Annotated in this window: 52 protein-coding genes and 2 pseudogenes (2 of these 54 only partly in view); 24 read left to right on the top strand and 30 right to left on the bottom strand. The window is 70.0% G+C overall.

Annotated elements, in window-relative coordinates:
- Positions 1-243, bottom strand: partial view of an APC family permease gene (locus tag ACFVV1_RS01230; RefSeq protein WP_389982628.1) — the start only. 1188 nt of this gene lie to the left of the window's left edge; the window shows 243 of its 1431 coding nt (coding positions 1-243); the start codon lies at positions 241-243; its stop codon lies beyond the left edge, outside the window.
- On the bottom strand, positions 240-1388 hold the full coding sequence (locus ACFVV1_RS01235; protein WP_389982631.1) for a Zn-dependent alcohol dehydrogenase: 1149 nt from the start codon (positions 1386-1388) through the stop codon (positions 240-242). The genes ACFVV1_RS01230 and ACFVV1_RS01235 overlap by 4 nt, the downstream gene beginning before the upstream one ends.
- A gap of 196 nt (positions 1389-1584) precedes the next feature.
- On the opposite strand from ACFVV1_RS01235, the gene ACFVV1_RS01240 reads away from it, so the two are divergent.
- Together ACFVV1_RS01240 and ACFVV1_RS01245 are read left to right on the top strand one after the other, a co-directional pair.
- Positions 1585-2169: a helix-turn-helix domain-containing protein gene (locus ACFVV1_RS01240; protein ID WP_389982635.1), complete on the top strand. Its 585-nt coding sequence runs from the start codon at positions 1585-1587 to the stop codon at positions 2167-2169.
- A gap of 83 nt (positions 2170-2252) precedes the next feature.
- A complete protein-coding gene (locus ACFVV1_RS01245) occupies positions 2253-3479 on the top strand; it encodes a hypothetical protein (protein WP_389982638.1) in 1227 nt (408 codons plus the stop codon).
- Between the two features lie 26 nt (positions 3480-3505).
- Here ACFVV1_RS01245 and ACFVV1_RS01250 read toward each other — a convergent pair whose 3' ends face one another.
- Positions 3506-3889 carry a DUF192 domain-containing protein gene (locus ACFVV1_RS01250; RefSeq protein ID WP_389982641.1) on the bottom strand — a complete coding sequence of 128 codons (384 nt, stop codon included), beginning with the start codon at positions 3887-3889 and terminating at the stop codon, positions 3506-3508.
- 112 nt (positions 3890-4001) lie between these two features.
- Here ACFVV1_RS01250 and ACFVV1_RS01255 point away from each other — a divergent pair, with 112 nt between their 5' ends.
- From ACFVV1_RS01255 to ACFVV1_RS01265, 3 genes are all read left to right on the top strand, one after another.
- The gene (locus tag ACFVV1_RS01255; RefSeq protein ID WP_389983882.1) at positions 4002-4802 is read left to right on the top strand and encodes a prepilin peptidase; all 801 of its coding nucleotides are present in this window, start codon (positions 4002-4004) and stop codon (positions 4800-4802) included.
- Positions 4803-4969: 167 nt separating this feature from the next.
- Positions 4970-5758, top strand: coding sequence for a class I SAM-dependent methyltransferase (locus tag ACFVV1_RS01260; RefSeq protein WP_389982644.1), 789 nt, complete (start codon positions 4970-4972; stop codon positions 5756-5758).
- A 74-nt stretch (positions 5759-5832) separates the two neighbouring features.
- Entirely contained in the window at positions 5833-6285 is a 453-nt protein-coding gene (locus ACFVV1_RS01265) for a hypothetical protein (protein ID WP_389982647.1), read from the top strand.
- A gap of 92 nt (positions 6286-6377) precedes the next feature.
- Here ACFVV1_RS01265 and ACFVV1_RS01270 read toward each other — a convergent pair whose 3' ends face one another.
- The gene (locus ACFVV1_RS01270; RefSeq protein WP_389982649.1) at positions 6378-7529 is read right to left on the bottom strand and encodes a winged helix DNA-binding domain-containing protein; all 1152 of its coding nucleotides are present in this window, start codon (positions 7527-7529) and stop codon (positions 6378-6380) included.
- Positions 7530-8333: 804 nt separating this feature from the next.
- Positions 8334-9374 carry an L-glyceraldehyde 3-phosphate reductase gene (gene mgrA / locus ACFVV1_RS01275; RefSeq protein ID WP_389982651.1) on the bottom strand — a complete coding sequence of 347 codons (1041 nt, stop codon included), beginning with the start codon at positions 9372-9374 and terminating at the stop codon, positions 8334-8336.
- A 201-nt stretch (positions 9375-9575) separates the two neighbouring features.
- Here mgrA and ACFVV1_RS01280 point away from each other — a divergent pair, with 201 nt between their 5' ends.
- From ACFVV1_RS01280 to ACFVV1_RS01295, 4 genes are all read left to right on the top strand, one after another.
- A complete protein-coding gene (locus ACFVV1_RS01280; protein ID WP_389982654.1) occupies positions 9576-10337 on the top strand; it encodes an isoprenyl transferase in 762 nt (253 codons plus the stop codon).
- 490 nt (positions 10338-10827) lie between these two features.
- Positions 10828-12150, top strand: coding sequence for a PhoH family protein (locus ACFVV1_RS01285; protein ID WP_389982657.1), 1323 nt, complete (start codon positions 10828-10830; stop codon positions 12148-12150).
- A 390-nt stretch (positions 12151-12540) separates the two neighbouring features.
- Complete coding sequence (locus ACFVV1_RS01290; RefSeq protein WP_389982660.1) at positions 12541-13245, top strand: lytic transglycosylase domain-containing protein; 705 nt, start codon at positions 12541-12543, stop codon at positions 13243-13245.
- A gap of 136 nt (positions 13246-13381) precedes the next feature.
- The gene (locus ACFVV1_RS01295; protein ID WP_389982662.1) at positions 13382-14818 is read left to right on the top strand and encodes an AI-2E family transporter; all 1437 of its coding nucleotides are present in this window, start codon (positions 13382-13384) and stop codon (positions 14816-14818) included.
- A 70-nt stretch (positions 14819-14888) separates the two neighbouring features.
- Here ACFVV1_RS01295 and ACFVV1_RS01300 read toward each other — a convergent pair whose 3' ends face one another.
- Together ACFVV1_RS01300 and ACFVV1_RS01305 are read right to left on the bottom strand one after the other, a co-directional pair.
- Positions 14889-15422, bottom strand: a complete 534-nt coding sequence (locus ACFVV1_RS01300) for an alkyl hydroperoxide reductase (protein ID WP_389982665.1) — start codon at positions 15420-15422, stop codon at positions 14889-14891.
- A gap of 12 nt (positions 15423-15434) precedes the next feature.
- The gene (locus tag ACFVV1_RS01305; RefSeq protein ID WP_031083404.1) at positions 15435-15989 is read right to left on the bottom strand and encodes a peroxiredoxin; all 555 of its coding nucleotides are present in this window, start codon (positions 15987-15989) and stop codon (positions 15435-15437) included.
- 131 nt (positions 15990-16120) lie between these two features.
- Here ACFVV1_RS01305 and ACFVV1_RS01310 point away from each other — a divergent pair, with 131 nt between their 5' ends.
- A complete protein-coding gene (locus tag ACFVV1_RS01310) occupies positions 16121-17080 on the top strand; it encodes a hydrogen peroxide-inducible genes activator (RefSeq protein ID WP_389982668.1) in 960 nt (319 codons plus the stop codon).
- 58 nt (positions 17081-17138) lie between these two features.
- Here ACFVV1_RS01310 and ACFVV1_RS01315 read toward each other — a convergent pair whose 3' ends face one another.
- From ACFVV1_RS01315 to ACFVV1_RS01335, 5 genes are all read right to left on the bottom strand, one after another.
- Positions 17139-19550, bottom strand: a complete 2412-nt coding sequence (locus ACFVV1_RS01315) for an ABC transporter permease (RefSeq protein WP_389982671.1) — start codon at positions 19548-19550, stop codon at positions 17139-17141.
- Complete coding sequence (locus ACFVV1_RS01320; RefSeq protein ID WP_389982674.1) at positions 19547-20233, bottom strand: ABC transporter ATP-binding protein; 687 nt, start codon at positions 20231-20233, stop codon at positions 19547-19549. Before ACFVV1_RS01320 ends, ACFVV1_RS01315 begins: the two co-directional genes overlap by 4 nt.
- A complete protein-coding gene (locus ACFVV1_RS01325) occupies positions 20230-20754 on the bottom strand; it encodes a helix-turn-helix transcriptional regulator (protein WP_383752535.1) in 525 nt (174 codons plus the stop codon). The genes ACFVV1_RS01320 and ACFVV1_RS01325 overlap by 4 nt, the downstream gene beginning before the upstream one ends.
- A gap of 96 nt (positions 20755-20850) precedes the next feature.
- On the bottom strand, positions 20851-21096 hold the full coding sequence (locus ACFVV1_RS01330; RefSeq protein WP_389982677.1) for a hypothetical protein: 246 nt from the start codon (positions 21094-21096) through the stop codon (positions 20851-20853).
- 84 nt (positions 21097-21180) lie between these two features.
- Positions 21181-21339, bottom strand: a complete 159-nt coding sequence (locus ACFVV1_RS01335; RefSeq protein WP_389982680.1) for an Arc family DNA-binding protein — start codon at positions 21337-21339, stop codon at positions 21181-21183.
- A 50-nt stretch (positions 21340-21389) separates the two neighbouring features.
- Here ACFVV1_RS01335 and ACFVV1_RS01340 point away from each other — a divergent pair, with 50 nt between their 5' ends.
- Positions 21390-22595, top strand: a complete 1206-nt coding sequence (locus tag ACFVV1_RS01340; protein WP_389982683.1) for an RNA-guided endonuclease InsQ/TnpB family protein — start codon at positions 21390-21392, stop codon at positions 22593-22595.
- 75 nt (positions 22596-22670) lie between these two features.
- Here ACFVV1_RS01340 and ACFVV1_RS01345 read toward each other — a convergent pair whose 3' ends face one another.
- Positions 22671-23642, bottom strand: coding sequence for an SPFH domain-containing protein (locus tag ACFVV1_RS01345; RefSeq protein ID WP_389982685.1), 972 nt, complete (start codon positions 23640-23642; stop codon positions 22671-22673).
- A gap of 242 nt (positions 23643-23884) precedes the next feature.
- Between ACFVV1_RS01345 and ACFVV1_RS01350 the strand changes: the two genes are divergently transcribed.
- Positions 23885-26122: a transglycosylase domain-containing protein gene (locus ACFVV1_RS01350; RefSeq protein ID WP_389982687.1), complete on the top strand. Its 2238-nt coding sequence runs from the start codon at positions 23885-23887 to the stop codon at positions 26120-26122.
- 85 nt (positions 26123-26207) lie between these two features.
- Here the strand turns inward: ACFVV1_RS01350 and ACFVV1_RS01355 are convergent, their stop codons facing one another.
- The 4 genes from ACFVV1_RS01355 to ACFVV1_RS01370 all read right to left on the bottom strand — a co-directional run bounded on the left by ACFVV1_RS01355 (position 26208) and on the right by ACFVV1_RS01370 (position 32661).
- A complete protein-coding gene (locus ACFVV1_RS01355) occupies positions 26208-27665 on the bottom strand; it encodes a catalase (protein WP_389983885.1) in 1458 nt (485 codons plus the stop codon).
- Positions 27666-27848: 183 nt separating this feature from the next.
- Entirely contained in the window at positions 27849-29843 is a 1995-nt protein-coding gene (locus ACFVV1_RS01360; protein ID WP_389982690.1) for a SpoIIE family protein phosphatase, read from the bottom strand.
- Positions 29844-30214: 371 nt separating this feature from the next.
- On the bottom strand, positions 30215-30913 hold the full coding sequence (locus tag ACFVV1_RS01365) for a DUF402 domain-containing protein (RefSeq protein ID WP_389982693.1): 699 nt from the start codon (positions 30911-30913) through the stop codon (positions 30215-30217).
- Between the two features lie 323 nt (positions 30914-31236).
- Complete coding sequence (locus ACFVV1_RS01370) at positions 31237-32661, bottom strand: class II fumarate hydratase (protein WP_389982696.1); 1425 nt, start codon at positions 32659-32661, stop codon at positions 31237-31239.
- Positions 32662-32768: 107 nt separating this feature from the next.
- On the opposite strand from ACFVV1_RS01370, the gene ACFVV1_RS01375 reads away from it, so the two are divergent.
- Complete coding sequence (locus ACFVV1_RS01375; RefSeq protein WP_389982699.1) at positions 32769-34298, top strand: ricin-type beta-trefoil lectin domain protein; 1530 nt, start codon at positions 32769-32771, stop codon at positions 34296-34298.
- A gap of 361 nt (positions 34299-34659) precedes the next feature.
- On the opposite strand, the gene ACFVV1_RS01380 is transcribed toward ACFVV1_RS01375, so the two are convergent.
- Positions 34660-35988 (bottom strand): MFS transporter, encoded by a 1329-nt coding sequence (locus ACFVV1_RS01380; protein WP_389982702.1) that lies wholly within the window; start codon positions 35986-35988, stop codon positions 34660-34662.
- Positions 35989-36058: 70 nt separating this feature from the next.
- Here ACFVV1_RS01380 and ACFVV1_RS01385 point away from each other — a divergent pair, with 70 nt between their 5' ends.
- The gene (locus ACFVV1_RS01385; RefSeq protein WP_389982705.1) at positions 36059-37045 is read left to right on the top strand and encodes a LuxR C-terminal-related transcriptional regulator; all 987 of its coding nucleotides are present in this window, start codon (positions 36059-36061) and stop codon (positions 37043-37045) included.
- A gap of 103 nt (positions 37046-37148) precedes the next feature.
- On the opposite strand, the gene ACFVV1_RS01390 is transcribed toward ACFVV1_RS01385, so the two are convergent.
- The gene (locus ACFVV1_RS01390) at positions 37149-38816 is read right to left on the bottom strand and encodes a fumarate hydratase (RefSeq protein WP_389982708.1); all 1668 of its coding nucleotides are present in this window, start codon (positions 38814-38816) and stop codon (positions 37149-37151) included.
- Between the two features lie 199 nt (positions 38817-39015).
- Between ACFVV1_RS01390 and ACFVV1_RS01395 the strand changes: the two genes are divergently transcribed.
- The gene (locus ACFVV1_RS01395) at positions 39016-39678 is read left to right on the top strand and encodes a DUF1707 domain-containing protein (protein ID WP_389982710.1); all 663 of its coding nucleotides are present in this window, start codon (positions 39016-39018) and stop codon (positions 39676-39678) included.
- A 184-nt stretch (positions 39679-39862) separates the two neighbouring features.
- A complete protein-coding gene (locus ACFVV1_RS01400; RefSeq protein ID WP_389982713.1) occupies positions 39863-40246 on the top strand; it encodes a WhiB family transcriptional regulator in 384 nt (127 codons plus the stop codon).
- Between the two features lie 285 nt (positions 40247-40531).
- Here the strand turns inward: ACFVV1_RS01400 and glpX are convergent, their stop codons facing one another.
- Positions 40532-41563, bottom strand: coding sequence for a class II fructose-bisphosphatase (gene glpX / locus ACFVV1_RS01405; RefSeq protein ID WP_389982716.1), 1032 nt, complete (start codon positions 41561-41563; stop codon positions 40532-40534).
- A 141-nt stretch (positions 41564-41704) separates the two neighbouring features.
- Between glpX and ACFVV1_RS01410 the strand changes: the two genes are divergently transcribed.
- Entirely contained in the window at positions 41705-42223 is a 519-nt protein-coding gene (locus ACFVV1_RS01410; RefSeq protein WP_389982719.1) for a DUF4245 domain-containing protein, read from the top strand.
- Between the two features lie 79 nt (positions 42224-42302).
- Here ACFVV1_RS01410 and ACFVV1_RS01415 read toward each other — a convergent pair whose 3' ends face one another.
- From ACFVV1_RS01415 to ACFVV1_RS01430, 4 genes are all read right to left on the bottom strand, one after another.
- Positions 42303-42893: a malonic semialdehyde reductase gene (locus ACFVV1_RS01415; RefSeq protein ID WP_389982722.1), complete on the bottom strand. Its 591-nt coding sequence runs from the start codon at positions 42891-42893 to the stop codon at positions 42303-42305.
- A gap of 197 nt (positions 42894-43090) precedes the next feature.
- Positions 43091-43360 (bottom strand): exodeoxyribonuclease VII small subunit, encoded by a 270-nt coding sequence (locus tag ACFVV1_RS01420; RefSeq protein WP_389982725.1) that lies wholly within the window; start codon positions 43358-43360, stop codon positions 43091-43093.
- 85 nt (positions 43361-43445) lie between these two features.
- Positions 43446-44657 (bottom strand): exodeoxyribonuclease VII large subunit, encoded by a 1212-nt coding sequence (gene xseA / locus ACFVV1_RS01425; protein WP_389982728.1) that lies wholly within the window; start codon positions 44655-44657, stop codon positions 43446-43448.
- Between the two features lie 146 nt (positions 44658-44803).
- Entirely contained in the window at positions 44804-46189 is a 1386-nt protein-coding gene (locus ACFVV1_RS01430) for an APC family permease (RefSeq protein WP_389982731.1), read from the bottom strand.
- A 74-nt stretch (positions 46190-46263) separates the two neighbouring features.
- Between ACFVV1_RS01430 and ACFVV1_RS01435 the strand changes: the two genes are divergently transcribed.
- Together ACFVV1_RS01435 and ppgK are read left to right on the top strand one after the other, a co-directional pair.
- Positions 46264-47253, top strand: a complete 990-nt coding sequence (locus ACFVV1_RS01435; protein WP_389982734.1) for a 4-hydroxy-3-methylbut-2-enyl diphosphate reductase — start codon at positions 46264-46266, stop codon at positions 47251-47253.
- A 67-nt stretch (positions 47254-47320) separates the two neighbouring features.
- Positions 47321-48073, top strand: coding sequence for a polyphosphate--glucose phosphotransferase (gene ppgK, locus ACFVV1_RS01440; RefSeq protein WP_389982737.1), 753 nt, complete (start codon positions 47321-47323; stop codon positions 48071-48073).
- 27 nt (positions 48074-48100) lie between these two features.
- Here ppgK and ACFVV1_RS01445 read toward each other — a convergent pair whose 3' ends face one another.
- Positions 48101-48706 carry a DUF6542 domain-containing protein gene (locus ACFVV1_RS01445; protein ID WP_389982740.1) on the bottom strand — a complete coding sequence of 202 codons (606 nt, stop codon included), beginning with the start codon at positions 48704-48706 and terminating at the stop codon, positions 48101-48103.
- Between the two features lie 362 nt (positions 48707-49068).
- Here ACFVV1_RS01445 and ychF point away from each other — a divergent pair, with 362 nt between their 5' ends.
- From ychF to ACFVV1_RS01460, 3 genes are all read left to right on the top strand, one after another.
- Positions 49069-50157, top strand: coding sequence for a redox-regulated ATPase YchF (gene ychF / locus ACFVV1_RS01450; protein ID WP_389982743.1), 1089 nt, complete (start codon positions 49069-49071; stop codon positions 50155-50157).
- A gap of 198 nt (positions 50158-50355) precedes the next feature.
- Entirely contained in the window at positions 50356-50637 is a 282-nt protein-coding gene (locus tag ACFVV1_RS01455) for a type II toxin-antitoxin system Phd/YefM family antitoxin (protein WP_389982746.1), read from the top strand.
- Positions 50634-50888 (top strand): Txe/YoeB family addiction module toxin, encoded by a 255-nt coding sequence (locus ACFVV1_RS01460; RefSeq protein WP_389982749.1) that lies wholly within the window; start codon positions 50634-50636, stop codon positions 50886-50888. The genes ACFVV1_RS01455 and ACFVV1_RS01460 overlap by 4 nt, the downstream gene beginning before the upstream one ends.
- Before the next feature lie 113 nt (positions 50889-51001).
- Here ACFVV1_RS01460 and ACFVV1_RS01465 read toward each other — a convergent pair whose 3' ends face one another.
- From ACFVV1_RS01465 to ACFVV1_RS01475, 3 genes and pseudogenes are all read right to left on the bottom strand, one after another.
- The gene (locus tag ACFVV1_RS01465; protein WP_389982752.1) at positions 51002-51550 is read right to left on the bottom strand and encodes a hypothetical protein; all 549 of its coding nucleotides are present in this window, start codon (positions 51548-51550) and stop codon (positions 51002-51004) included.
- A pseudogene (locus ACFVV1_RS01470) lies at positions 51514-51741 on the bottom strand (aminoglycoside phosphotransferase family protein); the annotation flags it as partial. The gene ACFVV1_RS01465 and the pseudogene ACFVV1_RS01470, both read right to left, overlap by 37 nt.
- A gap of 349 nt (positions 51742-52090) precedes the next feature.
- Positions 52091-52393: a hypothetical protein gene (locus ACFVV1_RS01475; protein ID WP_389982755.1), complete on the bottom strand. Its 303-nt coding sequence runs from the start codon at positions 52391-52393 to the stop codon at positions 52091-52093.
- A 314-nt stretch (positions 52394-52707) separates the two neighbouring features.
- Between ACFVV1_RS01475 and ACFVV1_RS01480 the strand changes: the two genes are divergently transcribed.
- Positions 52708-53007: a hypothetical protein gene (locus ACFVV1_RS01480; protein ID WP_389982758.1), complete on the top strand. Its 300-nt coding sequence runs from the start codon at positions 52708-52710 to the stop codon at positions 53005-53007.
- An 893-nt stretch (positions 53008-53900) separates the two neighbouring features.
- Here the strand turns inward: ACFVV1_RS01480 and ACFVV1_RS01485 are convergent.
- A pseudogene (locus ACFVV1_RS01485) lies at positions 53901-54098 on the bottom strand (transposase); the annotation flags it as partial.
- A gap of 104 nt (positions 54099-54202) precedes the next feature.
- Positions 54203-54937, bottom strand: a complete 735-nt coding sequence (locus ACFVV1_RS01490; protein ID WP_389982760.1) for a carbonic anhydrase — start codon at positions 54935-54937, stop codon at positions 54203-54205.
- Between the two features lie 996 nt (positions 54938-55933).
- On the opposite strand from ACFVV1_RS01490, the gene ACFVV1_RS01495 reads away from it, so the two are divergent.
- On the top strand, positions 55934-56130 hold the 5' end (the start) of the coding sequence (locus tag ACFVV1_RS01495) for an IPT/TIG domain-containing protein (protein ID WP_389982763.1). Its footprint extends 550 nt past the window's final position; the window shows 197 of its 747 coding nt (coding positions 1-197); the start codon lies at positions 55934-55936; its stop codon lies off the right edge, out of view.

Genomic DNA, 56130 nt, shown 5'->3' on the forward strand with positions numbered 1-56130 from the left:
CCGCCTGCGGGCGAAGACGCAGATGCAGTACGCGATGGCGAGGACGGCGGCCATGGCCAGGAAGAACGAGAACCAGGCGCCGTTGCCCGCGGACGCCGCCATGCTGGCGGGGGCGAACGCGATGACGGCGCTGGGCGCGACATTCGCGACGCTCTGCGCGCCGACCTCGAACGTGGAGACGGAGCGGTGGGCCAGGCCGTCGGCCGGCTTTCCGGGAGCGGCCTGCTTTCCGGCGGTGCTCATGTCCGGTCCTTCATCATCAGCAGCTGGCGCAGGGCGTGGCCGGCGGCGAGGTCGGCCAGTGCGTCGCCCGCCTCGTCCAGCGGACGCCGTGCCGAGATCATCGATTCCACGTCGAGGTCACCCGACACCACGAGATCCACCAGGGCGGGGATGTCGCGGCCCGCGTCGACCGAGCCGTAGTTCGAGCCGAGAATGCGCTGGTCGGCCTCGGCGAGTGCGAGCGGGTCGAAGCGGGCGGTGCGGCCGGTCGGCGGCAGACCGACGATGACGGCGGCGCCGCCCTGGCCGAGTGCCGCGATGGACTGCTCGGTGGTCTCGATCTTGCCGATGGCGTCGAACACGTAGTCCAGACCCTCCGGGACCAGGGCCCGCAGCGCCTCGACGACATCGCCGTCCCGCGCGTCGATCGCGTCCGTCGCGCCGAGCCGGCGTGCCAGTTCCAGCTTCTCGGGGACCACGTCGACGGCGACGATGCGGCCGGCCTTCGCGAGCCGGGCGCCCTGCACACAGGACAGGCCCACACCGCCGCAGCCGATGACGGCTACGGTGGCCCCGGCCTCGACCCCCGCGGTGTTGCGGACCGCGCCGACACCGGTGGCGACGGCGCAGCCGACGAGGGCTATCACATCGAGGGGCGCGTCCTTGCGTACCTTGATCGCGCCGGAGGCGGGGACCACGACGCGCTCGGCGAACGAGGAGACGCCCAGGTAGTGGTGGGCCCGCTCACCGTCGACGGAGAGCCGGCTGGTGCCGTCGTACAGCACCCCGCCGGGCGCCACGACCTCGGCGACCAGGCTGCACGCGGCCGGGCGCCCGGAGACACAGAAACGGCAGGTGCCGCAGGACGGGACCCAGGACAGGACGACATGGTCGCCGGGTTCGAGACCGGAGACGCCCTCGCCGAGCGCGGTGACCACGCCCGAGCCCTCGTGGCCCATCACGACCGGGGTGGGGTGGTCCCACTCACCGCGGATGACATGCAGGTCGGAGTGGCAGACACCGGCCGCCGTGACGGCGACCTCGACCTCGCCGGGACCGGGCGGGGCCAGAGTGACGTCGGTGACGGTCACCTCTTGCCCGGGGGAGCGGAAGACGACGCCGCGCACGGTGCGTGCGGTGCTCTCTTGGGAAGACGGGGAGCTCATCGGCTCACTCCTCGGATGGTGCGGGACGGGCAGGGGAGGGGGAGGGCGGCACAGCGGTCCACCAGGACGCCTTGTTTAGCGTCATTAAACTTTCGTCAAAGTTTTACAGCACTAAACTCGATGGGTAAAGACCCTTCTGACCTGCATTTGTCCCCGACCACTGACCGTGACTTCCTCGACAGGTAGCGTGTCCGCCATGCCCGAAGCCCCTGACAGCCACATGTCCACGATCGGCCCGCGGCTGCGTGAGCTCCGCCTGGCACAGGGGCTGACACTCGCTCGGATCGCCGAATCCGCAGGCGTGACCAAGGGGTTCGTCAGCCTCGCCGAGCGCGGCAAGACCTCGGTCTCCGTCCCGACCCTGATCCGTATCTGCGAGGCCCTGGGTACCGGCATCGCCGCCCTCTTCGACTATCCGGACCAGGACGTCGTCAAGGGGGGCCTGGGCGCCAAGCTGGAAATGGGCGGGCACGGCATCGAGGAGTTCCTCCTCACACCGGCCGAGGAGCGGCACGTCCAGGTGATGCGGACGATTCTGCGGCCCGGCGGCGGTTCGGGCGGCGCGTACAGCCTGGAGGCGGAGACCGTCTTCGCCTACCTGGTCCGCGGCACGCTGCGCCTCAGCGTGGACGGTGAGCCGAGGTTCCTGGAGGCCGGCGACTCGACGACGTTCTCGGCCCGCGCCGCACACGCCTGGGACAACCCCGGCGAGGACGAGGCCGAGGTCCTCTGGTCGATCGCCCCCGCCCTGCCGCTCTCCCGCACCAAGCTTCGTCCGTAGCCGGTCCGGGCCGTGGCCGCAGCCCGGCGCCGCTGCCCGCCCCGTGACGGCCGAGGTCACCCGCTGCGGAGATAATCGGCAGTATGCCCGACGACGATCCGGCCGCTCAGGCCATCGCTCCCGCACCGCAGCTCGTGCGGCAGCGCGGCCACCGAACGCAGCCGCAGCCTCCCGCCCGAGGCCGTCTCGCCGCGGCCCTCACGGCGGCGGCACCGGCCCTCGGGGCGTACGCGGCCGTGCGCCTGATCGGTCTCGTCGTCCTCGCCGCCGCCGCGTCGAACGCCGGGAAGAGCGCCTTCCACCTCCTCGGCGAACGCTGGGACTCCGTCTGGTACCAGCGGATCGCCGAGAACGGCTACGGCCACACCGTCACCCTCCCCGACGGCGGCATCCACTCCGACCTGGCCTTCTTCCCGTTGCTGCCCGCTCTGGAGCGCGGCATCGCCGAGCTGACCCCGCTCTCCCTCGCGGGCGCCGGACTGCTGGTCGCCTGGGCCGCCGCGCTCCTCGCCGCCTGGGGGATCTTCGCCGTCGGGGCGCATCTGTACGGCCGCCGGACCGGGGTGGTGCTGGCCGCGCTGTGGGGTGTGTACCCGACGGCGTTCGTCCAGTCGATGGCGTACACCGAAACCCTGTTCACCGCCTTCGCCGCCTGGGCGCTGTACGCCGTGCTGACCCGGCGCTGGATCGTGGCGGGCACCCTGTGCGTATGCGCGGGGCTGACCAGGCCCTCCGCGGCTGCGCTCATCGCCGCCCTGGCGATCACCGCCGCGGTCACGCTCGCAGGGGAGTACCGGGCCGGCCGGACGGACGGCATCGTCCGCCGCAATGCGCGGATGCTGACCGGTACCGCGCTCGCGCCGCTGGGCTGGCTCGCGTACGTGGTGTTCGTCGCCGTACGGGAGGGCAGCCCGTTCGCGTACTTCGACGTCCAGGCGCAGTGGGGCAACAGCATCGACGGAGGTGTGGCGCTCGCCTCGTTCATCCTCGGACTGCCGCTGCCCGGCGCGCTCGGGCTGGGTGCCGCGCTGGCGGGACTGGGATGGGTGGTGTTCCTGTGCGTACGGCAGCGCCAGCCGCTCCCCGTACTCGCCTATTGCATCGCCGTCGTCGTCATCGCGCTGATCGGCTCCGGGTACTTCGGGTCCAGGCCGCGGCTGATGATGCCTGCGTTCCCCCTGCTCCTCCCGCCCGCCGTCGCGCTGCTGCGGCTGCGCACCACGGCTCGCACGGTGACGGTCGTCGCCGTGCTCGCGGTGGCTTCGGCGGCCTACGGGGCATGGACGCTGCTCGGCTCCGGCCCGCCGTAAGTGCGAACTCCGGCCGCCCGGCGCCCTCAGCCCCGGCTCTCCTCCGTCTGGACGATCCGCACCCGCGCCCCCCGCCGCAGCCCCCACTTCTCCATCGCCCCGGCCTCCGACTCGATCACATGACGGGCCCTGGGCCGAGGCATCCCCAGCCGGCCCGGCTTCATCGTGTGGACCGCCACGACGTTGAACTTCCGGTCCAGATACGCCACATCGATGGTGAACCGCATCCGGAACGAGTGCACGCTCCCGCACGGAGTGATCAGCAGGGCGCCGTCGATCCCGTCCTGCCCGAGCAGCCCCCGGCTCCGGGCCCGGTACGAGGCCGCGATCCGCAGCGGTATCTCCCGCTCCTGACCGCCCGCCGCGTCGGTGACCGTCAACGTTCCCTTGCCATTGCGCCATTGACCCATGGCGATGAAGGTAGCGCCCGGTGACGGCCGCTGGGTCCGGAACGGCACGCAGTGGGCCCCAGGACCCATGCCCCGTGCCCGGCGCCCGCCTAGGGTCGGCTCCGTGTACGCCATGCTGACAGTGCTCGCCGCACTCTGGGGCGCAGCGGCCGGACTGCTGCTCCCGCGCGCCGCCTACCGGTTCTCCGTCGAACCGGAGGACGACTGGCGGGACACCTGCCCGGCGGGCCACGCCCTGACCGGGGCCGTCCGCGGCTGGCTCGGCTCCACCCGGTGCGCCCCGTGCGCGGCGGCGGTGCCGGTGGCCGCCTCCGCGGGCGACGAGCCGGGAGACCGGGGCGCCGGGGCGGACCCCGCACGGCCCGCGGCGCGGTACGCCCCCGGCGTCCTCGTCCCCGTCGTCACCGCGCTCGCCTGCGCCGTCCTCGCGGCGGCCACCGGCCTGCGGCCCGAACTCGCGGTGTGGCTGCTGCTGGCCCCCGTGGGCGTACTCCTCGCGACCATCGACCGCCGCGTCCACCGCCTGCCCGACCGGCTGACCCTGCCCGCCGCCGCGGCGGCCGTCGTGCTCCTGGGCGTTGCGGCGCTGCTCCCGGAGCACGGCGGATCCTGGCTGTCCGCCCTGCTCGGCGGAGCGGCCCTGGGCGCCTTCTACTGCCTGCTCTTCCTCATCAACCCCAACGGGATGGGCTTCGGAGACGTCAAACTCGCCCTGTCGCTGGGCGCAGCCCTCGGCTGGTACGGCTGGGCGGTGGTGTTCGCCGGCGGCTTCGCCGGGTTCGTGCTCGGTGCGGTGTACGGGTTCGGGCTGATGGTCCTGAAGCGGGCCGGGCGCAAGACCGGCATCCCGTTCGGACCGTTCATGATCACGGGCGCGTTGCTGGGCATACTGCTCGGCGGCCTGTCCGCCTGACCATCCGCCCGGAGTACGGGCCCGCCCGACGACCGCCCGGAGTACGGGCCCGCCCGACGACCGCCCGGAGTACGGGCCCGCCCGACGACCGCCCGGAGTACGGGCCCGCCCGGCCACCGCCGGTATTGAGGTCGCGCGGGCCACCGCCCCGCTGACACCATGTCCGTATGTCCGGAACACCCGCCGAAGCGGCGGAACGCGCACGGTTCGACGCCCTCGTCGAGGACGCGGCCACGGTCTCCGTCGACGGCTGGGACTTCTCCTGGCTCGACGGCCGGGCCACCGAACAGCGCCCCTCCTGGGGTTATGCCCGCGCCATGGCGGACCGGATGGCACGGGCGAGGGCCGCACTCGACATCCAGACCGGCGGCGGCGAGGTCCTCGCCTCCGTGCCGAAGCTCCCGCGGCTCACCGTCGCCACCGAGTCCTGGCCGCCGAACATCGCCCGCGCCACCGCTCTTCTGCACCCGCTCGGCGCGGCCGTGGTCGCCGATGCGGATGAGCCGCCGCTGCCGTTCGGCGACCGCGCCTTCGACCTGGTCGTCAGCCGGCATCCGGTGACCACCTGGTGGGCGGAGATCGCGCGGGTGCTCACCCCCGGGGGCACGTACTTCTCGCAACAGGTGGGCCCGGCCAGCGTGTTCGAACTCGTCGAGTACTTCCTCGGCCCGCAGCCGCCCGAGGTGCGCGGCGCCCGTGACCCGGAGCGGGCCCGGGCCGACGCCGAGGCGGCCGGGCTCGACGTCGTCGATCTGCGGATGGAGACGCTGCGCACCGAATTCTTCGACATCGGCGCCGTCATCTACTTCCTGCGGAAGGTGATCTGGATGGTGCCGGGCTTCACCGTCGAGGAGTACCGGCCGCGACTGGCCGAACTGCACCACCGGATCGAGACCGAGGGGCCGTTCCTCGCCCACACCACCCGATTCCTGATCGAGGCCCGCAAACCGGGGTAGGCCGCGCCCCCCTGCTTTCGCCCGAAGGGTGCGACCCTTGACGGTGAGCGCACGGGAGGGAACCGGCCATGTGGGTGGGGAACGAAGACGAGACACCGCGTGTCCCGGAGCGGGGCAGGGCCGACTGGCTCAGAGGCGCACGGATCGTCGGAGTGCTCGGCGTCTTCTACCGGCCGGAAGGGCGGATGGGGGAGCCGGAGGCGGTCGAATTCCTGCTGGCCGACGGCCAGTCGCTGCTCCTGACCTGTGCCTCCGACGGGACCCTGCATGTCGGCCCCGGCAGCTGGCCCCGGCTGCCCGGCTGGTGCGTACCGTCGGGACAGTGGGAGTTCGCCGCCCTGCCGAACCTGCCGCAGCCGCCCGACGGCGGCTGGACCGTCACCCGCACCGAGGAGCGCAGGGACGAGAAGGGCGAGGTGCACGAGGCCGTCATCCGGTGCGAGGGCGGACGTTTCGTGGTCCTCGGCGGTGACACCGTGTCGATCCGCTTCACCCGCGGCCACCGGGGCGCACCGGCGAGGGGCTGATTCGCTGCTTCCAGCCCGTCCGGCGTTCGAGGACAGGACGGCGACCGGACGGGCCCGGTGAACCAACGCAGCACCGGCCGCGACGGCAGGCGCTACGCGTGCGGCCCCACCGTCACCTTCCCCACCGTCAGTTCCGGTGTGCCCTCAAGCACTTCGCCGACTCGCGTCACCTGCTCCTCCAGCCCCCGCAACTGCCCGGCCGTGAGCGGTGACAGTGGCTCCACCGTCACCGCGATCCTGCGGCCCGACCGGTGCTGGTGCCACACCCCGGCCACGGTCCCGTCGATCAGCAGCACCGGGAAGTTCCCCGCCTGGCCACCCGCCAGCGCACGGGTGTACGCCACCCCGGGGAAGAGCTTCTCGCGCGGCTGGGACGCGATGAGATACGCGTCGAAGTAGGGGAGCAGCCGCACCCCGCGCGTCGGCTCCACCGGAAACGCGGTGTCGCCCGCCACCAGCCAGGCCGGCTCCCCCTCGTACGCCACCTCCTCGATCTCCCCGCGCGCGGCCATCCCCGCGAACAGCTCCGCTGCCCAACGCTGCGGCGCCGCGAGCCACTTCGCGAAGTGCTGGGGCGTGGCCGGGCCGTACGCGTACAGATAGCGGCGTACGAGACGGACGAGCGCCTCGGGACCGTCGAGCGGGACGGCGTCCGGGCGGGTGTAGGTGACCTTGCGGCCGCGACCGGGCGCGAAGCACAGCGCGCCGCGGTGACCCGCAAGATGCATCACCTGCCGCCAGCGTGGCCACATGTCCTGGAAGCCGGGCACCACCCGGTCCCCGGCCCATGCCCCGGCACGTTCCACCACCGCATCCGAGAGCTCGTCGACGGTCAGCTCGGCCCCGGTCAGCGCGTCCGTGATCGCGGCGAGCACGGCCTCGGTCTGCTGCGGCGTCATCCGGACATCCGCGGGCAACGGATTGCGTCCGGCCGGTACGGCGGACAACGCGCCGGTCCACATGGGCAGTTCGGTCGTCGGCAGCAGATGGATGGTGCCGCGCGGCCCGTGCGTCTTGACCAGGGTGCGCTCGGTCCACAGCGCCTCGCGCACATCGGTACGGGTCGCGCCCGCCGTCCGCAGCCCGACGGAGAGCTCGGCGGCCGACAGTACCTGGGCGTGTGCGGCGGGCAGCGCGCCGACCGCATCGGCCGGGGTGAGGTGCACCGGAGCGGCGAGCCCCTGGCGTTCCATCCGGCGTGCGTTCGCCCCGGTCCAGGTCACGGTCGCGGTTCGTGTCGTCATGATGCTGAAACTAGCGGCCCATCAGGTCAGGGGCTGTCCCATATTCGGCCCATGACCTCTGCGAGACGTACAGCCAAGGCTCTCGCCACCGCGTCGGTGCTCCTCCTGGCGCCCGCCCTCGCCGGCTGCGGCACGGAGCGGGCCGGGGCCACCGGACCTGGTGCGGGATACAGCCCTCCGGCCGTGGGCGCCTCCCCCTACGTCGAACCGGACGCCGGTGACGGCGCGCCGCACTATCGGGAGAACCACGCCTTCCAGTCCACCGCCGAGCTGTCCCCGGACGACCGGGCCAAGGGTGCTGCCGAAGTGAAGAAGGCCGAGGCGGGCCTGGCCGGCATCGCGGAGGGCCGCAAGACCACCGAGTCCCAGCTCCATGAGGCACTCGCCGGTCTGGGATACGGCCCCGAGACCATCTCCACCGGCACCTTCGGCCCCCACCGCAACACGCTCATCGTCGACCTCGGCCCGATCTGTGTGGAGGGGGCCCTGGACGGCGTCGTCAACGGGCTCGTCAAGGCGGAGGTCCACGGCCGCTACCTCGAAGGAACCGGCTGCGTAAAGCCGGTCGGCGGCCACTGGGGCCACGCCGGATGCCGTGCTCGCAGCGGAGTCCGGCGAATTCGGAGAGTAATTGTGGAGTGGCGTGGCACGCAGCATCACTTACGAAGGGTTATGGTGGAAACCCCCCCTCGGGCCGGTCCGTATCCCCCCCCACGGACCGGCCCGTTTTTTGTGGGCCCGCTGTGCGCACCGCGTGGCGGCCGCGTGCCGACTGCGTATCAGCCCCGCGAAGGCCGCCTCCGGTCAGCTCCGTCCGGCCCAGATGTTCGTGCCCGCGGTGTCCACGGCGAAGGTGTCGATCTCCTTCAACTCCTCGGCGGACAGCGGCGGCCCGGCGAGCGCCGCGACGTTCTCCTCCAGCTGCTTCACACTCGAAGCGCCGATCAGCGCCGAGGTCATACGGCTGTCCCGCAGCACCCAGTTCAGCGCCAGCTGGGCGAGTGACTGACCGCGCCGCCGGGCGATGTCGTTCAGCCCGTTCAGCCGGCGGAGCACCTCGTCGGAGAGCAGGCCCGGGTCCAGGGACTTGCCCTGGGTGGCGCGCGAACCCTCCGGGATGCCCGTCAGGTACTTGTTCGTGAGCAGGCCCTGCGCGAGCGGCACGAAGGAGATGCAGCCCATGCCGGCCGCCTCCAGGGTGTCGAGGAGCCCGTCGTCCTCGATCCAGCGGTTGATCATCGAGTAGGACGGCTGATGGATCAGGGCCGGTACACCCATCTCCTTGAGCAGCCGGGCCGCCTCCGCGGTCTGCTCCGCGCTGTACGAGGACACACCCACGTACAGCGCCTTGCCCCGCTGCACGGCGGAGGCCAGCGCCCCCATCGTCTCCTCCAGCGGAGTGTCCGGGTCGAAGCGGTGGGAGTAGAAGATGTCGACGTAGTCGAGCCCCATCCGCTTCAGCGAGGCGTCCAGCGACGACAGCAGGTATTTGCGGGAGCCCCATTCGCCGTAGGGGCCGGGGTGCATGTCGTAACCGGCCTTGGTGGAGATGATCAGCTCGTCCCGGTAAGGGGCGAAGTCCTGCCGGAACATCTTGCCGAAATTGAGCTCGGCGGAGCCGGGCGGCGGCCCGTAGTTGTTGGCCAGATCGAAGTGGGTCACCCCGAGATCGAAGGCGCGGCGCAGGATCGCCCGCTGGGAGTCCAGCGTGCGGTCGTCGCCGAAGTTGTGCCAGAGGCCGAGGGAGACGGCCGGGAGCTTGAGACCGCTGCGGCCGGTGCGGCGGTACTCCATGGAGTCGTAGCGCGAACCGGCGGCCTGGTAGAGGATAGGAGAATCAGTCACGTATCTCTCCTTATCACGGACTTGTGACAGGCCGGGTTGGGCCGGTGTGCCGCCTGCGCAGTAATGTGGCGGCCTCGGGGACTGCCACGGCACGGTGGGGCGATGGACCCTGCGGAACGGGTGCGACGACCCCCAGGGGGGCGGCCCCGGCCCCCGGGTCATGGGGCGGGCGGGCCCGCACAGAACCGAGAGGTGAACTCAGTGAACTTGCGCGACCTGGTGTACGGGCTCTACGCGCGCCGGGTGGAGGCCCGCCTCGACCTCACCCAGGTGCCCAAGCACATCGGTGTCATCCTCGACGGCAACCGGCGCTGGGCGAAGGCGTCCGGCGGTACGGCCGCGCAGGGGCACCAGGCAGGCGCGGACAAGATCCAGGAGCTGCTCGGCTGGTGCAGCGAGACCGATGTGGAGGTCGTCACACTCTGGCTGCTCTCCACGGACAACTTCGACCGGCCCGAGTCCGAGCTGACGCCGCTCCTCGGCATCATCGAGAACACCGTGCGCGACCTCGCGGCGGACGGGCGCTGGCGCGTCCACCACGTCGGCACGCTCGATCTGCTGCCCGCCCGCACCCAGACCGTCCTCAAGGAGGCCGAGCAGGCCACGATCGGTGTCGACGGGATACTGGTCAATGTCGCCGTCGGCTACGGCGGCCGCCAGGAGATCGCCGACGCGGTCCGCTCGCTGCTGCTGGACCACTCCGCCAAGGGGACGTCCTTCGAGGAGCTCGCGGAGATCGTCTCCACCGACCTGATCTCCGAGCACCTCTACACCCGGGGCCAGCCCGACCCGGACCTGGTCATCCGCACCAGCGGTGAGCAGCGGCTGTCCGGCTTCATGCTCTGGCAGAGCGCCCACTCCGAGTACTACTTCTGCGAGGTCTTCTGGCCGGCCTTCCGCCGCGTCGACTTCCTCCGCGCCCTGCGCGACTACGCGGCCCGCCACCGCCGCTACGGCGGCTGACGCCGCCGCCAAGCTCACGGGGCGCCCCGTCCGCCGTCAGGGCACCGCTCCCGGCGGCACCGGTTCCGTCCTCGAACGCCGGACGGGCTCGAGTGGTGCCGCTCACCGGCCTTCCCCAGCCCCATCAAGCCCGTCCGGTGATTGAGGACGGAACCGTTGCGGCGTTGGGCCCGCACCGACGTGCCCGGACGCACCGATCCCGCTCACCCCGCCCGCCCCAGGGCGGCATGGCTTCGCGTTTCCGAGGGAATACCCCTGACAGGTCGACGTCCGGTCACCAACCAGGCGGACGTCGTGTCCAAGTGAGCGGCACGGAGTCCGCTCGCCCGGGAGGCCCTTTGCACACGAAGGACCGTACATACAGTGCGGCCGACGCGGAGGGCCGGCGCTCGGCCCGTGCATCGGGACCGCAGCCCGGTCCGTTCTCTCCCATGGGGATGCTCCGCGACGCCGTCGCACCCCAACCTCGTCCGAGGGGGTACGTCCTTCCGTGGTGACCAGCACGAAGCGCCGCATGCTCGACAGGCGCACCTATGTTCTCGACACCAGCGTCCTGCTGGCCGATCCGAACGCCATGGTCCGGTTCGACGAGCACGAAGTCGTGCTCCCGATCGTCGTGGTCACGGAACTGGAGGCCAAACGGCACCACCCGGAGCTGGGGTACTTCGCCCGCCAGGCCCTGCGCCTGCTGGACGACTTCCGCACCCGGTACGGCCGGCTGGACGCCCCGATCCCGCTCGGGGATCTGGGCGGGACCCTGCGCGTCGAACTCAACCATTCCGACCCCGGCGTACTGCCCGCCGGCTACCGGTTGGGGGACAACGACTCACGGATCCTCGCGGTCGCGCGCAACCTCCAGGCCGAGGGGTACGACGTCACGGTCGTCTCCAAGGACCTGCCGCTGCGCATCAAGGCGTCCTCGGTCGGCCTCCTCGCCGAGGAGTACCGCGCCGAACTCGCCATCACCGACTCCGGCTGGACGGGGATGTCGGAACTGCCCCTCGCCGCCGAGCAGGTGGACCTGCTCTACGGAGAGGAGACGCTGTACGTACCCGAAGCCGCCGAACTGCCCGTGCACACCGGACTGGTCCTCCGGTCCGAGCGCGGCAAGGCGCTCGGCCGGGTCACCGCCGACGGCAATGTGCGCCTGGTGCGCGGTGACCGGGAGGTCTTCGGCATCCACGGCCGCAGCGCCGAACAGCGGATCGCGCTCGATCTCCTCCTCGACCAGGACGTCGGCATCGTGTCGCTGGGCGGCCGGGCCGGCACCGGCAAGTCGGCGCTGGCGCTCTGCGCCGGTCTCGAAGCCGTCCTGGAGCGCAGGCAGCACCAGAAGGTGATGGTCTTCCGCCCGCTGTACGCGGTCGGCGGGCAGGAACTGGGCTACCTCCCCGGCACCGAGGCCGAGAAGATGAGCCCCTGGGCGCAGGCCGTCTTCGACACGCTCTCGGCGGTCGCCGGACGCGAGGTGATCGAGGAGGTGCTGGGGCGCGGCATGCTGGAGATCCTGCCTCTCACCCACATCCGGGGCCGCTCGCTCCACGACGCCTTCGTGATCGTCGACGAGGCACAGTCCCTCGAACGGAACGTCCTGCTGACCGTGTTGTCCCGGATCGGGGCAAATTCCCGAGTGGTGCTCACGCATGACGTGGCCCAGCGGGACAACCTCAGGGTCGGCCGGTACGACGGAGTCGTCGCCGTGGTCGAGAAGCTGAAGGGCCATCCGCTCTTCGCGCACGTCACGCTCACCCGCTCCGAGCGCTCGCAGATCGCCGCCCTGGTGACCGAAATGCTGGAGGACGGCCACATCTGATACGGGATACGACAGTTGGTGCCGCCCGGCGGGCAAAGCAGCTTAGCCGGGCGGCATCGTGCTGCGGTGGCATTTCGCTAAATCACTTGCTCCAAACGGGGTGTGAGCTTTCACACGCAACAGAGAATTGCTTCCCGGCGTGCCGTTCCGGCAGAGTCTTGCTTCCGTCAGGCCCCGCATACGGCACACCCGCACCTCCAGAGGTGCCACGCACCACACAACTCAACAACCGCCGTCCGTATGCCGCCCGCGAGCACCACGCGGCACTCCCTCCGGGGAGTCGCCCACCGGGTCCGTGCCTCCCGTGACCTAAGCAGTAGGGAGGCCAGCGCCAGGGGCACGATTGCGTCCGCGAGGTCACCTAAGCGGGCGATGCTGGAAGGACACCGTGTGAGCCGGATCTCGGTCCGGGGGTTCGCCGTGGCGTCAGCCACCGCGGTCACCACCGTCGGCGCCGTCGTAGGCGTTGCCTCGGGCAGCACTCCCGCTGTCGACGACAACAACTTCGAGGCGGCCGCAGCCGACACGACGCTTCTCGCCGACATCCCTGCGGGCCAGCAGGCCCAGGTGCAGACCGCCTCGCTGACTCAGCAGGCCGATGCCCAGGCGTCCGCGGCCGACGCGGCGGCGAAGAGGTCCGTGGAGGAAGCTGCCCGCATCCAGGCCGCCAAGGACGCCAAGTCGAAGAAGCAGGCGGCCGAGGCCAAGCTGGAGAAGGAGCGCCAGGACAAGAAGGACGCGGCCGAGCGCGCCAGCCGTTCCGAGATCCGCAGCGCCTCCACGTTCGCCCAGCAGGGCTCGTACACCGTGGCCGAAATCAAGGCGATGGCGCGGCAGATCGTTCCCGCCGACCAGTTCCAGTGCTTCAGCAACATCGTGAACGTCGAGTCGACCTGGAACTACCGGGCGAGCAACCCGTCCTCGGGTGCCTACGGCCTCGTGCAGGCGCTGCCCGGTTCGAAGATGTCGACCGCCGGAGCCGACTGGCAGACCAACCCGGCCACGCAGATCAAGTGGGGCCTCAGCTACATGAACGGCAAGTACCAGAGCCCGTGCGGTGCCTGGTCCTTCTGGCAGGGCAACCACTGGTACTAGAACCTGCCGAGATCCCGGTCTCGACCTCTCGAAGCCCCTCGCCGTCCTGCGGTGGGGGGCTTCGCGCGTGTACGGTCGGTCCGGACCGCTCGGCGGGGGAGCGGTGGGGAGAAATGCCGGGGGAAAAGGAACGATCATGTCGAAACTACCGGGGTGGCTCGGCCGTCTGGGCGCCGAACTGACCGACCTGGGCGAGCGGCTGGAGCGGCGCAGGGCCGAAGCCGAGGGGGGCGAGGCCGAGGGGGGCGAGGCCGGGCCCGTCGAGCCGCCGGTGCCCGCCGCCGTACGCGCGAGAGCCGGCGCCGTACGGGACGAGGCGGCCCGGACCGACACCGCGGCCGGCGATCGTGTGCCGCCGCCGCCCGCGTACGCCCCCTCCGTGGCCGCCCGGCCCGATCCGGTCGCGGCGATCCCCTGGGGCATGCGGGTCGCGGCCGAGGCCGGCTGGCGGCTGCTCGTCCTGGCGGGCACGCTCTGGGTGCTGATGCGGGTCATCAGCGCCGTACAACTGGTCGTTCTGGCCTTCGTCGCCGCGCTGCTCGTCACCGCGATGCTTCAGCCGACCGTCGCCCGGCTGAAGGGGTACGGTCTGCCGCGCGGACTGGCCACCGCGGTCACCGCGATCCTGGGCTTCGTCATCATCGGGCTGGTCGGCTGGTTCGTGGTCTGGCAGGTCATGGACAACATCGACACCCTCTCCGACAAGGTGCGGACGGGTATCGACGATCTGAAGAACTGGCTGCTCGACAGCCCCTTCCATGTCACCGAGCAGCAGATCAACGACGTCGCGAAGAACCTCAGCGACACCATCGGCACCAACACCGAACAGATAACCTCCGCCGGACTGCAGGGCGTCACCGTGATGGTGGAGCTCCTCACCGGGATGCTGCTGGCGATGTTCTCGACGCTCTTCCTGCTGTACGACGGGAAGCGCATCTGGCACTGGGTGCTGAAACTGGTGCCCGCGCAGGCCCGGCCCGGTGTCGCGGGTGCCGGGCCGCGGGCCTGGCGGACGCTGACCGCCTATGTGCGGGGCACGGTCGTCGTGGCGCTGATCGACGCGATCTTCATCGGGCTCGGGATCTGGTTCCTCAATGTGCCGATGGCGGTGCCGCTCGCCGTCTTCATCTTCCTCTTCGCCTTCATCCCGCTGGTCGGCGCGGTGATCTCCGGGGCGCTCGCGGTGGTCGTCGCGCTCGTCACCGAGGGCGTGTTCACCGCGCTGATGGTGCTGGCCGTGGTGCTCGCCGTGCAGCAGATCGAGGGGCATGTGCTGCAGCCGTTCATCCTGGGACGCGCGGTACGGGTGCATCCGCTCGCCGTCGTCCTCTCGGTCGCCGCGGGCGGCATGATCGCGGGCATCGGCGGAGCGGTCGTCGCCGTGCCGCTGGTCGCGGTCACCAACACGGTGGTCGGCTATCTGCGCGCGTACGGGCAGGAGGAAGCCCTGCGGCACGCTCCGCCCCCACGCGGGGCGTCCGCGCTCGATATCGCTCCGACGCCCGCGCCGGGCTCGCCGACCGGGGACATCGACTACGGCGACGACGACAGCGGCGGCAAGACGGCCACGTGAACAGAAGAAGGGCCCCGGGGACGGTCGGTCGTCCTCGGGGCCCTTCTCGTACATGGGGGTACTGCTGGTCCTACTCGGCGAGCACGGCCTCGGCTTCGAGGGTCACGCCGACCGCCTGGATCACCGAGGCAATCTTGACGGCTTCCTGAATGGTCTCACGGTCCACGCCCGCCTTGCGCAGCACCTGCTCGTGGGAGTCCAGGCACTGGCCGCAGCCGTTGATCGCGGAGACCGCGAGCGACCACAGTTCGAAGTCGGTCTTCTCCACGCCGGGGTTGCCGATGACGTTCATCCGCAGGCCCGCACGGAGCGTCCCGTACTCGGGGTCCGACAGCAGGTGCCGGGTCCGGTAGAAGACGTTGTTCATCGCCATGATGGCGGCGGCCGACTTCGCGGCGGTGTACGCCTCCGCGGAGAGGTTGGCCTTCGCCTCCGGCTCCAGCTCGCGCAGCACCTTCGGCGAGCGCGAGGCGATCGCGCAGGCGAGGACGGTGCCCCACAGCTGCTGCTGCGGGAGGTCGCTGTTCCCGATGACCGAACCGAGGTTCAGCTTCAGGTCCTTGGCGAAGTCCGGAACGGCGGCCTTCAGTTCGTCGAGTGCCATGGCGCTGTCAGCTCACTCGCCCGAGAGGAGCGCGACCGGGTCGAGGGTGTTCTCGCCCTTGGTCCAGTTGCAGGGGCACAGCTCGTCGGTCTGCAGGGCGTCCAGGACCCGCAGGACCTCCTTGGGGTTACGGCCCACGGAACCGGCGGTCACCATCGTGAACTGGATCTCGTTGTTCTGGTCGACGATGAAGACGGCGCGCTGGGCGAAGCCGTCCTCGCCCTCGATGCCGAGGTCACGCATGAGCTCGTGCTTCGAGTCGGCCATCATCGGGAAGGGCAGGTCGGTCAGGTCAGGGTGGTCCTTGCGCCAGGCGTGGTGCACGAACTCGGAGTCACCGGAGAAGCCGAGGATCTGGGCGTCCCGGTCGGCGAACTCGTCGTTCAGCTTGCCGAAGGCGGCGATCTCGGTGGGGCACACGAAGGTGAAGTCCTTCGGCCACGCGAAGACGATCTTCCACTTGCCCTCGTAGGTCTTGTGGTTGATCTGCTCGAACTCCTTGCCGCTCTCCAGCGAAACACAAGCAGTCAGGTCGAACTCGGGGAACTTGTCACCGACAGTGAGCACGCGCTCTCCTTGCAGCGTAGGAATTCCCTTTTACGGGAGTTCCTGAGGGTTGGACGGTCTCTACCTTGGCACAGAGTGCATTGATAGCGGAAATAGCTACACTCGGTCGTGATGATCGGAGGTGCCTATCAGTGGCGCAGAGTAATCAGGGCAATCGGAATAAACAGCCCAGCCTGTCGCAGCTGCGTGCCTTCGCGGCCGTCGCCGAATCTCTGCACTTCAGGGATGCGGCGGCAGCAATCGGGATGAGTCAGCCGGCACTCTCCGGGGCCGTTTCGGCGCTGGAGGAGGCACTGGGTATCCAGCTCATCGAGCGTACGACGCGCAAGGTGCTGCTCTCGCCGGCCGGGGAGCGGCTCGCGGTGCGGGCCCGGGTGGTGCTGGAGGCCGTCGGTGAGCTGATGGAGGAGGCCGAGGCGGTCCGGGCGCCGTTCACCGGAGTGCTCCGGCTCGGCGTGATCCCGACCGTCGCGCCGTATCTGCTGCCGACCGTGCTGCGGCTCGTCCATGAGCGCTACCCGGAGCTCGACCTCCAGGTGCACGAGGAGCAGACCTCCTCGCTGGTGGAGGGGCTGGCCGCGGGAAGGCTGGACCTGCTGCTGCTCGCGGTGCCGCTCGGGGTGCCGGGAGTGAGCGAACTCCCGCTCTTCGACGAGGACTTCGTGCTGGTGATGGAGCGGGACCACTGGCTGGGCGGGCGCACCGGCATTCCGCGTGAGGCCCTGCGCGAGCTGCCGCTGCTGCTGCTCGACGAGGGCCACTGCCTGCGCGACCAGGCGCTCGACATATGCCGGGAGGCGGGGCGTACGGAGGGCGCACCGGTCACCACGACCGCGGCCGGGCTCTCCACGCTGGTGCAGCTGGTGGCCGGCGGGCTCGGGGTGACGTTGCTGCCGCGTACCGCGGTGACGGTCGAGACCGCCCGCAACGACGCGCTGGTCACCGGGTACTTCGGGGAGCCCGCACCGTCGCGGCGGGTGGCACTGGCGATGCGGACGGGGGCGGCGCGGCACGAGGAGTTCGAGGAGTTCGCGGCGGCGCTGCGGGAGGCGATGCGGGCGCTGCCGGTACGGGTGACGGCGGGCGCGTAGAGCAGGCGGAAGGGGTGCGGTCCCCCGGGGGACCGCACCCCTTGCGGCTACCGTGCCATCACTCCGTACGCAGGCCGTCCGGCCGCATCAGGCGCCACAGCGATGGCAGCGAGACCAGAGTGACCAGCAGGATCAGTGCCGCTCCCGCGCCCGTCATCGGCAGGAACAGCCACCAGTCGGTCACCTTCTTGGCGACTATCCTGATCATCACCGCGCCCAGGCCGAGACCGCCCGCGACGGCCACCACCAGGCCGATGACCACGGGAATGGCGGTCTGCCACAGGACCGACCAGCCGAGCGTGGTCCGCCGGGTGCCGAAGGCGACCAGGACCGAGAGCAGGCGCTTGCGCTCGCGCAGCTGCTCCAGTTGCGAGACCAGCATCGCCGCGGCGATCAGCAGCAGGGTCGCGGTCGCGCCGACCTGGAGACCCCTCTGCACACTGGCGTACTGCCGGTCGCGGACCACCGAGTTCAGGGCGACGATCCGCATCCCCCGGTCGAGCTCGGCCGCCGTGTTCCGTACGTACTCGGCGACGTCAGCGACGCTCCGGTCCACCTGGATCTGCGCGTTGGTCTGCGCGTGCGGCAGGGTCCTCGGGTCGATCGCACCGACCGTCGCCACGATGCCCCAGTGGTCCGTGCCCATCGCGTCACTGCGCGCGACGACGGTCGGAGCACCGGCGGGCAGGGTCCACAGCTTCGACTTCTCGCCGGGTGCCGAACCCGCCGCATAGTTGAGCTCGACCGGCTTGCCCTTGCGGGCCGTCTCGTCCACCCAGTCGGACATCTCCTTGTCGCCCGGGGGATGGACGACGAACACATCGCCCTCCTTGCAGGAGTCGACCCGGGCGATCTCGCGCACGGTGGCGCAGTCTCCGATGGTCAGCGAGGTGGTGGGCCGGACGTCGTCGTCCTTGAACTTGCCCGGCTTGAGGACGAACGTCTCGACCATCCCGATCACCCTGGTCACGCCCTTGGTGGCCCGGAACTTCCTGATGGTCTCGGTGGCCGCGTCACCCGTGACGGTTTCGGAGAACGTGTAGAACTGGGCGCGCCTCGTGTCCTGCCCCGTCATCCGGTTGAACTCGTCGCCCACCGCGGCGAACAGCATCTGCAGCGCCACCGCACCGGCGACCGCGACCGTGATGCCACTGACCGCGCGGGAGGCCGCCCCGCTGCTCAGCTGGAGCCTGCGGGTGGCGAGCTGCCAGGGCACCGGGCCGCCGCGCAGCCGGTTCACGCACGCCTCGACCAGCCACGGCAGCAGCAGCGCGAGCCCGACCAGGACCAGTACGGCGCCGCCCGCGATCGGATACGGATCGACGCCGGACTCCGCGCCGACCTTGCCGGTCAGCCCGAGCACCGCCAGGCCCGCGACCGGCACCAGCAGCCGCCACCAGAGCCGGCGTCTGCGGTCGCGGCCGTTGCGTACGACGCCGAGCGGTTCGATCACCACGGAACGCAGGGCGGCGAGCGTGACGAGCACCGCCGCCACCGGAACCGCGACGGCGATCAGCGTCGCCAGCCAGGGTGCGGGGACCAGGTCCGCCGGGAAGGCGCTGACGTTCCACACCTCGACGTAGGCCATGAGCTGACGGCCCGCCAGGAAGAAGGCGAGGCCGAACAGCATGCCGAGCACCGCTCCGAAGAACGCCTCGCCGGCCGCGATCCGGCGGGTCATCCGGATGTCCGCGCCGACCAGACGCAGCGCGGCGAGCCTGCGGTCGCGGCGGTCGCCGCCGAACCGCACGGCCGTCGCGATGAAGATCGCGACCGGCGCCAGCAGCACGACGCAGATCATGATGACCAGCACGACGAGGATCGGCGACATGGGCTCGGGCGGGCTCGGGTCGCCGTAACCGGCTATCCGGTGGCCGCCGTTGGCGGGAGTCAGCGTGTCGCTGCCCGCGTAGTAGAACAGCTCTCCCGGAGCGATCAGGCCGGGGTCGGCGATCGTGCCGGTGATCCGGTACGGCAGCCGCTCCCTGAGGAGGCTGCCTTCCGAGGAGCCGAGCAGCTCCTTCAGAGCGGGGGAGACCACCATCTCGTTCGCGCCGGGGAAGCGTGCGACACCCGGCGGGACGACCGGACGCGTACCGTCCGCACGCATCAGGTATCCCCTGACGGTCCGGCCGCGGTACTCGGTCTCCGCGTTGATCCGGAGCACCGAGGTGTCGGTCTTCGCGGCCTGGGCGCCGGGCGATTTGGAGATCTTGGTCTCGGAGCGGGCCTGGTCGCGCGCGGAGCGGTGGTCGAGCATGTGCGGTACGGATGCGGCGACGAGCAGCAGCGTCACGCCGAGGCCGACACCGACGGCGGTCAGCAGCGTGCGGATCCAGCCCTCGCGCCCGCCGGAGGAGGCGAACCGGACGCCGAGGGCGAGGTCGCGCAGCAGGGCCGTGAAGCCGGTGGGCCCGGTGGGGCGGGGTGCTGCCTCGGCCGGGGCGTTCTTGTGGTCGAGCAGGGTCATAGCGCGTGCTCCAGGTCGCGGGCCCGGCCGTCGCGCACGGTGACGTCGCGGTCGGAGTACGCGGCCACCCGGGCCTCGTGGGTCACCAGGACCACGGCGACACGGGCGGACCTGGCCGCCTCGGTGAGCAGTTCCATGACCCGCTCGCCGTTGAGGGAGTCCAGAGCGCCGGTCGGCTCGTCGGCGAAGATCACCTTCGGGGAGGCAGCCAGCGCACGGGCCACCGCGACGCGCTGGCCCTGGCCGCCGGAGACCTCGCCCGGGCGTTTGGCGGCGACGGTGTCGACCTCCAGACGCTCCAGCCAGTGGCGGGCGGTGGCTTCGGCGGCCTTGCGCCTGGTGCCGCTCAGCCGGAGCGGCAGGGCGACGTTCTCCACGCACGTCAGCTCCGGGACGAGCTGGCCGAACTGGAAGACGAAGCCGAACTCGGTGCGGCGCAGGGCGCTGCGTTCGGCGTCCGACATCGCGGAGAGCTCGCGGCCCGCGTAGGTGATCGTGCCCTTGTCGGGGGTGACGATTCCGGCGAGGCAGTGCAGCAGGGTCGACTTGCCGGAGCCGGACGGGCCCATCACGGCGACGACCTCGCCGGGGTGGATGGAGAACGAGGCGCCGTCGAGCGCGGGCGTCGACCCGTACGACTTGTACAGGCTGTCGGCGACGAGGAGGGAGCCGGTGGGGGTCATGCGCCCACCTCCGCGGCGAGCCGGTCGAGCCGGGCGGCGGTCAGTTCCAGCCAGCGCAGATCGGCTTCGAGGTGGAAGAGCGCGTGGTCGCAGATCAGCTGATCGGCGAGGTCTCCCTTGCGCTTGCGGTCGGTGAGGATGCGCATGAGACGCAGGTGCTCGGCGCGCTGGGTGTCCAGCAGGGCCTCGGCGCTGCGGCCGGTGAGCAAGGCGAGGACGACCTTGGTGTAGAGCGTCGACTGGAGGTACGGCTCGGGCTTCTCCGGCTGCGTGAGCCAGGTGCCGACGTCGGTGATGCCCGCCTCGGTGATGGCGTACCGCTTGCGCTCGGGGCCGCCGCCGCTCTCGATGCCGTCGACCTCGACGAGGCCGTTCTTGAGGAGCCGGGACATCGTCGAGTAGACCTGCCCGTAGTGCAGGGGGCGGTCGTGGCCGAACTTCTCGTCGAAGGTGCGCTTGAGGTCGTAGCCGTGGCGGGGGCCGGACTCCAGGAGCCCGAGCAAGGTATGGCCGATAGACATGCGCAGCACTGTACACGGCGTGTATACATCGCGTGTATACCGGGGCTCCGGCCTCCGGACTCCTGGACCCTGGCCCCCGTCCCGGCCCGCCGGCCCTCACTCCTCGGACGGGCCTGGTCTGTCCTTCGGAGGGCGTCCCCGGCGAGGGATCGGGCGGGCCGTGCCCGGCAGGCGGCCCGCCTCCGCCAGCGCCCTGCGCAGCAGGAACTCGATCTGTGCGTTCGCGCTGCGCAGCTCGTCGGCGGCCCAGCGGGCCAGTGCGTCATGCACGGCGGGGTCCAGCCGCAGCAGCATCTGCTTGCGCTGCTGCGGCGGCCTGTGTCCGGGGGTCTCTTCCGTCACCGGGTTCCTCCGAGGATGCCCCGGCCTTCAGGCTGGGGAGGAACCGGACTCATGCGGAGCAGGGCAGGGAAAGGTGAATCGCTGTCAGGGCGATTCACCGTCCGCCATGGCGGCGTCGCGCTCGACCTCCAGGCGGTAGACGATCTCCGAGTTGAGGGACCTGCGGGCGGACTTGGCCTGAACGGCCAGCCACTCATGGAGATCGACGGGCAGGCGGAGGGTGATGCGCTTCTCTTCATCCATGACTCCACTGTAGTTGTTTCCAGACGTATGGAGAGTGGTAAAGTGACACCATGACGACACGACGGGAAGCCGGTGGGGACGCCGGGCACGCCCGGTACACCTACCGGCTCCGCGTGTCGTCGACCGCCCGCACAGCCCTTGAGGCGGAGTGGGCGCGGTGCCGGTGGATCTGGAACGAATGCTGTGCCCGCTCGAAGAAGGCGCATGCCGACCAGGAGAAGTGCGGCCCGGCCCGCCTGGACAAGATGCTGACCGAGGCCCGCACCGCGAACGCCTGGTTGCGCGAGGGCAGTTCGGTGCCGCAGCAGCAGACCATCCGCGACTTCGCCAAGTCCCGCGCCAAGGCATTGAAGGACATCAAGGCCCGACTGCCACAGCGGCAGCGCGCCGGGATGCCGAAGCGCAAGAAGAAGCACGCCGCCGACCCGAGCCTGAACTACACCCAGCGCGGCTTCCGCCTCAAGGACGGGCGGCTGCACGTCGCGGGCGGGATCAGCCTGGGCGTGGTGTGGTCGCGGGACCTGCCCATGTCGCCGTCCTCTGCCCGTGTCTACCGCGACAGCCTCGGCCACTGGTACGCCTCGTTCGTCGTGGCGACCACCACCGAGGAACTGCCCGCCACCGGACGGGACATCGGCATCGACTGGGGCGTCAAGGAAACCGCCACCACCACCAGCGACGCCCACGACCTCCCGCACGCCCAGCACGGCAAGAACGTGGCCCAGCGCCTGGCTCGTTACCAGCGGATGATGGCCCGCCGTAAGCCAAAGCACGGCCAGCCGGGCTCGAAGGGCTACCGGGAAGCGAAGCGGCAGACCGCGAAGCTCCACAAGAAGGTCGCGCGGCAGCGTGAGGACACCTGCCGCAAGTGGGCGAAGAAGGTCGTGGCCGACCATGACCGCCTCGCGGTCGAGGACTTCCGGCCGAAGTTTCTCGCCCAGTCCACCATGGCCCGCAAGGCCGCCGACGCAGCGATCGGCGCGACCAAGCAGGCCCTCATCCAGATGGCCCGCAAGCACGGCCGTGAACTGCACCTCGTACACCCCGCGCACACCACCATGGACTGCGCACAGTGCGGAGCGAGAACCAAGCACGCACTACCTCTCTCAGAACGTACCTACGCGTGCAGCGCGTGCGGAGCCGTGTCCCCCAGGGACAAGAACTCCGCCCGCGTGATGCTCGTCCGGGCTGGTCTCAACCCGGCTGGTGCTGAGGGCGTAAGACTCGACGGGACGCTGTCCCGGCGAGCAGCCTGAGCCAGAAATCCCCACATGAGCCGGAGGGTGAGGAATCCCCTCCCTTCAGGGAGGGGAGGTTTCAATGGTCTTCCGTCACTGGTAAAGAGTGCCCGTATTGAGGACCGGCTGCGCCGCACGGTCGCCGCACAGCACCACCATCAGATTGCTGACCATGGCCGCCTTCCGCTCCGAGTCCAGCTCGACGATGTCCTGTTCGGCGATCCGGGTCAGCGCCATCTCGACCATGCCGACCGCGCCCTCGACGATCTGCTGCCGGGCCGCGACCACCGCGCCGGCCTGCTGGCGCTGCAGCATCGCGGAGGCGATCTCGGGCGCGTACGCGAGGTGGCTGAAGCGCGATTCGATGATCCGTACACCGGCGGCCTGCACCCGGGCGGTGAGTTCCACGGCCAGCTTCTCGGTGATCTCCTCCGCGTTGCCGCGCAGCGAGAGGCCGCCCTCCTCGTGGGCGTCGTACGGGTACTCGATCGCGATGTGCCGGACGGCCGCCTCGGTCTGGGTGGCGACGAACTCCAGGAAGTCGTCGACCTCGAAGAGTGCCTGCGCGGTGTCCTCGACCTTCCAGACGACGATCGCGGCGAGCTCGATCGGGTTGCCGTAGGCGTCATTGACCTTCAGGACCGCGGTCTCGTGGTTGCGGATCCGGGTGGAGATCTTCCGGCTGCTGGTGAGCGGATTGATCCAGCGCAGCCCGTCGGTACGGATCGTGCCGACGTACCGGCCGAAGAGCTGTATCGCCTGCGCCTCGCCCGGTGCGACCATCTTCACACCCGTCATGCAGAAGAACGAGGCGATGGTGAGCAGGATCCCGACGATGCAGACCGGGACACCCACTCCGTTGTTCCCGTTCGAGCCGACGACGCCGCCGACGATGGCCAGGCCGATGCCGACTATCACCCCGATCACGGTCAGCAGCAGGCCGAGGCCGCCGGGGATGCTGTGCGCCGTCACCTCTCTCACCTGCGGTTCGGGCATCTCGGGGGCGTCGGGCACGAGGTCGGCGGTCAGGGTGGGCACAGTGTGCGGATTGCCTTGGTCGGGCATGGAATCCCCCGTTTCGAAAGACCGGCCGTGGCCGGCGGAGACTGACTCGGTGCTAGCAATGTGATTACACATTACCTGGATTCGCAACCCTGAGCGCCTCTCATGAGTCGGTTCCCTAGAGAACGGGTGCTGATTGTCACGTCCGGAAAAGGCCGCATCGCTTGCTTTTTGTCCTCGCCGACGGTGTTAGCTGGCTGGGCTGAGCTGATCTGGTCGAGCCGAGAATCGGGAGCAACACAAAGATGGGTCGAGCGGATGCGCGACGAGCCCAGCGGCATGGGTCGCGGCGGGCTGCGAAGAGCGGCGGCATACGCGGACTCTTCACCTGGCGGAAGATGCTGGGCACGTTCTTCGGGTTCTGCCTGCTGATCATGGGCGCCTTCGTGGCGCTGTACATGTACGTGGACATACCCAAGGCCAACGCCCTGGCCGAGCGGCAGAGCAACGTCTACCAGTACAGCGACGGCACGCTGCTCACCCGGACCGGCAACGGGGTCAACCGCCAGATCGTGGATCTCGCCGAGGTTCCCGAGGCGGTGCAGCACACCTTCGTCGCCGCCGAGAACAAGACGTTCTACAAGGACCAGGGCGTCGACCTGAAGGGCACCGCTCGCGGCCTCCTCAACACCCTGACCGGCAAGGGCAAGCAGGGTGGCTCGACCATCACCCAGCAGTACGTGAAGAACTACTACCTGACGCAGGACCCGACGGTCAGCCGCAAGCTCAAAGAGCTGGTGATCTCGCTCAAGGTCGACCAGAAGAGGGACAAGAACTACATCCTCGCCGGGTACATCAACACCGCGTACTACGGACGCGGCGCGAGCGGTATCCAGGCCGCGGCACAGGCTTATTACGGGGTCGACGCCAAGGACCTCAACGTCTCCCAGGGTGCCTACCTGGCCGCGCTGCTCCAGGCCCCCAGCCAGTACGACTGGGCGACCGCCACGGAGACCGGCAAGAAGCTCGTCAAGGAGCGCTGGGGCTACACGCTCGACAACATGGTCGAGATGCACTGGCTCGACAAGTCCGAGCGCGACACCCTGAAGTTCCCCTACCCGGACAAGCCCAAGCCCGCCCACGGCATGGAGGGCCAGACCGGTTACCTCGTCGAGGCGGCCAACAAGGAGCTGGACAAGCAGGGCATCACCGGCGACATGCGGCAGGCCGGCGGCTGGACCTTCACGCTCAACATCGACAAGAAGCGGCAGAAGGCGCTGGAGAAGGCGGTCGACAGCCAGCTGGAGTCCAAGCTCGACCGCAAGGGCAACAAGGTCGACGCGACCGTCCAGGCGGGTGCCACCTCCGTCGACCCGAAGACCGGCGCCGTCGTCGCGCTCTACGGCGGAGTGGACTACGTCAAGCACTACATCTCCAACGCCACGCGCCAGGACTACCAGCCCGCCTCCACCTTCAAGCCGCTGGTGCTCGCCTCCGCGCTGGAGAACGAGTCGAAGACCCAGAACGGCGATCTGATCGGCGTCAACACCCGCTACGACGGCACCAGCAAGCGCCCCGTCGTGGGCAGCGACACCCCGTACAACCCGGAGAACGAGGACAACCGGAGCTACGGCGACGTCACCGTGCAGACCGCGATGAACAAGTCGATCAACTCGGTCTTCGCGCAGATGGTCGTCGACGTCGGCCCCGCCACGGTGAAGAAGACCGCACTCTCGCTCGGCCTGCCCGACAAGAACTTCCCCGAGCGCCCCGCCATCACCCTCGGCACGATGAACGCCTCGACCTGGGACATGGCGGGCGCGTACGCCACGCTCGACAACCACGGCAAGAAGGTCACCCCGTTCATCGTGAAGTCCGCCAAGCACCGCGAACGGACGGTCGAGCCGGTCAAGGGCATCGGCGACCAGGTGATCAGCCGCAAGTCCGCCGACACCGTGACCTCCGTCCTGCGGGGCGTCGTGGACAGCGGCTCCGGACAGGCGGCCAGCACCTCGGCCTACGAGGCGGCCGGCAAGACGGGCACCTCCGAGAACAACAAGGCCGCCCTGTTCGCGGGCTACACCCCGGAGCTCACCACGGTCGTGGCGCTCTTCGGCGAATCCCCCAAGGACGGCGGCGGCCAGGTCAGCCTGACCGGTACCGCCAACTTCGGCCGGGCCAACGGTGGCGGCTTCCCGGCGCAGATCTGGGCGGACTACACCCTCGGCGCGCTGAACGGAGGCTCCGGCGTTCAGTTCGACCTCCAGGACGTCGAGCGCGGCGAGGTCACCCTGCCGACCAGCCCGTCGACGCCCACCTCGCCGTCGCAGAGCCCCGACCCGTCGTCGTCCCAGCCGTCGACCCCGCCGGAGCAGAGCCCGAGCGACCCGCCCAGCGAGTCGGCCAGCCAGTCGCCCGAGCCGCCGCCGAGCCAGTCGCCGGACGTGCCGCCGCCGAGCGAGACCCCGGGCCTGCCGGGGGACGGAGCGGACCCCGGGCGGCCGGGCAACAACAACGCCAACAACAATCCGTTGAGTCCGTGAACCCCTGAGAGAGCGGTGAACGCGTGAGGGAGGGGCGGTGCCGGCCGGCACCGCCCCTCTCCGTGTGTTCCGTGTGCGGCGGTGATCAGCCGCCGTTGACCTGCTTGGCGATCCGGTCGCCGAGGTCCTTGTCCACGTTGCGCCAGTACTGCACCGCGCGCTCCATGACCGGGGCGCTCACACCGTCCAGCAAATGGCCGGAAATGTTCGAGACCAGGCGCTCGCGCGCCGCGTCGTCCAGGACCTTGCGCACCATCGTGCCCGCCTGGCCCCAGTCGTCGTCCTCGCGGTGCAGCTTGTACGCCTCGTGCACCATCTCGCCGGCCGTGGCCCAGCCCGCCGGGTCGCCGAAGCGCTCGGTGTCCGCCGCCGGACCGCCGTACGAGTTCGGTGCGTAGACCGCTCCCGTACGCGTCGGCTCGTACCGCATGGGGCCGTCCTTCGCGTACGAGTTCCGGCCGAACCGCGGACGGTTCGGGGGCAGCTGCGCGTAGTTCGGGCCGATCCGGTACCGGTGGGTGTCCGGGTACGAGAAGAGGCGGCCGAGCAGCATCTTGTCGGGCGACGGGCCGATGCCGGGCACCAGGTTCGACGGCTCGAACGACGCCTGCTCGATGTGGACGAAGAAGTCCTCCGGGTTCTCGTTGAGCGTCATCCGCCCGACTTCGATCTCCGGGTAGTCGCCGTGCGGCCACACCTTCGTGAGGTCGAACGGGTTGAACCGGTAGTCCGGCGCGTCCTCGAACGGCATGATCTGGACGTACAGCGTCCAGCTCGGGTGGTCACCGCGCTTGATCGACTCGAAGAGGTCGCGGCGGTGGACGTCGCCGTCGATGCCCGCCACCTCGTCGGCCTCGGCCTGCGGGTAGAAGTCGATGCCCTGGTCGGTCTTGAAGCGGTACTTGACCCAGAACCTCTCGCCGCCGGCATTCACCCACATATAGGTGTGCGAGCTGTAGCCGTTCATGTTGCGGTACGTCTTCGGGATGCCCCGGTCGCCCATCAGCCACGTCACCATGTGCGCGGACTCGGGGGAGAGCGTCCAGAAGTCCCACTGCATGTCGTGGTCGCGCATGGCGCTGTCCGGGCGGCGCTTCTGCGAGCGGATGAAATCCTGGAACTTCATCGGGTCGCGCACGAAGAAGATCGGCGTGTTGTTGCCGACCATGTCGTAGTTGCCGTGCTCCGTGTAGAACTTCAGGGCGAACCCACGGGGGTCGCGCCAGGTGTCGGGGGAGCCCTGTTCGCCGGCGACCGTGGAGAAGCGGGCGAGCATGGCGGTCTGCTTGCCCGGTTGGAAGAGGTCGGCCTTGGTGAACTGGCTGACGTCGTTGGTCACCTTGAAGAAGCCGTAGGCACCGGAGCCCTTGGCATGGACCACGCGCTCGGGGACCCGTTCACGGTTGAACTGGGCCATCTTCTCGATGAGGTAGTGGTCCTGGAGCAGGATCGGTCCGTCGGATCCGACGGTGAGCGAGTGTTCGTCGCTCTCCACCGGGTTACCGGCGTTGTTCGTGGTGTAGGGGGTGTTCTTGGTCTTCATTTCCTCAGGCACGAGCGTCCTCCCGTCGGTGGGGGTTTCGGTCAGGTCGTCTCGTTCACGACTGAAGTCAACTCCGCCGACAGGAGGTCGGCAACATTTGGCTACCGTCCGTGCAGGGCTCCTGTCCGTGCCTGGTCGGGACCCTTTTTCCCCGCCCGGTCCGGGCCCCTTTCCCCGCCTCTTCTACTGGCCCCGGGCCGGCATCTCGAACCAGACCACCTTGCCCGTCGACAGCCGCGTGGCCCCCCACCGCCGGGCCAGCCGGTTCACGAGGAACAGGCCGCGGCCGCCCTCGTCCATGTCCCGGGCCCGGCGCTGCCGGGGCAGCTGCGGGGCGTCGTCGCCGACCTCGCAGCGCAGGATGTCGGTACGCAGCAGCCGCAGCGTCACCGGCCGCTCCGCATAGCGCACGGCGTTGGTCACCACCTCGCTGACCAGCAGCTCCACCGAGTCGGAGAGATCGTCGAGCCCCCATCGGCTCAGCGCCCGGCGGGCCAGCCTGCGGGCCCGCCCCGGAGCGGTCTCCTCCGGTTCCAGGTGCCAGTACGCGACATCACTCGGCGCGATCCCGTCGAACCGGGCGGCGAGCAGCGCGATGTCGTCGTCCCGGTCGCCGGGGCCGAGCATGTCCAGGACGTCGTCGCACATTGCCTCCAGCGGCGGCGAGTGGTCCGGGCCGGTCAGCCGGGCGGTGGCGGCGAGCCGTTCGCGCAGCATCTCGATCCCGGTCCAGACGTCCCGCAGCCGGGACTCCACCAGGCCGTCGGTGTACAGCAGCAGCGTGGCGCCCGCGGGCGCGTCCAGCTCGACGGCCTCGAAGTCCACACCGCCGACGCCGATCGGGGCGCCGGACGGCACCCGCAGCACCTCCGCGCGGCCGCCCAGGTGGAGCAGGACGGGCGGCGGGTGCCCGGCGTTGGCGATGGTGATGCGATGCGCGACGGGGTCGTAGACCGCGTAGAGGCACGTCGCCATGCGGTCGCTGCCGAGCCGCTGCGCCTGCTCGTCGAGGTGGTGCAGCACCTCCTGCGGCGGCAGGTCGAGCCCGGCGAGGGTCTGCGCGGTGGTGCGCAGCTGGCCCATGATCGCCGCCGACGTCATGGAGTGGCCCATGACGTCCCCGACGACCAGGGCGACCCTGCTCCCGGGCAGCGGGATCGCGTCGTACCAGTCGCCGCCGACCCGGGCCGTCTCGGCGGCCGGGAGATAGCGGGAGGCGAGCCGGACGCCGGTCGGCTGCGGCAGCGAGTCGGGCAGCATGGTGCGCTGGAGCTCGTCGGCGATGTACGCCTCGCGGCCGTACAGCACGGCCTTGTCGATGCCGAGCGCGGTGTGTGTCGCCAACTGGGCGGCGACCAGCAGGTCATTGGCCTCGAAGGGCGGCCGCTCGGTCCCGCGCAGGAAGACGGCGGCGCCGATCACCCGCCGCCGGCCGCGCAGCGGGGCAAGGATCGCGCGGTGTCCGGTGGGTACGGTCCGGCCGGCGCCGAGCAGTTCGGGCAGCGCGGCGCGGGCCGCCGCGGAGTCCCCGAAGACCGGCCGCACCCCGCGCAGCACCTCGGCGAGCGCGCCGCCCGAGCGGACCTCGCACAGCTCGGCCGCGGGCGGCAGATCGCCGTGCGGATCGATGGCGGGCAGCCGCAGGCGTTCGATCTCCGACGAGGTCTCGGCGTCCTCGTCGTTCAGCCGCAGCCGGTCGGACCGGCGCAGCCGCAGCACGAAGGGGGAGACCGGCCGCTCGTCGCCGACCGGGAGCGGGTCGCGGAGGTAGACCAGTATGGCGTCGGAGAACGTCGGCACGCTGGCCCGGCACAGGCCGAGCACGATCTCGTCCAGGTCTATGCCGCGGGCGATCCGCCGGGTGGCCGCCCCCACGAAACGCAGCCGGTCGCCCTCGCGACGGGCCGCGGCCTGGGGGTCGAGTCCGGCGGGGCCGGGAATCGCAGCGGAAGCCGCTGGAGCCGCGGAAGCCGCGGGCGCCGCGGAAGCCGCGGGCGCAGCGGAAGCCGCGGGCGCCGCCGGATTCGCTCCGGCGCCCGGCGCCGTGGCGGGGCCGGGAATCGCGGCGGTGGCAGCGGAAGCGGCCGACGCGGCATCCTGCTGCCGCGGTCTGGTGCGTTCCTGCGGCCGGGCGGCGAGAGGCTGCCGGCCTTCGTGGGAGGTGGGATGCTCCGTCACGCGTGGGGTTCCGTCCGTCCGGGCCGGTTGTATGAGGCAATCACCTCGTGGGGCGCTACTGTGCCCCGGCAGGAGCAGCGATAACAACGGCTGTCACCGGATGCCCCCGAAAGAGGGGCCGAAACCGGATGCCCGCAGGGTGATTCGCCGACAACGTTTCCGATGACGGGGCGGGCGACAGCGAGCACGTCTCCACCCCCTCGTAGTGGCTCATACGATTCATACGACTGATGTGGCTCATACAGCTCATGCAGTGCGTGTTGCTCGTGCGGTGACTTACGGTCAGGTGCGGTGCCCCGCACGCTGGTTGGAGTGGTGCGTCCCTCCGGAGGGTGATCCTACGGTTGCCCCCCTGGGGTGCATCAAGGGTCTCATGACGCCATGCGGGAGGGGGTACGGTCCCAGTCATCCGGGAGCGCCGGAACGCGCCACTGCGGATCGGGCCGCCAGTTCTCCCAGCCGTCCCGGAACGGCGCGCCCCAGTCCCGGATCACCTCGACGGCCGCGCGGCCCGCCTCCCGCACCCGTTGAGCGGTTCGCGGGGCCAGCAGACCGACCCGCTGCGCCTGGGCGAACTCGTCCTCGTCGCGCCAGACCCAGCTGTGATCCGGGTAGACGGAGATGTCGAGAAAGTGATCCTCGGAGTCGACGCCGCCGGCCCACCGGGTGCGCGGTTCCTCCAGGTTCACGTACCAGCTGCGGAACCTCCAGCCGGGATCCCAGAACAGCCACACCGACCAGGGGTCACCGGGACGGGCGAGCTTCAGCACGCCGTTGCCGAGCCAGGCCGAGCGGGCGGTGGTGCGCGGGGCGGTGTAGCGGGTGGCGAGCGGCTCGTCGTGCACCTCGGTGCCGTTGGCCAGCACCGGCTTCACGCACTCGGTGCCGGGCGCGACCCAGACGGCGAGCAACTCGTCGGTGTCCTGAACGACGGTGACGGGGCGGCAGATGTGGACCGGGCTCGGGGCGGGGTCCGGCGCGGCCTCCGCGGGCAGCGGGCCGTTGCCGCGATAGCGCCACAGGATCTGCTCGCCCGGCGCCCAGTGCTCGATGTACTCCGTACCTGCCATGGGCAGATCCTAGGGCCTGCCCGGCGGACCATGGCCGGGGTCGCGACGCCTGGCACGGCACCTCGCGGCGTTGCCGGAACGACCGAACAGCTCCTTCCCCGAGCTCTCGGCTTCGCTCGAGCAGGGGAGACCCCGTCTGCCTCAATCCTCCGCCTGGCAGCTGCACGCACCCAACCCCGCTCCTTCTTCCACCCTCCCATTGCCGGTCGGCCTCAGGACGCTCCGGCGCCTTGCGATGCACCGCACCGGACGCCGCGCCCTGCCCGACCCCGATCCGCCGGACAGGCCCTGGAGATGCCGCGGCCCCCTCGCTGCGACGCGTGTCACGGGCGGGTCATGCGCAACACGTCCAGCGCCTCGTCGAGCTGCTCCACCGTGAGGTCGCCGCGCTCGACATATCCCGAGTCCAGCACCACTTCGCGGATCGTCCGGCGTTCCGCGAGGGACTTCTTGGCGACCTTCGCCGCCTCCTCGTACCCGATGTACTTGTTCAGCGGGGTGACGACGGACGGCGAGGACTCGGCGTACTCCCTGGCCCGTTCGACGTTCGCGGTGATCCCGTCGATCGTGCGGTCCGCGAGCAGCCGGGAGGCATGGGTCAGCAGGCGTACCGACTCCAGCAGATTCTTCGCGATGACCGGAAGCATCACATTCAGTTCGAAGTTGCCCGCCGCGCCCGCGACGGCGACCGTCTGGTCGTTGCCCAGCACCTGGGCCGCGACCATCAGGACGGCCTCGGGAATGACCGGATTCACCTTCCCCGGCATGATCGACGAGCCCGGCTGGAGATCGGGCAGGCTGATCTCGGCCAGGCCGGTGCGCGGTCCGGACGCCATCCAGCGCAGATCGTTGGAGATCTTGGTGAGCGAGACGGCGAGGGTACGGAGCTGGCCGGACGTCTCGACGAGCCCGTCCCGCGCGCCCTGCGCCTCGAAGTGGTCCCTGGCCTCGGTGAGCGGCAGCCCGGTGACGCGGGCGACCTCGGCGATGACGGCGGCGGAGAAGCCGGGCGGGGTGTTGATGCCGGTGCCGACGGCCGTGCCGCCCAGCGGCAGCTCGGCGAGGCGTGGGAGGGAGGCGCGCAGCCGCTCGATGCCGTACCGGATCTGCGCCGCGTAGCCGCCGAACTCCTGGCCCAGGGTCACGGGCGTGGCGTCCATCAGGTGCGTACGGCCCGACTTCACGACCGTCGCGAACTCGGCGGACTTGCGCTCCAGCGCGGCGGCCAGATGGTCCAGCGCCGGGATCAGCTCGCCGGTGACGGCGGCGGTCGCGGCGATGTGGATGGACGACGGGAAGACATCGTTGGACGACTGCGAGGCGTTGACGTGGTCGTTCGGGTGGACCTCGCGGCCCAGGCGCTCGGTGGCGAGGGTGGCCACGACCTCATTGGTGTTCATGTTGGACGAGGTGCCGGACCCGGTCTGGAAGACGTCGATCGGGAAGTGCGCGTCCCAGCGCCCCTCGGCGACCTCCTCGGCGGCCTCCTGGATGGCCAGGGCGATGTCCGGGTCGAGCACCTTCAGTTCGGCGTTCACCTTGGCCGCGGCCGCCTTGATCCGGGCCAGGGCCTCGATGTGGGCCCGCTCCAGACGCTGCCCGGAGATCGGGAAATTCTCCACCGCGCGCTGCGTCTGGGCCCGCCACTTGGCGTCCGCGGGGACCCTCACCTCGCCCATCGAATCGTGCTCGATGCGGAAATCCGTACCGCCAGTGGGGGACTGTGTACCGGTCTGTGACTCGTCCATGGGGTGCAACCTCCTGAAAAAGTTGAGCACTTGTCTTGTTCTGTGTATTCCCAAGTCGCCTACCGACCAGTAAATACCGGGGGTAACCACAAACCCGGGGAGACGCAATGAGGCGTACCAGGTACAGACTTCGCTGTACGGTCGCGGCCGCCGCGGCCATGGCGGCGGCATTCGGCGGTACGGCCGCCGCCGCGGGACCGGCCGGCGCGGCGGACCGGTCCGCTACCACCACTACCGCATCCACCCCCCTGTCGCCCGAGCTGGAGGCCATCCGCGCCGCCGAAGCCACCCGGCTGTACGGCGACCCGGCCGAGCGCCCGCTCGCCGACCGCAAGACGGGGCTGATCTCGCTCGGCGACAGCGAGATCTCCGGCGAGGGCGTCGGCACGTACGAGGCGGGCACCAACGGCCCCGACAACTGGTGCCACCGCTCGCCCGACTCCGCCATCCACCGCACCGGAATCCCGGCCGACGTCACGTACAACGTCTCCTGCTCCGGCGCGTACACCGGCAACATCGTGGTCGGCGGATCGAAGCAGTACGCCGACGAACTCGTGCAGAGCGACAACCTCGCCGTCAAGGCCCGCAACACCCGCATCAAGATGATCGTGCTGGTCGCGGGCGCCAATGACGACCTCCAGTTCGGCCCCGTCATGACGGACTGCGTCCAGCGCTGGGTGCTCTCCCAGGGGACCTGCCAGCCGAAGTACGAGGGCGGCTGGCAGGCGCGCGTCGACGGACTCGTCCCCAAGGTCGAGAAGACGGTGCGCGATCTGAGGACCGTCATGTCCGACGCCGGATACGGCAACGGCGACTACAAGCTCGTCGTCATGGGCTACCCGAGCCCGATCGGCCCGGACTTCTACGACAACCCGGACTTCCCCGGCAAGCTTCCCGGTGGCTGCGCCGGATACGACTCCGACGCCGCCTGGGGCCGTGACGTCGCGGTCCCCGCCTTCGAACGCGGCATGCGCAAGGCCGCCGCCGACACCGGAGCCGTCTACCTCGACAACTCCCGGCTCTTCCACGGCCACGAGGTCTGCAGCGACAACACCTGGGCCCGCGGCCTCTACATCGACCTGTCGCACTTCCCGCCGGACTCCAACTCCGTCCGGCAGTCCTTCCACCCGAACGCGCGCGGCCACGCCGCCTTCGCCTCCTGCCTCACCCAGATCTACAACTCCTCCCTGCGCGAGGCGAGCTGCGCCGACCCGGCGAGCACCGGACAGCCGGTTCTCCAGGCCGCGGCGTGGGACGACGTCTTCAAGCCCCTGAAGAACGAGGCCACGGGCACCTGCGTGGACGTTCCCGCCTCGGTGACCCGCAACAACACCCGGATCGCCGGCTGGGACTGCCACGGCGGCCGCAACCAGGGCTGGTGGTACGACTCCGGCACGAAGACCATCCGTACGGAGCTGAGCCACGACCGGTGCCTCGATGTGCCGGGCGCCGACTACAAGGCGGGCGCCACGGTCATCCTGTGGAACTGCTCGGGCGCGGCCAACCAGCAGTTCGTCATGCAGTCGGGCACGGTACGCCCGGCGGCCTCGACCGGACTGTGCCTGACGCTCGCGGCGGCCAAGGACCCGCTCAAGCTGCAGAACTGCGACGGCGGCGCGAAGCAGCGATTCGCGTAACTCCGTCACGCGGTGCGGGGAGGCCCGGGCGTTTGCCACCCGGGCCTCCCCGCCCCGCACCCCGGCCGTACGTCAGCCGGACGTAAACGAACGCGCCCAGGACGGCGGCCGGATGGCCGGGGTCCGCGGCCCCGCACAGCTCGCGCGCCGAGTGCATGGAACCAGCCCCGGCACCCCCACGTCGACCGTCGGCACACCCAGCCGCGCCGCGGTGCGTGAAAGCTGCGGTGCCGGAGCGGCCCCGGGATCCGGACCGGTGGTACCGGCCGCACATCCGCGCCGGGGGGTGCCGGTGCGGGGCCGGGCGGCCGGTCGCGTACGGAGCGCCGAAGATTGGCTGAATATCGTCGTACGTGATCCCTCACGGCACCGGCCCGCCGCGATCGGCGCCGGAGCGGTGAGCGGGGACGTGACCGCGCCTGAGCGCCCCCGCCACCCGGATCAGGAACACCACGGCGATCACGATGGCCACCCCGTGCGACCAGGCGACGACGGTCAGCGGGCTGTGGCGGTCGAGCGCCGCCGCGACCAGGATCATGCCGACGCCGAACCCGAGGTTCTCGACGGTGGCGGAGAGCCCGAACGCATGACCGCGCGAATCGGCGGGGAGCGTCTGCAGATGCGAGGTGTACGAGACCTCGGTGAGCCCGTCGGCCGCCCCCGCGACCAGCGCGATCACGGCGGTCGCCGCCGACGGGAACCCGGCGAACGCCAGAATGAACGTCCCGGACATCAGGCACGTGCCGTACCCGAACCCCCGGGCCCCCACCGGCCGCCCGGTGCGTTTGACGTACCGCTGGATCGACTGCTGGGCGACGACGTTCCCCAGCGCCCACAGACACCAGAACGCGCTGACGAACACGGCGGGGTGCGAGGCGTCGAGCCCGGCGGAGTAGACCGGCAGCGCGGCGTTGTGGGAGGACGAACCGAGGGCGTCCGCACCCCGTAGCACCACCATCAGACCGAGACCGGGCGCGGCGGCCGACGAGAGGAACGCGCCCGGCACCCGCCACCGCCCGGCCCCGCTGCCGGCTCTCTCCTTGTCGGCCCTCCCCCTGCCGCCGCCCGCGATCGGCAGCAGGGCCACCGTCACGGCACAGACGACGAAGGTGGCCATGTCCACCACGAACGCGGCGGTGTAGCCGACCAGCGAGACCACCACACCCGCCGAGGCGAAGCCGGCCACCATGGCCAGTGAACGCCCGGTGATGGAAAGGGAGTTCGCCCAGGAACGCCGGTCGTCGCCGACCATCTCGGGAATGGAACTGCGCAGCGACACCATGAAAAGCGTTCCGCAGGCGCCGACCACCACGGAAACGGTCATCAGCGCGGCCGTCCGCATTCCCGGCGGCGCGAAGACCAACGACAGCATCACCGCCGCCTGCGCCACATTCGTCCACAGCATGAGGCTCTTCGCCGTGAAACGGGCGAGCAGCCCACCGGCGGCGAGCCCGGCGAAAAATCCGGACCCCAGGCGCACGGCCATGAACAGGCCCATCGCAAGCGCTCTGCCCGTCGTCTCGTAGACGAACAGATTGAGCGCCACCATGTTCAGGAAGGTGCCGTACGAAGAGAGGGAGTATCCGGCGACGAGGAATCGATAACGGCGCTCGCCGCGCGCGGGGCCGGCCGGGTCGGCGTCCGGAGCGCGGTCCGGCCGTTCGTCCGCCTGTTCGATGTCGTGCGTCACCGGCCCATACTCACCGAGCGGCCGTGCTCGCCCATGGCCTGCGGAGTGCACGAATGTAACCTGCATGCTTGTGAAGGACGATCAATCCGGCCCAGGGGCGTGTGATTGCCGCGAATCGTCACCGGACCGCGCCTGTGACACGGCCCTCGCGGCCTATCGGCGCGCTCTCACGGCAGGCAGCCTTCCGGCGGGCGACGTGCCCCGCTGCCTGAGCGCCCTTCACCTGATGGTGGAGGACCGTGACTCACCCGGGTACCTGATCCCCGTACCGCCCGAAACCGCCTCGTTCGACGCGCTCGGGCCCATCGAGGAGGCGATCGCCCGGCAGCGTCGCACGCTGCGTTCGGCCCGTGCCGCGCTCGCTGTGTTCGAGGGCCTGTACGCCGATGTGCACCGGCTCGAACAGCCCGCCCTCACCCGGCTGTCCGGCGCGGCCGTGATCGGCAAGGCGCTCGACGCGGGCGTCGCCGGCTGCCGCGAGGAGGTCCGCACCGCCCATCCCGGCGGCGGCCGTCCCGCGCAGACACTCGAGGAGTCGCTGCCCCGGGACCTGCGCAATCTGCGGCGGGGCATCCGGCAGCGGACGATCTATCAGCACACCGTCCGCTCGGACCGTACGACGCTCGCCTACATCGAGCGGGTGACCACCGAGGGCGCCGACGTCAGGACGCTCGCCGAGGTCGTCGACCGGATCATCGTCTTCGACCGCAGCCTCGCGTTCGTCCCGTACTCCGACGAACCGCACAGCGCCCTGCGCATCCAGCACCCGTCCCTGGTCCGCTTCCTGGCCCGCCACTTCGACGAGGCCTGGGCCCGCGCGGTCCCGGTCCGCCCGGAACGCGTACCGCTGCGCACCCCGGTCATCACCTCCGACCTGCAACGGACCATCCTGCAGGCGGTCGTGGGCGGCGAGACGGACGAGTCGATCGGCCGCCGGCTCGGCATGAGCCGCCGCAGCGTCGCCGAACACGTGCGGAGGGTCTCCGAGCAGCTGGGCAGCAACAGCCGCGCCCAACTCGGCTATCTGGTCGCCACGTCGGGACTCCTGGAGGAGTGAAGAGGAGTGAATACGGGGGATCGCGCAACGGCGCGGGGCGTCCCGGCCGATGAAACGTGACCGGAACACCCCGCAAGAACCGTGGCTACGGAGGACTGCCCCGTCAGGCGAGACCCGGGCCCCGCACCGGGATGCTGGTGAACGTCGGCGCCGGGGTGGGCTCGGTGAAGAAGTCGTTGCCCTTGTCGTCGACGACGACGAACGCGGGGAAGTCCTCGACCTCGATCCGCCACACCGCTTCCATGCCGAGCTCCTCGTACTCGACGACCTCGACCTTCTTGATGCAGTCCTGCGCGAGGCGCGCCGCCGGACCGCCGATCGAGCCCAGGTAGAAACCGCCGTGCGCGTCGCACGCCTCGGTGACCTGCCGGGAGCGGTTGCCCTTGGCGAGCATCACCTTCGAGCCGCCCGCCGCCTGGAACTGCGCGACATAACTGTCCATGCGGCCGGCCGTCGTCGGGCCGAAGGAGCCGGACGCGTACCCCTCGGGCGTCTTCGCCGGGCCCGCGTAGTAGACCGGGTGGTCCTTCAGGTACTGCGGCATGTCCTCGCCCGCGTCCAGCCGCTCCTTGATCTTGGCGTGCGCGATGTCGCGCGCCACGACCAGCGGTCCGGTCAGCGAGAGGCGGGTCTTGACCGGGTATTTGGTCAGCTCGGCGAGGATGTCGTCCATCGGCCGGTTCAGGTCGATCCTGACGACGTCACCCGCCTCGTCCAGGTGCTCGTCCGTGGTGTCGGGCAGGAAGCGCGCCGGGTCCTTCTCCAGCTGTTCCAGGAAGACGCCCTCGGCGGTGATCTTCGCGGTGGCCTGGCGGTCCGCCGAGCAGGAGACGGCGATCGCCACGGGCAGCGAGGCGCCGTGCCGGGGGAGGCGGACGACCCGGACGTCGTGGCAGAAGTACTTGCCGCCGAACTGGGCGCCGATGCCGATCTTCTGCGTCAGCTCGAAGACCTTCTCCTCCAGCTCCTTGTCCCGGAAGCCGTGACCCGTGGGGGAGCCCTCGGCGGGCAGCTCGTCCAGGTAGTGCGCGGAGGCGTACTTGGCGGTCTTCAGCGCGAACTCGGCCGACGTACCGCCGACGACGATCGCCAGGTGGTACGGCGGGCAGGCGGCCGTACCCAGCGAACGGATCTTCTCCTCCAGGAACTTCATCATGGAGGTCTCGTTGAGGACCGCCTTCGTCTCCTGGAAGAGGAACGACTTGTTGGCCGAGCCGCCGCCCTTCGCCATGAAGAGGAATTTGTACGCGCCGCCGTCGGTGGCGTACAGCTCGATCTGCGCGGGCAGATTCGAGCCGGTGTTCTTCTCCTCCCACATGGTGAGCGGAGCCATCTGCGAATAGCGGAGGTTGAGCTTGGTGTACGCGTCGAAGATGCCGTGCGACAGGGCCTCTTCGTCACCGCCCTCGGTGAGTACGTTCTGCCCGCGCTTGCCCATGACGATCGCGGTGCCGGTGTCCTGGCACATCGGCAGGACGCCGGCGGCGGCGATGTTCGCGTTCTTCAGCAGGTCGAGCGCGACGAACTTGTCGTTGGACGACGCCTCGGGGTCGTCCACGATCCGCCGCAACTGCGCCAGGTGGGCCGGGCGCAGGTAGTGGGAGATGTCGTGCATGGCCTCGGCGGCCAGCGTGCGCAGCGCCTCCGGGGAGACCTTGAGGAACGTACGACCGTCGGCCTCGAAGGTGGAGACACCCTCGGAGGTCACCAGACGATACGGCGTGGTGTCCTCTCCCAGGGGGAGCAGATCGGAGTACGCAAACTCTGGCATTACGGCCATTCCTCACTCGGCAGACAGCGACTGCCCTCCCTTGGGCAGCGCACCCACCAGAGTAGAACGCCGCGCGGACACCGGAGCTGTGAGGTAAGGCTCAGTTCGCTGTCCGTGCGGGGGTGCCGGCGCGGGGGCGACACGGCGGAGGCGGGGCGGGGGCTAGTCGCGATCTATCGCGTTTGGGTACGCTGGGCCGGTGGACCTCGAAAAGCACCCCCAGCAGCCCGTAGCCCCGGCGGAGCCGGCCGGTATCCGCGCCTCCGACGCGGACCGCGACCGGATCGCGGACATCCTGCGCGAGGCCATGGCCGAGGGCCGGCTCACCGCCGAGGAACACGCCGAGCGGGTCGACGCGGTCTACCGTGCCAAGACCGTCGGTGAGCTCGAACCGCTGGTACGGGATCTGCCCGCCCCGTCGGGCGCCTCCCGTCCGGCCGCCGCGCCCGACGCGTACGGCCAGGAGGGCCCGACGGGCCCCGCCGAGAACCTGGTGGCGATCTTCAGCAGCTCCACCCGCAGGGGCCGTTGGCGGGTCGGCGGCCGTACGAATGCCTTCGCGCTCTTCGGCAGTGTGGAGATCGATCTGACCGAGGCGCTTTTCGGCCAGAGGCTCACGGTGGTCAATGCGACCTCCATCTTCGGAAGTGTCGAGATCAAGGTGCCCGAGAACATCTCGCTGCGCGGCAGCGGCACGGGCGTCTTCGGTAATTTCGAAGTCGCCACGCTGGAATCCGCCGACCCCGAGGCACCAGTGGTCGTCGTCAATGGCTATTCGGTGTTCGGCAGCGTCGAGGCGAAGCCCAAGCGCGGGAAGTTCATCGCGGATCTCCAGGACCGGCTGCGTAAATACCTCGGCTAGGAGCCGAAGCGGTCCGTCCTTTTCTCCCCCTCGAACTCCTTCGAAATCAAGCCAGATTCCTGACCGATCGCATGGTCGCGGCCCGGAACCGGGGCCACGCAGTGCATAGGCGCACGCACAGCGGGTAGGGACTGCTGCATCGTCTCTCGCTCGCGAAGCCGTAAGCCGTCGTCAGGAGTAGACCGTGCTGCAACTGCCGCATCAGCCCCTGCAGGTCGCCGCCTTCCCTCCCCGGCGCATCCCCGCCCGGGAGGACCAGGCCGGCCCCTGGCACTCGGAGGCGGTGTGCCGCCGGGACGAGGCCGGGCTGTTCTTCGCCCCGTCGAAGGAGCCGACTGCTGCCAGACTCGCGCGCGAGGAGTCCGCGAAGCGGGTCTGCGCGCGCTGTCCGGTGATGGTCGAATGCCAGGAACACGCCCTTATACAGCCGGAACCGTACGGGGTGTGGGGCGGCCTCACCGCCGCCGAACGCCGTGTGGTGCTCGCCCGTCGCAGACGGCGCGAGATGGAACTCAAGGCGTCATCCGCATCCTCCGGCGCGACGGGCCGCATCGCAGCGGCGGGCTGACCGGTGGGCACGCGGCCCTGCGGTGGGGCCGGGATGCCTGCACGCCCGAGTGCCTGAGTACCGGGGGCTGAACCGGACCGGACCGGACCCTTCGCGCCGTCCGTACGTGTCCGTACGTGTCCTTACGTGTCCGTACGTGTCCGTACGTGTCCGTACGCGCCGTACGTGTCCGTACGCGCCGTACGTGTCCGTACGCGCCGTACGTGTCCGTACGCGCGAAGAGGCGCCCCCACCGCACACGGGGGCGCCTCTTCGCGTTCCTCTCCCCGGACCCCGGGGCGGGGGCTACTTCGCGCGGTCGAAGTCGATCGCGCTGTAGGCGCGCAGCTTCGACAGCCGGTGCGTCGAGTCGATCTTCCGGATGGTGCCGGACTTGGACCGCATGACGATCGACTCGGTGGTCGCCGTCTCCGCGCGGTACCGCACGCCGCGCATCAGCTCACCGTCCGTGATGCCGGTCGCGACGAAGAACACGTTGTCGCCGCTGACCAGGTCGTCGGTGGACAGCACCCGGTCCAGGTCGTGCCCGGCGTCCAGTGCGCGCTGCCGCTCGGCCTCGTCCTTCGGCCACAGCTTGCCCTGGATGACACCGCCGAGGCACTTTATGGCGCAGGCCGAGATGATGCCCTCGGGGGTGCCGCCGATGCCCATCAGCAGGTCGACGCCGGTCCCTTCGCGGGCGGCCATGATCGAGCCCGCGACATCGCCGTCGGTGATGAACTTGATTCGGGCGCCGGTCTCGCGGATCTCCTTGACGATGCCCTCGTGGCGGGGGCGGTCGAGGATGACGACGGTGACGTCCTCGGGCGCGGAGTTCTTGGCCTTCGCGACACGCCGGATGTTCACGGAGACGGGTGCGTTGATGTCGACGAAGTCGGCGGCCTCGGGGCCGGTGACCAGCTTGTCCATGTAGAAGACCGCGGACGGGTCGAACATGGCGCCGCGGTCGGCGGCGGCCAGCACGGCGATCGCGTTCGGCATGCCCTTGGCGTTCAGGGTCGTGCCGTCGATCGGGTCGACGGCGATGTCGACCTCGGGGCCGGTGCCGTCGCCGACGCGCTCGCCGTTGAACAGCATGGGAGCTTCGTCCTTCTCGCCCTCGCCGATGACGACGACGCCGTTCATCGAGACGGTGGAGACGAGGGTCCGCATGGCCTTCACGGCGGCGCCGTCGGCGCCGATCTTGTCGCCACGGCCCACCCAGCGCCCGGCCGCCATGGCGGCGGCCTCGGTGACCCGGACCAACTCCAGAGCGAGGTTGCGGTCGGGGGCCTCCGGGGAGACCTCGAGCTGAGACGGCAGATGATGCTCGGACATCGGAGCGCACCTTTCTGTACGACGACGACCGGAAGAGGGTGCTGTGACTCTATCGTCAGGTCGATAAAATGAGCAGACCGGGTCACGTATGAGCGGCTGCCCGGGGCTCGGGCCTCCCGGACCTGATGCGACCATGGACCCGTGGCTAGCAAGCGAGGCAAGCAGACGGTGCGGGACATGTTCCTGTCGATGGCGGTGATCTCCGCTGCGGCGGGGCTCGTTTACATCTTCGTTCCGCACGACGAGAACGCAAACCCGGTCAAGGCGGTCGACTACCGGGTGGAGCTCCTGACGGCGCGGCGCGCGGCGCCGTACCCGGTGGCCGCCCCGGACGGACTGGCCAAGGAGTGGAAGCCCACCTCGGTCAGTTACGACAGCGAGGCCGGCGACAGCTGGCACCTGGGCTTCCTCGACCCGGAGGGCAAGTACGTCGCGGTGGAGCAGTCCACCTCCCCGGCGAAGAAGTACGTGACCGAGGTCAGCCACGACGCCAGGGACACCGGGCGTACGCAGCAGGTCGCGGGCGAGACGTGGCAGCACTGGAAGGGCGACAAGTACGACGCCCTCGTGCGCCAGGGCAAGGGTGCGACCACGGTGGTCACGGGCTCGGCCTCGACGGAGCGGCTGGCGGAGATGGCGGCCGCACTCAAGTCGTCCTGACGCCGTAAGCGCACCTACGGATCCGGCCCTGGAGCAGCATGAGTGCTGCTCCAGGGCCGGATCCGTACGGGGGAGGCGATCAGACGGTCGTGACGACCTCGTCGTAGGCGAGGCGCGGCAGGCGCGGGAACCAGGCGTCCTCGCCCGGCTTGCCGATGTTGACGACCATCAGCACCTTGTGGTCGCCGTCCAGGAACTCCTTCTCGATGCCCGCGGCGTCGTAGCCGGTCATCGGGCCCGCGGCCAGACCGGCGGCGCGGACGCCGATGATGAAGTACGCGGCCTGCAGCGCGCCGTTGAGCGTGGCGGACGACTCGCGGACCGGGCGCTCGGAGAAGAACGCGTCCTTGGCCTGCGGGAAGTGCGGCATCAGGGCCGGGAGCTCCTCGTGGAACTCGTTGTCGGCGATCAGGATGGCGACCAGCGGGGCGGTCGAGGTCTTCGGCCGGTTGCCCTCGGCCATGTGCTTGACGAGGCGCTCGCGGCCCTCGTCGGAGCGGACCAGGACCACGCGCAGCGGCGACTGGTTGAAGGCGGTGGGGCCGTACTTGACCAGGTCGTAGATCGCCTGGACCTGCTCCTCGGTCACCGGCTCGTCGGTGAAGGTGTTGGCGGTGCGGGCCTCACGGAAGAGGAGGTCCTGGGCGGCGGGGTCAAGAGCGAGCGACATGGTGCGTATTACCTTCCGGGCGTGCAGGGGGATCAAGCAACGTCGGTCACCGTAACGGAGAGGTAGGTTAACTTTCAACAAAAATCGGAACGGAGTGATCCGTTCCACAGGGTGGCCCTCTTGCGCAGACGCGTACCCGTCCTGCCCGGACCGCCGCCACGGGCACCCCGCTCCGGCCGGGCTCGTCCAGGGCTGTCTCAGCCGTTGCGGCTGTCGTTGCCGGCTGTCGGTTCGCCGCCGTTCTCCGCGGGCCCCGCCAGGGCCGCGTCCAGCCGTGCGCGCGCGCCTTCGAGCCAGTGCCGGCACACCTTCGCCAGTTCCTCGCCCCGCTCCCACAGCGCGAGGGACTCCTCCAGCGTCGTACCGCCCGCTTCCAGCCGGCGTACCACCTCGATCAGCTCGTCACGGGCCTGCTCGTAGCCGAGCGTGCCCGTGGCACCAGCCGCCGTGGTCCCGTCGTCCGTCATGCGCTCCACCCTACGTTCCGCTCCGCGAGGAGCCTTCGGCCTCGTCCGCCATCACCTTCGAGGGCTCCCGCCCCCGGACCCCCGCTCATTCGCTCACCCGCACCGCGAACTCGCCCCCCGATACCCGTGCCCGGAGCACATCGCCCACCGGCCCGGCGTCGGCCGGAGCCCGCACCACATGGCCGTCCGCCCGCTGCAGCACCGCGTACCCGCGCTCCAGCGTCGCCGCGGGGGACAACGCGACCACCCGCGCCCGGGTGTGGGCGAGCTCCGAGTCCGCCCGGTCCAGCAGATGCCCCAGCACCCGCCGCCCCCGCCCGATCAGCGCGTCGATCTCCGAGGCCCGCTCGTCCACCATCCGCAGGGGATGCTCCATCGACGGCCTGCCCAGCGCGTGCGCCAGCCCCCGCTCCTCCCGGTCCAGCAGTCCCCGTACCGTCCGCAGCGCACGGTCCCGCAGCTGCTGCACCCGGTCCAGCTCCTCTCCCACATCGGGCACGATCTTCTTCGCCGCGTCCGTCGGCGTGGAAGCGCGCAGGTCCGCGACCAGGTCGAGCAGCGGGGAGTCGGGCTCATGGCCGATCGCCGACACCACCGGCGTACGGCACGCGGCGACCGTACGGATCAGCTGCTCGTCCGAGAACGGCAGCAGGTCCTCCACGCTGCCGCCACCCCGCGCCACGACGATCACGTCGACGTCCGGGAGGTCGTCCAGCTCCTTCACGGCCTGCACCACCTGATTCACCGCGTGCACGCCCTGCACCGCGGTGTTGCGCACCTCGAACCGCACCGCGGGCCACCGCCGCCGCGCGTTCTCCAGGACATCGCGCTCGGCCGCCGAGGCCCGCCCGCAGACCAGCCCGATCAGCTGCGGCAGGAACGGCAGCGGCTTCTTCCGGTCGAGCGCGAAGAGCCCCTCCGAGGCCAGCGACTTCTTCAGCCGCTCAAGGCGGACCAGCAGCTCACCGATGCCGACCGGCCGTATCTCCGTGGCCCGCAGGGACAGCTGACCGCGGGGCGCGTACCACTCGGGCTTGGCAAGGACGACGACCCGCGCCCCCTCCGTCACCACGTCCGCGATCCGGTCGAAGACCTGGCGGAAGCACGTCACGCTCACCGAGATGTCCTGCGACGGGTCGCGCAGCGTCAGAAACACCACGCCTGCGCCCGGCCGCCGCGACAACTGGGTGATCTGCCCCTCGACCCAGACCGCCCCGAGCCGGTCGATCCACCCGCCGATGAGCCGCGACACATCACCGACGGGGAGCGGAGCTTCCGCGGACGTTTGGAGAGCCATGCGAGCGAGCGTATCCGCCCCCACCGACAATCAGCCGCCGGAGACAGCAGCCACTCCCCGCCGACGACAACAGCCACTCCCCGCCGGAGACAGCAGCCACTTCCCGCCGACGACAACAGCCACTCCCCATCGGGGGAACGCAACCCTCAGGCCGGGCGTCGCCCCAATTGCAATGCCAGCACCACCAGCCCCACCCCCAGCCAGCACACCCCCACCACCTGGGCGCTCGCGGCCGCCTCCACGATCACCGCTATCAGCACGCCCGCACCCACCACCGGCACCAGCACATGCCGCCACCAGCTCGGCGGCCCCTCCATCCGGCGTACGGCGAACCAGCCGACCACCGACGCGTGCAGCAGCACGAACGCCGTCAGCGCACCGATGTCGACGACCGACACCAGACGGTCGAGACCGTCGGCGCGCCGGGCCGCCCACACCGCCGCCACCAGCGTCACCACCGCGGCCAGCAGGATCGCGACCCGCGGCACCCCGGACCGCGGATCGACCTTCGACAGCAGCACGGGCAGCCGCCGCTCCCTGGCCATCGCGAACAGCAGCCGCCCCGCGGCCGCCTGCCCGGCCAGCGCCGCGAAGGCCGCCCCGATCGCCTTGCTGACCGCCACCAGATCGTGCAGCCAGGTCCCGACCGCGGAGTCCACCGTGTAGTAGAACGCCGAGCCCTGCGTGGCCGGATCGGCGGCCAGCTCCGCCGACGTCATCGGCTCCAGCAGCGCCGCCAGATACCCCTGCGCCACGAACAGCACACCCGCGAGCACCAGACAGAACAGCACCGCCCGTGCCACCTTCGACGAGCCCCCCGTCACTTCCTCCGCGAACGAGGCGATCGCGTCGAAGCCCAGATACGACAGCACGGCCACCGACACCGCCCCCAGCACCGCCGACAGGGAGAAACCGGAATCGCCCGTGAGCGGAGTCAGCCAGCCGCGCTGCGCCCCGTCCCGTACGAGAACCACCACCGCCGACACCAGGAACACCAGCAGCACCACGATCTCCATCGCGAGCACCGCGAAGCCGACCCGGGCGGCGGCCCGCACGCCCCAGAGATTGAGGAGGGTGGTGATGACGACGGCCAGCGCCGTCCACACCCACTGCGACACCGACGGCACGAGCGCGTTCAGCGCGATTCCGGAGAAGAGATAGGCGACCGCCGGGATCAGCAGATAGTCGAGCATCGCCATCCACCCGGCGATGAAGCCCGGCCCCTCCCCGAGCCCCCTGCGCGCGTACGCGAAGACCGAGCCCGCCAGCGGGGCGACGCGCACCATCTGGGCGTAACTGAAGGCCGTGAACGCCATCACCACGGTCGCCGCGACATAGACCAGCGCGACCGCACCGCCCGATTTCGCGTCGAGCGTGCCGAACACACCGACGGGGGCCATCGGCGCGATGAAGAGGAGCCCGTAGACCACCAGATCCCGGAAGCCGAGCGTCCGCCGCAGCCTGCCCGCCTCCTGGTGCGCACCCCGCACCTCCGTGCCCCCGCCCCCGTTGCCGCTGCCGGTCCCCGCCATGAGCCCTCCGTCGATCGCGTACGGATCAGTCTCGCGACCCCGCCGATCTTCCGCGCGTCCGACGCGGCCTTACGATGGGGCGCATGACTGCTACGACACCCCGCCGCGTCCTGCTCGCCGCTCCCCGTGGCTACTGCGCGGGCGTGGACCGTGCCGTGATCGCCGTGGAGAAGGCCCTGGAGCAGTACGGCTCCCCGGTCTACGTACGCCACGAGATCGTCCACAACAAGTACGTCGTACAGACCCTGGAGAAAAAGGGTGCGATCTTCGTCGAGGACACGGCGGAGGTGCCCGAGGGCTCGATCGTGATGTTCTCCGCGCACGGCGTCGCGCCGACCGTGCACGAGGAGGCGGCCGAGCGGAAGCTCGCCACGATCGACGCGACGTGCCCCCTGGTCACCAAGGTCCACAAGGAAGCCGTCCGCTTCGCGCAGGAGGACTTCGACATCCTCCTGATCGGCCACGAGGGCCACGAGGAGGTCGTCGGCACCTCCGGCGAGGCCCCCGACCACATCACGCTGGTCGACGGCCCCGAGGACGTCGCGGGTGTCGAGGTGCGCGACCCGTCGAAGGTCGTCTGGCTCTCCCAGACCACGCTCTCCGTCGACGAGACGATGGAGACGGTCGGCGCGCTCAAGGAGAAGTTCCCGCTCCTGATCTCGCCGCCCAGCGACGACATCTGCTACGCCACGCAGAACCGCCAGATCGCCGTGAAGCAGATGGGCGCGGACGCCGACCTCGTGATCGTCGTCGGCTCCAAGAACTCCTCCAACTCGGTCCGCCTGGTCGAGGTCGCCCTCGGCGCCGGCGCCGATGACGCCCATTTGGTCGACTTCGCGGACGAGATCGACGAGGCCTGGCTGGAGGGTGTCTCCACGGTCGGTGTCACCTCGGGCGCGTCCGTTCCCGAGGTCCTGGTCGACGGCGTCCTGGCATGGCTCTCGGAGCGCGGTTTCGAGGACGTGGAGATCGTGAAGGCGGCCGAGGAGTCCATCACGTTCTCGCTCCCCAAGGAGCTCCGCCGCGACCTGCGCGCCGAGGCCGCGGCACTCGCCGGGGAGTGACAACTTCGCGCCGACGGCCTCCCGCTTCGGGAAGTGGGCCGGGCCACCTGCCCGTACCGTGGATTGCATGCAGATCTTCGGCGTGGACATCGGCGGATCCGGGATCAAGGGCGCTCCCGTTGACCTGGACCGCGGAGACCTGGCGCAGGAGCGCCACAAAGTACTGACACCGCACCCGGCCACGCCCAAGGACGTGGCCGGGTGCGTGGCCGAGGTGGTCGGTCATTTCGACTGGTCGGGTCCGGTGGGCATCACCTTCCCGGGCGTCGTCACCAGCGGTTGCACCCGTACCGCGGCCAATGTCGACAGGGGCTGGATCGACACGGACGCCCGCGGACTGCTCGGCGACAGGCTCGGCCTCCCCGTCACGGTTCTGAACGACGCCGACGCGGCCGGCATCGCGGAGATGTCGTTCGGCGCGGGCCGCGGCCGCATGGGGACGGTCATCGTGCTGACGCTCGGTACGGGGATCGGCAGCGCCCTCTTCATCGACGGCAAGCTGGTCCCCAATACCGAGCTGGGCCACCTGGAGCTGAACGGCCACGACGCCGAGAAGCACGCCTCCACCAAGGCCAAGGAGGACGAGGCGCTGAGCTGGCACCACTGGGCGCACCGGCTGCAGAAGTACCTCGCCCACGTGGAGATGCTGTTCTCGCCCGAACTCTTCATCATCGGCGGCGGAGTCAGCCGCAGGGCCGACAAGTTCCTGCCGCTGATCGAGCACGTACGGGCCGAGATGGTGCCGGCGGAGCTGCAGAACAACGCCGGCATCGTGGGAGCGGCGATGGCGGCGGCGGACAAGGCGCCGGACAAGGCGTAGGACGGTGCGCCCCGTCCGGGCCCCCGCTCAGCGCTGGGGACGACGGGGCGGCTGCGCGGCCCGGGCCGTCTGCGCGGCGAGCAGCATCCGGCGCTGACGTTGCCGCTGCCGCATCAGCCGTACCTTCCGCACGGTCGCGATGAGCCCGGCGATGAGCGTCCCGCCGTACAGCCACCCGGCGTGTACGGCGAGCGCGGTGACGAGCGCCATGGTCTGACCGGCGAATCCGCCGGGGCCGCCGGAGATCGGAATGACCCCGACGGCGAACGCGATCGGCACGATGATCGGGGCGGTGACCAGGTCCGCGGGCCGCACCCACAGCGCGGTCAGCGCGCTGACCGGCAGGAACAGCACACCGAACACGGTCGACGAACCGTCGAGCAGCAGCTCGTCGAGGCACGCCAGTACGAACATGGAGGCGGCGGCGAAGAGCCCCGCACCGATGCCGGTCAGCCGGGGATTCGGCAGCCTGCGCAGCGCGAGAACGGCGGGCGGCACCGGCCGCGACCGGCCCTCCGGCTTCGCGTCCATCACCCGATAGACGGCGGCGGCTTCGTCGATGGTGCCCTGCGGGGACAGCGGGGCCTGCTGAGACTGCCTGCGCTGCGGGGGACGTGTCCTGTGCTGCTCCACCGGGACAACGTAGGTCGCAAGGCAGGAGGAAACGGGTGCGGGACACGCGCTTTGGGTGACCTTGGGGGTGAGTTCGATGCCACACGGCCGAACGCCGACCGAAACGGTGCCTGGATCGGTGCCGGGGTCGGTGCCGGGGTCGGTGCCGGGAGCCGGTGCCCGGAGCCGGTGCCCGGAGCCGGTGCCCGGAGCCGGTGCCCGGAGCCGGTGCCCGGAGCCGGTGCCCGAGCGGACCCGTGGTTACCCGGTTGCGCCCGCCCGTAAACTGGAGAATCGGCCCACCCGGGCCGACGCGTTTCCGCCCGTTCCACCACCTCTCCACCTCTCCACCTCTCCTCCTCACTCCTCAGGAAGTCGCCAACGTGTCGCTCACGATCGGAATCGTCGGTCTGCCGAATGTCGGCAAGTCGACCCTGTTCAACGCCCTGACCAAGAACGACGTGCTGGCGGCCAACTACCCGTTCGCCACGATCGAGCCGAACGTGGGCGTCGTCGGCGTCCCGGACGCCCGCCTGAACAAGCTGGCGGAGATCTTCGGCTCGCAGCGCCTGCTCCCCGCGACGGTCGACTTCGTCGACATCGCCGGCATCGTGCGAGGCGCTTCGGAGGGTGAGGGCCTGGGCAACAAGTTCCTCGCGAACATCCGCGAGTCCGACGCGATCTGCCAGGTCATCCGCGCCTTCAAGGACGAGAACGTCGTCCACGTCGACGGCAAGGTCTCGCCCAAGGACGACATCGAGACGATCAACACCGAGCTGATCCTCGCCGACCTCCAGTCCGTCGAGAAGGCCGTCCCGCGCCTCACGAAGGAGTCCCGCCTCCAGAAGGAGAAGGTCGCGGTCCTTGCCGCGGTCGAGGAGGCCCAGAAGATCCTCGAGTCCGGCCAGACCCTCTTCTCCGCAGGCATCACCGCAGGCACGGAGAAGGGCAAGCTCCTCCACGAGCTGCACCTCCTCACCACCAAGCCCTTCCTCTACGTCTTCAACGTCGACGAGGACGAGCTGGTCGACGAGGACTTCAAGAACGAGCAGCGCTCCCTGATCGCCCCCGCCGAGGCGATCTTCCTCAACGCCAAGATCGAGTCCGAGCTGATCGAGCTCGACGACGACGAGGCCCTCGAACTCCTCCAGTCCATGGGCCAGGAAGAGCCCGGCCTCGCCACCCTCGGCCGCGTCGGCTTCGACACCCTGGGCCTGCAGACCTACCTCACCGCAGGCCCGAAGGAAGCCCGAGCCTGGACGATCAAGAAGGGCGCCACGGCCCCCGAGGCAGCCGGTGTCATCCACACCGACTTCCAGAAGGGCTTCATCAAGGCGGAGATCGTTTCCTTCGAGGACCTGGTCGAAACAGGCTCGGTCGCCGAGGCCCGCGCCAAGGGCAAGGCCCGCATGGAGGGCAAGGACTACGTGATGCAGGACGGCGACGTGGTGGAGTTCCGCTTCAACGTGTGAGCGGATGGAATAACACCACCTTGATGGCCTGGCAAACGTGCAGGCCAGAAGGGGTCGGCTCCTGTGGGAGCCGGCCCCTTGGCTTTTCCCGTGCTGGGATGGTGCTGAGACAGCTGATCGACCATCAGCTGTTCGCCCCGCCTGGAGGGCGCCAAGAGTGGTACGTTATCAGGTACCACTTGAGGAAGGGGTCAAGGCATGTCCATAACCGCGAGCGAAGCCCGCAAGGCGCTCTTTCCGCTGATCAAGAAGGTCAATGACGATCACGAGGCCATCGAGATCGTCTCCAAGCACGGCAACGCCGTGCTCGTCTCGGCCGAGGACTACGCGGCGCTGCGCGAGGGCTCGTATCTGCTGCGCTCTCCGGCGAATGCTCGCCGGCTCCTCAGGGCGTACGAGAACGCCCTGGCCAACATCAACGTGTCGGAGCGCGAGCTGATCGATCCGGACTCGTCGGACGCTGGTGCGGGTGCGGCGTGAGGCTTGTCTTCGAGGATCAGGGCTGGGAGGACTACACGTCCTGGCTCAAGAACGACCGCAAGATGCTCGCTCGGATCAACAAGCTCATCGAGGATGTCAAGCGTGATCCGGTCTCGGGAATCGGCAAGCCTGAGCCGCTGAAGTACCACTTGCCGGGGGCTTGGTCGCGACGGATCGACGATGAGCACCGCCTCGTCTATCTGGTCACGGACAAGGAGATCGTCGTCCTTGCCGCCCGCTATCACTACTGACCGCGGGGCGGTTCCGGGCGGTAGGGCGTGTACGGGATATCCCTCCCGTGCTGGGAGGGGCTCCTCCAGGGCGACGTTTTCGCAGGTGGGAGCGGTTTGCTGGATATTTCGCTTCAACGTGTAGTACGTCCGGTGAAGGGCCGTCCGACCTGCGGTGGAGCGGGTTGGGCGGCCTTTGTGCTGTGCACGGAGTCCGCCGCGCCCTGGTGGCGGGCCCATTTGCGTATCTCATCGGGCCGGTTCGGCTGGAGGCCGGTGTACGGGTCGGGCTGCACCAGCAGTGTCGGTTGGCCTCGGGCGGTGCGTTCGGCGGCCCAGGTGTGGTCGCGGGCGGTGAAGTCGTCGTCGATCCAGGCGACGGGTGCTCTGCCGAGCCAGGGGTCGACGTGGTCGCGTTTCCAGAGGTAGCCGTTGGGGTGGCTGGTGGTGATCTGTGGGCGGGGGAGGTCGAGGTAGGGGAAGTCGGGCAGGCCCAGGAGGGGCCCGGTGATCGTGGTGGCGTCCCCGCGCCGGCTCGTGCACCACACGGGGGAGATGAGTCCGCCGGCCAGAAGGTCGGTGAGCAATGGGCCATGGCTGGGGTCGAGCCAGATGGGACGAGGTCCTCGGGGTGCCGGCCGGTGGGCTGGACGACCCACATGCGGTGCCGGCCCAGGGCCCATGACTCGGCGGTCAGGCCGCCCCGGGCGGCGAGGGCGTCCTCGTGGCCGCCTGCGGTGACGTACTGCTCCAGGAACACCCGCAGTCGCACGAGCTCGTTAGGGTCTTTCGTTTGGATCAGGCCGGGCCCGGTAGAGGCGCGAGCGAAGTCGAGGAGGTGCCAGCCGTTCTCCCCGATGTGGACGCTCGTGGGAAGAAGACTTACGGCCATGGGCACGTCGCAAAAGGTGCCTCGCCAGCAACGTCACCCAGGCCGCCAGAAGGAGCGCCGCGACAACCCTCAGCCAGGGCGCGGTGCCGCTACTGGCCGCTGTCCACCCATAGAACAAGATGCACAAGCACATCCCGCCCGGGCTGTCGAAGAACTCGTCCCTCGGGTTTCGAGACATCCCCGCCCTCCTCCTGCTCTCGCGAGTTTCCGCACAGGCCACCAGCCGAAACGAAGGCTGTCGGCAAAGTGCGGTCGGTTGAACCCGCACGTCCCAGTGTGAGGGCCCGGACGGGAACGGGGCATAGGCCACCACGCCAGTGCCCGAACCCGCTCAGGATCCGTCCCACATCCCCAGACGCTTGAGCCTGCGCTGCCGAAGCCGCTCCGAGGCTGCCGTGAGGCCGAGGACAAGTCCCGTCACCAGCCCGAAGAACACCGCGAACAGGGGATCGTCGGGTTCCTCCCCGGGCGACACCAGCAACAAGAAGAGGGTGAAGGGAACGGCCGCGCAGAGACCGGTTCCGATCGGGTGTCGGGCTACCCATTTCTGGATCCGATTCGGACGCCGCTGCCCACCCAGGGCCCGATCCAGAGCCCAGAACACATCCCCCACGGACCGCCGCCAGTTCGCCACGGCAGAAGGATATGGCAGCCGACCGGTTGGCCCCAGGCCGAGTGCTCATGGCCGAGCAACGGTCTGTCAGCCGCGGTGTACAGGCACCGACGTCATTTCTTCCCGCTACCTGTCTTCCCGCTACCTGCTCGACAAAGGTCCGCCGTTCACACAACGCGTTCCCGCAGACGAACCGGCGGACCCGCAGACAAGTCCCGTCGGGGACACCGTCTCCGAGACTCGCTAAGGTCACCGGTGCCGGGCGGGGACAGCGGTGCGTCGCACAGATTTGACGCAGTTCACCGTGCGCGTACTCGTCAGCAGGAGGAGGCATCATGGAATGGGTCGTTGGATCCGGGATGGCCATGGGCGTTCTGGCGATCGTCCTGGGAACTGCGTCGATACGCACGGGGTGGACGTTGCCGTGGGCGCGCCGCCATGTCACCCGACCGCGGATCCACGGACTTGGGGCACTGTTGGTGGGTACGAACTGCGTGGTGCAAGGCCTGTTCTACTTCCGAATAGCGCCGAGCCCGTCCTGGGAGATCCGCTTCTTCAGCACGACCGCGCTGACGCTCTGCGGACTGGTCCTCGTAGGAGTGGGGCAGATGCTGCCGTTGCGCCGTAGAAGCTGATGCCCAGGCTCTGCGGCACCTGTTCAACCGCATGCTTGGCCGGCTCCACCACTGCCTATTGCACCGCTGCCCGTTCGATGAGGCCATAGCGTTCCCCGTCGCCTCCCGGACAGGGGTGGCGGCGCCAGTGATCTTGCTCAGGCTGCGCGCCTCCAGATCTCATTCCAGCGCTCGGCTCGCGCTAGAAGAACTCTCCGGTCGACGGTGGTTTTGTGCGCGCTGAGACCCACCCCGCATCGTGCGCACAGCCGGTGCAGTAAGTGCCCGGACCTCCAACGAGTCGTCCCCTCGTCCGTGCCGCAGGCACGGCACAGCGAGGACGCTGCTGTGGGCGGGATGACGGAACGGAGTATGCGTTCCACCACTTCCGAAAGCGGTTCGGTGGGATGGAATTCCGGATTGGGACAGTAGGCCAGGCTCCCTTGCGAACCGCGTCCCTGGTCCCACCAGCTGCCATCGCTCTTGGGATGGCGAAGTCCAGCGGCCTTCTCTTGCCGACGGCGTGCTATGAACGCGGCCTCGCCCGCCAGCCAGTGCCGGCGGGCCGCGTGAAGCTCCTCCACCGCGCGGATCAGCGAGGCCGGGTCCTTCTCCAGATCAGCAGGAATGCGTGCGCTGCGACATAGGTGGTGGTATGTGGCGCGAAAGCCATAAGGGGCGAAAGTGACGACACACGTCCGGAACGCGGCATGACGAGCACGAACCGGATGGCTCATGTCGTGCACGCGTCGACGATGAGTCTCAAAGCTGGCCACCCCGTGAGACTACGGTCACGCTCACCAGCCCTGCATCCGACTATCAGCGACGGGGCTGTGCTCGTCCACCTTGATGTCTTGGAGGCCCTGGCAGAGGCCTTGGTCGGTGGGTGATGAGGCAGGTGGCAAGGCCGAGGAAGGCTTCGCGAGAGCCATACCGCGCGAACGCCTTGCTCGCGGGATCTCCGCGAGCAGGGGCATCAACTGAGTGACGTCGTTGCGGTTTCCGCCGGTCAGCGACACGGCGAGCGGGATGCCCCGGCCGTCGACGAGGACGTGGTGCCTGCTGCCCGGCCGGGCGCGGTCGACCGCGCCCGGCCCGCTTCCGGGCCCCGCCGAGCGGCCCTGACATGCCGGCTTCAGTTGTTTCGGGCCCTTCGGCGAGGTGGTGCCGCTCGTCCGCGCCGGGGCGGCAACGCGCGTGCGCATCGTTCGGCGGGTCAGGAAGGTGCGCCGGCCAGGACTTCCACCTTGCCGGTGTCGAGGGAGTAGTAGGCGCCGACCACGGCAAGGGCGCCCTTTCCCACGAGTGGGGCCAGGTCCTGGTTGGAGCGCAGGTCGGCCGCGGTCAGCTCGACCTGGGCGCGGGCCATGGTCTCGACCGGGTCGGCACCGCCTTCGCGGACTGCCTGCTCGTACGCCGGCCGCAGGGCCTTGGCGATCGCCTCCAGGTTGCCGGGCAGCGGCTTGCCGTCATGGATGGACTTGTACGCTGCCTCGACGGCGCCGCAGCGCTGATGCCCGAGGACCACGATGAGCGGAGTGCCACTCGTCATGGGCCCGTACTCCACGGACCCCGTGACCACCGGACCGACCGCCTCCCCGCCCGTGCGCATCACGTAGAGGTCACCTAGTCCGGTGTCGAAGAGGAGTTCCGGCGGCACCCGGGAGTCGATGCACGAGAGGACCGCTCCGAAAGGTTCCTGTTTCCGGGCTACGAACTCGCGTCGGTTCGGATCCCGGTCGGGATGCCGAAGGTCTCCGCTCACCCAGCGCTTGTTGCCGTCCATCAGTCTCGCGAACGCCTCGGCGGGCGTGGCCGGCCGTGCTTCCGGCGAAGCGCTGGTCGCCATCGGGGTGGCGCTCGTCGATGAGCACCCCGCCAGTGCGGCCGAGGCGGCCACGAGTCCGCCGGCGAGCAGAGTTCTGCGATCCGGACGTCCCGCTCTGTCCATTTCGGTGGTTCCCCTCAGTCCGCTGAGATGCGTCCGTACGTCTTGGCCAGGGCGATTGTTCAGCGCGGTGCGGGAGCCCGGCCACAGGCGCACGCGGGCGCGGGCCGCTTTGCCACCGACGGCCCACAGAACCGCCTCGGGCGGCGGCGCGAGCAGCACCACAGCACTGACCGGGCAATCACGCGGGTCTCAGGGGTCGTCTCTGTCCGGAGACGGCCCCCTCCCTGCTTCCGCGCCGGGTCTGCCGGCACCGCGCCGGGTGTGGTCGTTGCCGGAAACCGGTCAGGTGCGTGCTGGTTCCTGGGGGGCGCGTGGTGGGAGAGGTGGCGGATTCGGGTCCCCCCGGTGTACTGATCGACCCGCCCCTGTGCGCTCGTCCGTTCAGGTGACCGGCAGTCAGGACGCTTGTGTCATATTCCATTTGTATGGGTCACTTGAGTAACCGAACCGGTGGGTCGCCCATCCCTCTCCGGGGGAGCGCGGAACCGTTCTGTTCGCCGACCGTCCACGCATGACGGACCTCGGCATCTTTTGCTCCGGATGGCCGCGATGGGCGCCCCTGTAGAGGACTTGGATCCGACCAGTCGTCCCTGCCGATCAGCGGCAGGGGATGGTGCGGCAGCCCCCGGCCTCTGCAAGTGAGCGGTGCGCGAGTCATCCGCGCACACCGAACACCTCGTCATCGGGGCCACGAGCCTGGCCGCCGGCCACGGCCCTCCGGGGCCCGCGGCCCGCGACTCGGCTCATCACGGCTCCGAGCACCCTGCGCGGCGACGGCCGCTGACGGCGCCTTCCCCCAGCAGGCACCTTTCGGGCGATTCCCCGGGTTCGCCCAGCGGCGTACCCCCGGGACCGGTCGAGCAGGAGGCGAGCGAGGACAGCCGGGGCCGGACAGCGTCCCGGTGGTCCAAGTCGCGGCCATGGGTCCTGATCCGGACCCTTCTCGAAGTCAACTTCCGGATTCGAGAGGTCAGTTCAAGCACACGGAGGACGATCATGCCAATCAGTCCCAACCAGGGCTCCACCGGTGGCGGTACCACCGTCACCATCACGGGCACCAACCTCACGGGCACCAGCGCGGTGCTCTTCGGCGCCAAGCCGGCCACCGGCGTCACCAACGTTTCGCCCACCCAGGTCACCGCTGTCTCGCCGTCCGGTTCCGGCGCGGTCGACGTGACGGTGACCGCCCCGGG

The sequence above is a fragment of the Streptomyces sp. NPDC058092 genome (assembly GCF_042884935.1).
In the GTDB taxonomy this organism is placed as follows: domain Bacteria; phylum Actinomycetota; class Actinomycetes; order Streptomycetales; family Streptomycetaceae; genus Streptomyces.

What these genes read in the sequence shown, in the direction of transcription:
- ACFVV1_RS01235 (WP_389982631.1), bottom strand. Translation starts at nt 1,388, where the DNA reads ATGAGCTCCCCGTCTTCCCAAGAGAGCACCGCACGCACCGTGCGCGGC.
- ACFVV1_RS01240 (WP_389982635.1), top strand. Translation starts at nt 1,585, where the DNA reads ATGCCCGAAGCCCCTGACAGCCACATGTCCACGATCGGCCCGCGGCTG.
- ACFVV1_RS01245 (WP_389982638.1), top strand. Translation starts at nt 2,253, where the DNA reads ATGCCCGACGACGATCCGGCCGCTCAGGCCATCGCTCCCGCACCGCAG.
- ACFVV1_RS01250 (WP_389982641.1), bottom strand. Translation starts at nt 3,889, where the DNA reads ATGGGTCAATGGCGCAATGGCAAGGGAACGTTGACGGTCACCGACGCG.
- ACFVV1_RS01255 (WP_389983882.1), top strand. Translation starts at nt 4,002, where the DNA reads ATGCTGACAGTGCTCGCCGCACTCTGGGGCGCAGCGGCCGGACTGCTG.
- ACFVV1_RS01260 (WP_389982644.1), top strand. Translation starts at nt 4,970, where the DNA reads ATGTCCGGAACACCCGCCGAAGCGGCGGAACGCGCACGGTTCGACGCC.
- ACFVV1_RS01270 (WP_389982649.1), bottom strand. Translation starts at nt 7,529, where the DNA reads ATGACGACACGAACCGCGACCGTGACCTGGACCGGGGCGAACGCACGC.
- ACFVV1_RS01295 (WP_389982662.1), top strand. Translation starts at nt 13,382, where the DNA reads ATGTCGAAACTACCGGGGTGGCTCGGCCGTCTGGGCGCCGAACTGACC.
- ACFVV1_RS01300 (WP_389982665.1), bottom strand. Translation starts at nt 15,422, where the DNA reads ATGGCACTCGACGAACTGAAGGCCGCCGTTCCGGACTTCGCCAAGGAC.
- ACFVV1_RS01315 (WP_389982671.1), bottom strand. Translation starts at nt 19,550, where the DNA reads ATGACCCTGCTCGACCACAAGAACGCCCCGGCCGAGGCAGCACCCCGC.
- ACFVV1_RS01320 (WP_389982674.1), bottom strand. Translation starts at nt 20,233, where the DNA reads ATGACCCCCACCGGCTCCCTCCTCGTCGCCGACAGCCTGTACAAGTCG.
- ACFVV1_RS01325 (WP_383752535.1), bottom strand. Translation starts at nt 20,754, where the DNA reads ATGTCTATCGGCCATACCTTGCTCGGGCTCCTGGAGTCCGGCCCCCGC.
- ACFVV1_RS01335 (WP_389982680.1), bottom strand. Translation starts at nt 21,339, where the DNA reads ATGGATGAAGAGAAGCGCATCACCCTCCGCCTGCCCGTCGATCTCCAT.
- ACFVV1_RS01340 (WP_389982683.1), top strand. Translation starts at nt 21,390, where the DNA reads ATGACGACACGACGGGAAGCCGGTGGGGACGCCGGGCACGCCCGGTAC.
- ACFVV1_RS01345 (WP_389982685.1), bottom strand. Translation starts at nt 23,642, where the DNA reads ATGCCCGACCAAGGCAATCCGCACACTGTGCCCACCCTGACCGCCGAC.
- ACFVV1_RS01350 (WP_389982687.1), top strand. Translation starts at nt 23,885, where the DNA reads ATGGGTCGAGCGGATGCGCGACGAGCCCAGCGGCATGGGTCGCGGCGG.
- ACFVV1_RS01355 (WP_389983885.1), bottom strand. Translation starts at nt 27,665, where the DNA reads ATGAAGACCAAGAACACCCCCTACACCACGAACAACGCCGGTAACCCG.
- ACFVV1_RS01365 (WP_389982693.1), bottom strand. Translation starts at nt 30,913, where the DNA reads ATGGCAGGTACGGAGTACATCGAGCACTGGGCGCCGGGCGAGCAGATC.
- ACFVV1_RS01370 (WP_389982696.1), bottom strand. Translation starts at nt 32,661, where the DNA reads ATGGACGAGTCACAGACCGGTACACAGTCCCCCACTGGCGGTACGGAT.
- ACFVV1_RS01375 (WP_389982699.1), top strand. Translation starts at nt 32,769, where the DNA reads ATGAGGCGTACCAGGTACAGACTTCGCTGTACGGTCGCGGCCGCCGCG.
- ACFVV1_RS01390 (WP_389982708.1), bottom strand. Translation starts at nt 38,816, where the DNA reads ATGCCAGAGTTTGCGTACTCCGATCTGCTCCCCCTGGGAGAGGACACC.
- glpX (WP_389982716.1), bottom strand. Translation starts at nt 41,563, where the DNA reads ATGTCCGAGCATCATCTGCCGTCTCAGCTCGAGGTCTCCCCGGAGGCC.
- ACFVV1_RS01415 (WP_389982722.1), bottom strand. Translation starts at nt 42,893, where the DNA reads ATGTCGCTCGCTCTTGACCCCGCCGCCCAGGACCTCCTCTTCCGTGAG.
- ACFVV1_RS01420 (WP_389982725.1), bottom strand. Translation starts at nt 43,360, where the DNA reads ATGACGGACGACGGGACCACGGCGGCTGGTGCCACGGGCACGCTCGGC.
- xseA (WP_389982728.1), bottom strand. Translation starts at nt 44,657, where the DNA reads ATGGCTCTCCAAACGTCCGCGGAAGCTCCGCTCCCCGTCGGTGATGTG.
- ACFVV1_RS01430 (WP_389982731.1), bottom strand. Translation starts at nt 46,189, where the DNA reads ATGGCGGGGACCGGCAGCGGCAACGGGGGCGGGGGCACGGAGGTGCGG.
- ACFVV1_RS01435 (WP_389982734.1), top strand. Translation starts at nt 46,264, where the DNA reads ATGGGGCGCATGACTGCTACGACACCCCGCCGCGTCCTGCTCGCCGCT.
- ppgK (WP_389982737.1), top strand. Translation starts at nt 47,321, where the DNA reads ATGCAGATCTTCGGCGTGGACATCGGCGGATCCGGGATCAAGGGCGCT.
- ACFVV1_RS01455 (WP_389982746.1), top strand. Translation starts at nt 50,356, where the DNA reads ATGTCCATAACCGCGAGCGAAGCCCGCAAGGCGCTCTTTCCGCTGATC.
- ACFVV1_RS01465 (WP_389982752.1), bottom strand. Translation starts at nt 51,550, where the DNA reads ATGGGCCCTGGGCCGGCACCGCATGTGGGTCGTCCAGCCCACCGGCCG.
- ACFVV1_RS01480 (WP_389982758.1), top strand. Translation starts at nt 52,708, where the DNA reads ATGGAATGGGTCGTTGGATCCGGGATGGCCATGGGCGTTCTGGCGATC.
- ACFVV1_RS01490 (WP_389982760.1), bottom strand. Translation starts at nt 54,937, where the DNA reads ATGGACAGAGCGGGACGTCCGGATCGCAGAACTCTGCTCGCCGGCGGA.